General features: G+C 60.4%; 48 protein-coding genes, 2 tRNA genes and 1 pseudogene. 21 read left to right on the top strand and 30 right to left on the bottom strand.

Annotation, left to right across the window (positions count from 1 at the left end; translation table 11 throughout):
- Positions 1-32: 32 nt before the first annotated feature.
- Positions 33-662 (bottom strand): DNA-3-methyladenine glycosylase I, encoded by a 630-nt coding sequence (locus tag LH464_RS20535; RefSeq protein ID WP_226788276.1) that lies wholly within the window; start codon positions 660-662, stop codon positions 33-35.
- Positions 663-870: 208 nt separating this feature from the next.
- On the opposite strand from LH464_RS20535, the gene LH464_RS20530 reads away from it, so the two are divergent.
- The 3 genes from LH464_RS20530 to LH464_RS20520 all read left to right on the top strand — a co-directional run bounded on the left by LH464_RS20530 (position 871) and on the right by LH464_RS20520 (position 3,276).
- Positions 871-1,632, top strand: coding sequence for a L,D-transpeptidase (locus LH464_RS20530; RefSeq protein WP_226788275.1), 762 nt, complete (start codon positions 871-873; stop codon positions 1,630-1,632).
- Between the two features lie 128 nt (positions 1,633-1,760).
- Positions 1,761-2,438 (top strand): L,D-transpeptidase, encoded by a 678-nt coding sequence (locus tag LH464_RS20525; RefSeq protein ID WP_226788274.1) that lies wholly within the window; start codon positions 1,761-1,763, stop codon positions 2,436-2,438.
- Between the two features lie 169 nt (positions 2,439-2,607).
- Positions 2,608-3,276, top strand: coding sequence for an outer membrane protein (locus LH464_RS20520; RefSeq protein WP_226788273.1), 669 nt, complete (start codon positions 2,608-2,610; stop codon positions 3,274-3,276).
- A 47-nt stretch (positions 3,277-3,323) separates the two neighbouring features.
- Here the strand turns inward: LH464_RS20520 and glcF are convergent, their stop codons facing one another.
- Genes glcF through LH464_RS20505 form a run of 3 tightly spaced genes read right to left on the bottom strand, consistent with a single transcriptional unit; the run spans position 3,324 to position 7,263 of the window.
- Positions 3,324-4,622 carry a glycolate oxidase subunit GlcF gene (gene glcF, locus LH464_RS20515; protein ID WP_226788272.1) on the bottom strand — a complete coding sequence of 433 codons (1,299 nt, stop codon included), beginning with the start codon at positions 4,620-4,622 and terminating at the stop codon, positions 3,324-3,326.
- Positions 4,623-4,624: 2 nt separating this feature from the next.
- Entirely contained in the window at positions 4,625-5,827 is a 1,203-nt protein-coding gene (locus LH464_RS20510) for an FAD-binding protein (protein ID WP_226788271.1), read from the bottom strand.
- Entirely contained in the window at positions 5,824-7,263 is a 1,440-nt protein-coding gene (locus tag LH464_RS20505) for an FAD-linked oxidase C-terminal domain-containing protein (protein ID WP_226788270.1), read from the bottom strand. Before LH464_RS20505 ends, LH464_RS20510 begins: the two co-directional genes overlap by 4 nt.
- Before the next feature lie 323 nt (positions 7,264-7,586).
- On the opposite strand from LH464_RS20505, the gene LH464_RS20500 reads away from it, so the two are divergent.
- From LH464_RS20500 to LH464_RS20480, 5 genes are all read left to right on the top strand, one after another.
- Positions 7,587-8,048 (top strand): NUDIX hydrolase, encoded by a 462-nt coding sequence (locus LH464_RS20500; protein ID WP_226788279.1) that lies wholly within the window; start codon positions 7,587-7,589, stop codon positions 8,046-8,048.
- Positions 8,049-8,147: 99 nt separating this feature from the next.
- Positions 8,148-9,650: an inorganic phosphate transporter gene (locus tag LH464_RS20495; protein ID WP_226788269.1), complete on the top strand. Its 1,503-nt coding sequence runs from the start codon at positions 8,148-8,150 to the stop codon at positions 9,648-9,650.
- 10 nt (positions 9,651-9,660) lie between these two features.
- A complete protein-coding gene (locus tag LH464_RS20490) occupies positions 9,661-10,398 on the top strand; it encodes a 16S rRNA (uracil(1498)-N(3))-methyltransferase (RefSeq protein ID WP_226788268.1) in 738 nt (245 codons plus the stop codon).
- 111 nt (positions 10,399-10,509) lie between these two features.
- Entirely contained in the window at positions 10,510-11,883 is a 1,374-nt protein-coding gene (locus LH464_RS20485) for a glutamate--cysteine ligase (RefSeq protein ID WP_226788267.1), read from the top strand.
- Positions 11,884-11,954: 71 nt separating this feature from the next.
- The gene (locus tag LH464_RS20480; protein WP_226788266.1) at positions 11,955-12,815 is read left to right on the top strand and encodes a DUF937 domain-containing protein; all 861 of its coding nucleotides are present in this window, start codon (positions 11,955-11,957) and stop codon (positions 12,813-12,815) included.
- Between the two features lie 76 nt (positions 12,816-12,891).
- Here the strand turns inward: LH464_RS20480 and LH464_RS20475 are convergent, their stop codons facing one another.
- A complete protein-coding gene (locus tag LH464_RS20475) occupies positions 12,892-13,188 on the bottom strand; it encodes a hypothetical protein (protein WP_226788265.1) in 297 nt (98 codons plus the stop codon).
- Positions 13,189-13,384: 196 nt separating this feature from the next.
- On the opposite strand from LH464_RS20475, the gene LH464_RS20470 reads away from it, so the two are divergent.
- On the top strand, positions 13,385-14,335 hold the full coding sequence (locus LH464_RS20470; RefSeq protein ID WP_226788264.1) for a LysR substrate-binding domain-containing protein: 951 nt from the start codon (positions 13,385-13,387) through the stop codon (positions 14,333-14,335).
- A gap of 70 nt (positions 14,336-14,405) precedes the next feature.
- Here LH464_RS20470 and LH464_RS20465 read toward each other — a convergent pair whose 3' ends face one another.
- Complete coding sequence (locus LH464_RS20465; protein ID WP_226788263.1) at positions 14,406-15,902, bottom strand: catalase; 1,497 nt, start codon at positions 15,900-15,902, stop codon at positions 14,406-14,408.
- Between the two features lie 110 nt (positions 15,903-16,012).
- Here LH464_RS20465 and LH464_RS20460 point away from each other — a divergent pair, with 110 nt between their 5' ends.
- Positions 16,013-16,942, top strand: coding sequence for a hydrogen peroxide-inducible genes activator (locus tag LH464_RS20460; RefSeq protein WP_226788262.1), 930 nt, complete (start codon positions 16,013-16,015; stop codon positions 16,940-16,942).
- A gap of 15 nt (positions 16,943-16,957) precedes the next feature.
- Here LH464_RS20460 and LH464_RS20455 read toward each other — a convergent pair whose 3' ends face one another.
- The 4 genes from LH464_RS20455 to LH464_RS20440 all read right to left on the bottom strand — a co-directional run bounded on the left by LH464_RS20455 (position 16,958) and on the right by LH464_RS20440 (position 21,190).
- Complete coding sequence (locus tag LH464_RS20455) at positions 16,958-17,833, bottom strand: dienelactone hydrolase family protein (protein WP_226788278.1); 876 nt, start codon at positions 17,831-17,833, stop codon at positions 16,958-16,960.
- A gap of 143 nt (positions 17,834-17,976) precedes the next feature.
- Entirely contained in the window at positions 17,977-18,396 is a 420-nt protein-coding gene (locus LH464_RS20450) for an MAPEG family protein (RefSeq protein ID WP_226788261.1), read from the bottom strand.
- A gap of 134 nt (positions 18,397-18,530) precedes the next feature.
- Positions 18,531-20,024 (bottom strand): IMP dehydrogenase, encoded by a 1,494-nt coding sequence (gene guaB, locus LH464_RS20445; RefSeq protein ID WP_226788260.1) that lies wholly within the window; start codon positions 20,022-20,024, stop codon positions 18,531-18,533.
- A 176-nt stretch (positions 20,025-20,200) separates the two neighbouring features.
- A complete protein-coding gene (locus LH464_RS20440) occupies positions 20,201-21,190 on the bottom strand; it encodes an MBL fold metallo-hydrolase (RefSeq protein WP_226788259.1) in 990 nt (329 codons plus the stop codon).
- 187 nt (positions 21,191-21,377) lie between these two features.
- On the opposite strand from LH464_RS20440, the gene LH464_RS20435 reads away from it, so the two are divergent.
- Complete coding sequence (locus LH464_RS20435) at positions 21,378-22,778, top strand: MDR family MFS transporter (protein ID WP_226788258.1); 1,401 nt, start codon at positions 21,378-21,380, stop codon at positions 22,776-22,778.
- Between the two features lies 1 nt (position 22,779).
- Here the strand turns inward: LH464_RS20435 and LH464_RS20430 are convergent, their stop codons facing one another.
- Positions 22,780-23,505 (bottom strand): RlmE family RNA methyltransferase, encoded by a 726-nt coding sequence (locus tag LH464_RS20430; protein WP_226788257.1) that lies wholly within the window; start codon positions 23,503-23,505, stop codon positions 22,780-22,782.
- Positions 23,502-25,043, bottom strand: coding sequence for a Ppx/GppA phosphatase family protein (locus LH464_RS20425; protein ID WP_255648535.1), 1,542 nt, complete (start codon positions 25,041-25,043; stop codon positions 23,502-23,504). Before LH464_RS20425 ends, LH464_RS20430 begins: the two co-directional genes overlap by 4 nt.
- Before the next feature lie 236 nt (positions 25,044-25,279).
- On the opposite strand from LH464_RS20425, the gene LH464_RS20420 reads away from it, so the two are divergent.
- Both LH464_RS20420 and LH464_RS20415 read left to right on the top strand, forming a co-directional pair.
- A tRNA-Gln gene (locus LH464_RS20420) sits at positions 25,280-25,353 on the top strand.
- A gap of 591 nt (positions 25,354-25,944) precedes the next feature.
- Positions 25,945-27,072, top strand: a complete 1,128-nt coding sequence (locus LH464_RS20415; protein ID WP_226788255.1) for a glycosyltransferase — start codon at positions 25,945-25,947, stop codon at positions 27,070-27,072.
- Positions 27,073-27,171: 99 nt separating this feature from the next.
- Here LH464_RS20415 and LH464_RS20410 read toward each other — a convergent pair whose 3' ends face one another.
- The 8 genes from LH464_RS20410 to LH464_RS20375 form a co-directional block, all read right to left on the bottom strand.
- Positions 27,172-28,602, bottom strand: a complete 1,431-nt coding sequence (locus tag LH464_RS20410) for a mannose-1-phosphate guanylyltransferase/mannose-6-phosphate isomerase (protein ID WP_226788254.1) — start codon at positions 28,600-28,602, stop codon at positions 27,172-27,174.
- Between the two features lie 52 nt (positions 28,603-28,654).
- On the bottom strand, positions 28,655-30,655 hold the full coding sequence (locus LH464_RS20405) for a polysaccharide biosynthesis protein (RefSeq protein WP_226788253.1): 2,001 nt from the start codon (positions 30,653-30,655) through the stop codon (positions 28,655-28,657).
- A 93-nt stretch (positions 30,656-30,748) separates the two neighbouring features.
- The gene (locus LH464_RS20400; RefSeq protein ID WP_390625024.1) at positions 30,749-31,351 is read right to left on the bottom strand and encodes a sugar transferase; all 603 of its coding nucleotides are present in this window, start codon (positions 31,349-31,351) and stop codon (positions 30,749-30,751) included.
- A gap of 31 nt (positions 31,352-31,382) precedes the next feature.
- Positions 31,383-32,366 carry an NAD-dependent epimerase/dehydratase family protein gene (locus LH464_RS20395; protein ID WP_226788252.1) on the bottom strand — a complete coding sequence of 328 codons (984 nt, stop codon included), beginning with the start codon at positions 32,364-32,366 and terminating at the stop codon, positions 31,383-31,385.
- Between the two features lie 73 nt (positions 32,367-32,439).
- Entirely contained in the window at positions 32,440-33,756 is a 1,317-nt protein-coding gene (locus tag LH464_RS20390; protein ID WP_226788251.1) for an O-antigen ligase family protein, read from the bottom strand.
- A 1-nt stretch (position 33,757) separates the two neighbouring features.
- Positions 33,758-34,468 carry a glycosyltransferase family 25 protein gene (locus tag LH464_RS20385; protein WP_255648537.1) on the bottom strand — a complete coding sequence of 237 codons (711 nt, stop codon included), beginning with the start codon at positions 34,466-34,468 and terminating at the stop codon, positions 33,758-33,760.
- A gap of 297 nt (positions 34,469-34,765) precedes the next feature.
- A complete protein-coding gene (locus LH464_RS20380) occupies positions 34,766-35,374 on the bottom strand; it encodes a YrbL family protein (RefSeq protein ID WP_226788249.1) in 609 nt (202 codons plus the stop codon).
- Positions 35,375-35,594: 220 nt separating this feature from the next.
- Positions 35,595-36,131 (bottom strand): MarR family winged helix-turn-helix transcriptional regulator, encoded by a 537-nt coding sequence (locus tag LH464_RS20375; RefSeq protein WP_226788248.1) that lies wholly within the window; start codon positions 36,129-36,131, stop codon positions 35,595-35,597.
- An 88-nt stretch (positions 36,132-36,219) separates the two neighbouring features.
- Between LH464_RS20375 and LH464_RS20370 the strand changes: the two genes are divergently transcribed.
- The 3 genes from LH464_RS20370 to LH464_RS20360 are packed head-to-tail and all read left to right on the top strand — an operon-like array spanning position 36,220 to position 40,958.
- Positions 36,220-37,995: an N-acetylglutaminylglutamine amidotransferase gene (locus tag LH464_RS20370; RefSeq protein WP_226788247.1), complete on the top strand. Its 1,776-nt coding sequence runs from the start codon at positions 36,220-36,222 to the stop codon at positions 37,993-37,995.
- A gap of 3 nt (positions 37,996-37,998) precedes the next feature.
- Complete coding sequence (gene ngg / locus LH464_RS20365) at positions 37,999-39,807, top strand: N-acetylglutaminylglutamine synthetase (RefSeq protein WP_226788246.1); 1,809 nt, start codon at positions 37,999-38,001, stop codon at positions 39,805-39,807.
- Between the two features lie 8 nt (positions 39,808-39,815).
- Positions 39,816-40,958 (top strand): osmoprotectant NAGGN system M42 family peptidase, encoded by a 1,143-nt coding sequence (locus LH464_RS20360; protein WP_226788245.1) that lies wholly within the window; start codon positions 39,816-39,818, stop codon positions 40,956-40,958.
- Positions 40,959-40,973: 15 nt separating this feature from the next.
- Here the strand turns inward: LH464_RS20360 and LH464_RS20355 are convergent, their stop codons facing one another.
- Complete coding sequence (locus LH464_RS20355; RefSeq protein ID WP_226788244.1) at positions 40,974-42,389, bottom strand: phosphomannomutase; 1,416 nt, start codon at positions 42,387-42,389, stop codon at positions 40,974-40,976.
- Positions 42,390-42,567: 178 nt separating this feature from the next.
- Between LH464_RS20355 and LH464_RS20350 the strand changes: the two genes are divergently transcribed.
- The 3 genes from LH464_RS20350 to LH464_RS20340 all read left to right on the top strand — a co-directional run bounded on the left by LH464_RS20350 (position 42,568) and on the right by LH464_RS20340 (position 46,649).
- Positions 42,568-43,815 (top strand): NAD(P)/FAD-dependent oxidoreductase, encoded by a 1,248-nt coding sequence (locus LH464_RS20350; protein ID WP_226788243.1) that lies wholly within the window; start codon positions 42,568-42,570, stop codon positions 43,813-43,815.
- Positions 43,816-43,990: 175 nt separating this feature from the next.
- Positions 43,991-45,349: a glutamine synthetase family protein gene (locus LH464_RS20345; protein ID WP_226788242.1), complete on the top strand. Its 1,359-nt coding sequence runs from the start codon at positions 43,991-43,993 to the stop codon at positions 45,347-45,349.
- Between the two features lies 1 nt (position 45,350).
- A complete protein-coding gene (locus tag LH464_RS20340) occupies positions 45,351-46,649 on the top strand; it encodes an NAD(P)/FAD-dependent oxidoreductase (RefSeq protein ID WP_226788241.1) in 1,299 nt (432 codons plus the stop codon).
- Positions 46,650-46,668: 19 nt separating this feature from the next.
- Here LH464_RS20340 and LH464_RS20335 read toward each other — a convergent pair whose 3' ends face one another.
- From LH464_RS20335 to LH464_RS20315, 6 genes are all read right to left on the bottom strand, one after another.
- A complete protein-coding gene (locus LH464_RS20335; protein ID WP_226788240.1) occupies positions 46,669-47,292 on the bottom strand; it encodes a TetR/AcrR family transcriptional regulator in 624 nt (207 codons plus the stop codon).
- A gap of 202 nt (positions 47,293-47,494) precedes the next feature.
- Positions 47,495-48,025 carry a gluconokinase gene (locus tag LH464_RS20330; protein ID WP_226788239.1) on the bottom strand — a complete coding sequence of 177 codons (531 nt, stop codon included), beginning with the start codon at positions 48,023-48,025 and terminating at the stop codon, positions 47,495-47,497.
- A gap of 95 nt (positions 48,026-48,120) precedes the next feature.
- Positions 48,121-49,149 (bottom strand): AbrB family transcriptional regulator, encoded by a 1,029-nt coding sequence (locus LH464_RS20325; protein WP_226788238.1) that lies wholly within the window; start codon positions 49,147-49,149, stop codon positions 48,121-48,123.
- Between the two features lie 119 nt (positions 49,150-49,268).
- Complete coding sequence (gene rirA / locus LH464_RS20320; protein ID WP_226788237.1) at positions 49,269-49,748, bottom strand: iron-responsive transcriptional regulator RirA; 480 nt, start codon at positions 49,746-49,748, stop codon at positions 49,269-49,271.
- 211 nt (positions 49,749-49,959) lie between these two features.
- A complete protein-coding gene (locus LH464_RS24650; protein WP_255648533.1) occupies positions 49,960-50,094 on the bottom strand; it encodes a hypothetical protein in 135 nt (44 codons plus the stop codon).
- A 104-nt stretch (positions 50,095-50,198) separates the two neighbouring features.
- The gene (locus LH464_RS20315) at positions 50,199-51,695 is read right to left on the bottom strand and encodes a CoA-acylating methylmalonate-semialdehyde dehydrogenase (protein ID WP_226788236.1); all 1,497 of its coding nucleotides are present in this window, start codon (positions 51,693-51,695) and stop codon (positions 50,199-50,201) included.
- A 106-nt stretch (positions 51,696-51,801) separates the two neighbouring features.
- Between LH464_RS20315 and LH464_RS20310 the strand changes: the two genes are divergently transcribed.
- Entirely contained in the window at positions 51,802-52,683 is an 882-nt protein-coding gene (locus LH464_RS20310) for a LysR family transcriptional regulator (RefSeq protein WP_226788235.1), read from the top strand.
- Positions 52,684-52,758: 75 nt separating this feature from the next.
- Here the strand turns inward: LH464_RS20310 and LH464_RS20305 are convergent, their stop codons facing one another.
- From LH464_RS20305 to LH464_RS20295, 3 genes are all read right to left on the bottom strand, one after another.
- A complete protein-coding gene (locus LH464_RS20305) occupies positions 52,759-53,004 on the bottom strand; it encodes a helix-turn-helix domain-containing protein (protein ID WP_226788234.1) in 246 nt (81 codons plus the stop codon).
- Positions 53,005-53,272: 268 nt separating this feature from the next.
- Positions 53,273-53,349, bottom strand: a tRNA-His gene (locus LH464_RS20300).
- 126 nt (positions 53,350-53,475) lie between these two features.
- On the bottom strand, positions 53,476-53,922 hold the full coding sequence (locus LH464_RS20295) for a phasin family protein (protein ID WP_226788233.1): 447 nt from the start codon (positions 53,920-53,922) through the stop codon (positions 53,476-53,478).
- Between the two features lie 223 nt (positions 53,923-54,145).
- Here LH464_RS20295 and LH464_RS20290 point away from each other — a divergent pair.
- Positions 54,146-55,024: pseudogene (locus LH464_RS20290) on the top strand (PAS domain-containing sensor histidine kinase); the annotation flags it as partial.

Genomic DNA, 55,024 nt, shown 5'->3' with positions numbered 1-55,024 from the left:
CGTCGGCCAGCTGGCCGACGTGCTTGCCGATATCACGGGCGGCTGAACGACGCGCGCAGCCGATCGACTTCGGGCTGGCAAAAGCAGCCGGGCAGATGATCGTTGACCAGCCCCATGGCCTGCATGAAGGCGTAGACGGTGGTCGGCCCGACGAAGGTCCAGCCACGCTTTTTCAGGTCCTTCGACAGACGGATGGAGGTCGGCGTCGTCGGATTGGCGCGCAGCGTATCGAGATCCATCACGTCGGGCCGCTCCCCCGCTGGCGGTTCGAAGCGCCAGAAGAAGGTGCCAAGCGTTCCGAATTCGTCCCGCAGTTCGATGGCTCGCCGGGCATTGTTGATGGTCGAGACGATCTTGCCGCGGTGACGAATGATGCCGGCATCGGCAACAAGACGCTCTATGTCATCCTCGCCGAACTCCGCGACCTTGTGAAAATCGAAGCCGGCGAAGGCAGCGCGGAAATTCTCGCGCTTGCGCAGGATCGTCAGCCAGGACAGGCCGGACTGGAAGCCTTCGAGGCAGATCTTCTCGAACAGCCGGATGTCGTCGACGACCGGGCGCCCCCACTCCTCGTCGTGGTAGCGGCGGTAGTCTTCCAATCCGCCATGCCAAGAGCAGCGGCCCTTGCCGTCGTCACCGACGATGATCCCAGTCTTTTCCATTCCAGTCCGTCCGTTAACGCGGTGAACGACGCATTTAAGGTCGATCAACCATTTTCCCAAACCAGTGGGTAACCCTGCCTAAAGGTTTATAAGCAAAAGAAGATTTGAATCGCCACCCGTTTACCGTTCTGTCGTTCTCCATCGGCAGCGTGATCTGCAACGGAGCCAGACATACGCTCCTTCGGTCCATGTGTAGCGAGTAGACCCGATGATGAACAAGATGCTTGTGCTGGCCCTCGGCCTCATTCCGATGCTGGCAACGACCGCGACAGCCAACGACCGCTATCGTGAAAGGCCCCCGATCATCGTCAGCCCGGACCTGACGGCACCGTGGATCATGCAGCTTGGCGGCGCCGGCGTGCGCCCGACCGTCTACCCTGCCCGCCCGCAGAAACCCCGCGCCCAATACCACAAGCAAGCGCCCCACGAGGTGCAGCGTCGGCAGAAAAACGTTCGACGCGGCGAGGCCCAGCCGGTCGCCCTTCGACCGAACCGCGCGATCCGCAGCCAGATCGAGCCACAGTTCCTGCCGCAGATGGTTGCGTTCGACACAAAGCACGCGCCAGGCACAATCGTCATCGATACGAACAACCGCTTCCTCTATCTGGTCGAGGGCAATGGCGAGGCGCGACGCTATGGCGTCGGCGTTGGCAAGCCCGGCTTCGAATGGGCGGGCGCGCACAAGGTTACCCGCAAGGCGGAATGGCCGCGCTGGGTTCCGCCGAAGGAGATGATCGCCCGAGAAGCTGCCAAGGGGCATTACCTGCCGGCCAGCATGGACGGCGGACCGGAGAACCCGCTCGGCGCGCGCGCGCTCTATCTCGGTTCCACCCTTTACCGTATCCACGGCACCAACGCGCCCTGGACGATCGGCAGCGCCGTGTCCTCAGGATGCATCCGCATGCGCAATGAAGACGTCGTCGATCTCTACGAGCGGGCGAACGTCGGGACCAAAGTCATCGTCATGTGACCGGATAGCCACGATGTCGGACGGTTATGGTCGTCCGGAAGCCGATATTCGCCTTGACTGACCTTGCCGTGAGCGACCAACCGAGACATTTTGTCTCGCTTTTCGTGAAACGGCCAAAGGGGGGCTGGATGAAATCGGGTAAATTGTTGATCGCCATCATGGGTATGGCAATCGCGCTGACGGCGGGGCAAGCGACAGCGCAGTCGCGGCAACCGCAAACGACGGCAAGCGACGTGGCGCCATCGGTGCGCAACAAGCCCGTAGCTGAGAAGTTCAAGCGCCGCGTGGTGCGTTTCTCGACCACGGAGGCGCCCGGCACGGTCATTGTCGATACCAACAACAAGTTCCTCTACTACGTCGAGGGCAAGAACCGCGCGACCCGCTACGGGATCGGCGTCGGTCGCGAAGGGTTCGGTTGGTCGGGCGTGGTCAACGTCGGTCGCAAGGCCGAGTGGCCGACATGGACGCCGCCGGCGGAAATGCGCGCCCGCGAAGCGCGGCGCGGCATCACGCTTCCGGTCGTGCAGAAGGGCGGCCCGGACAATCCGCTCGGCGCCCGAGCCATGTATCTCTACAAGGGTGGCCGCGACACGATCTTCCGCATTCACGGAACCAACCAGCCCTGGTCAATCGGCCTCAACCTGTCCTCCGGCTGCATCCGCATGATGAACAAGGATGTGGAGCACCTCTACGAGCGTGCGTCGATCGGGACGAAGGTGGTCGTCATCGGGCCTGGCAACAAGCACGGCGATGTTGCCTTCAAGGACCGTGGCGTCGACATTTTCCGTACCATTTTCGGCGGCTGACGCATGTATCAGACTGGCGGTGGGTAATGCTCCCGCCAGTTAAGGATGTATTAACCATAACGGCCGTACCTTGTGGCTCGAGTGATGCAATAATGACACAGACGCCGGCCTAAACCATGGCTACATTGCCGCCACATTTCGAGCTCCTCTCTGATTCTCAGGCTGTCTCATGCGCACATTGACTTATCTTTTCGCAGCTCCCGCAGTTCTAGGGGCTTCGCTCATTTTCGCGGCCCCTTCCATGGCCGGCGAATGGGAGTTGTCCACTTACGGTGGCTACCAGAGCGCGCCGCACAGCGATGTCGAAGTGTCCGACGGAACCGACTTCAACGCCGGCTGGGAAGGCAAGTCCTTCGCCATGCCGCTCTATTGGGGTGTTCGCGGAACCTACTGGTTTGAAGGCGGTCAGCTCGAGAACCTCGGCATCTCGCTCGACTTCAGCCACGCCAAGGTCTACGCCGACGACGAGACCCTGACCAAGGCGGGCTGGGAACATTTCGAGATGACCGACGGCATCAACCTGCTGACGGTCAACGCGCTCTATCGCTTTCCGATCGAAAACAGCCGCTTCACGCCTTACGTCGGCGCCGGTGTCGGCATCAACGTGCCGCACATCGAGGTGACCCGGCCAAGCGGCACGACCTCCGAGTACCAGCTCGGTGGTGCAACCCTGCAGGCGCAGGCCGGCGTCAAGTTCGACATCACCGACCGCTGGGCAGCCTTCGTGGAATACAAGGGCAACTACTCGTTCGTCGACGTCGATATCGACAGCGGCGACTCTCTGAAGACCGAGATCTTCACCAATGCGGTGAATATCGGTGTCTCGTTCAAGTTCTGAGACGACAAGCATTTTGATGAAAAGCCGGCCTCAAGGGCCGGCTTTTTTTATGCCACGTTTTCGGGCTTCGGGCCGCCGTAGGCCCAATCCAGCAGCTCGACGGTGTGGACGATCGGGATAGACGTTCCGGTTCCGATCTGCGTCATGCAACCGATGTTTCCGGTGGCGATGACATCCGGGCGCGTCGCCTCGATGTTCTTCACCTTGCGGACCTTCAGCTGCGCCGAAATCTCCGGCTGCATGATGTTGTAGGTGCCTGCGGAACCGCAACAGAGGTGGCCCTCCGCCGGGTCACGGACCGCGAAGCCCGCATTCTTTAGCAGGGTTTTTGGCGCCATGGTGATCTTCTGGCCGTGCTGCATCGAACAGGCCGAGTGATAGGCCACGGTCAGGCCCTTAGCCTCTGCGGTCGGCAATTCCAGTGTAACGAGATACTCGGTGATATCCTTCGCCAGAGCGGAGACCCGCGCAGCCTTGTCCGCATAGGCCGGATCAAGCCGCAACATGTGGCCATAATCCTTGATCGTGGTTCCACAGCCGGAAGCGGTGATGATGATTGCATCGATACCGCCGTTCTCGATCTCGCGGGTCCAGACGTTTACATTGCGGCGGGCGAAATCGAGAGCCGGATCTTCCTTGCCCATGTGGTGGACAAGCGCTCCGCAGCAGCCCTCCCCTTCGGGAAGGACGACTTCCACGCCGAGGCGGGTCAGCAACCGGATGGCAGCCTCGTTGATGCCGGGATCGAGCACCGGCTGGGCGCAGCCGGAAAGAATGGCGACGCGGCCCCGACGCTTCGCCTCTGGCGGACGGGGGTGAACATGGTTGGGATCATACGCCTTGATCCTGCCTTTTGGCGCAAGATCGAGCATTGCCGCAACCGGCTTGAGCGCCGGAAATCCCTTCAGCAGAGGCGCGAATGGCCGGCCGACCTTCGCCAACAGCAAGGCGGCGCGAAATCGCTTCGGATAGGGGAGTATTGTCGCCAGCAACTGCCGGATAAGGCGATCCATCAGCGGGCGTTTGTAGGTCTTTTCGATGTGGACGCGGGCATGGTCCACGAGATGCATGTAATCCACGCCTGACGGACAGGTGGTCACGCAGGCAAGGCAGGACAGACAGCGGTCGATATGGGTTACCACCTCGGCATCCGCCGGGCGACCATTCTCCAGCATGTCCTTGATGAGATAGATGCGACCGCGCGGGCTGTCGAGCTCGTTGCCTAATGTCACATAGGTAGGACAGGTCGCGGTGCAGAAACCGCAATGGACGCAGCGGCGCAGGATCTTTTCAGATTCCGCCACATGCGGGTCAGCGAGCTGTTCTGCTGTGAAATTGGTCTGCAAGTCTATACTCCCGCCATTTTCCCGGGACTGAATATGCCAGCCGGATCGAGCTTCAGCTTGATCCGGGCTGAGAGGGCCGCGACGGCATCGCCCTGTGGCTCGAATGCCGGCGTCGCCAGCCTCAGCCTCTCGGGGGCACGGACCAGCGTTGCGTGCCCGCCGCCAAGACCGCGAACGTAGCGGCGCAGCAATTCCGCCTCAGGATCTGCCTCCATCTGCATCCAGACCAACCCGCCCTGCCAGTCGTAAAAGGCATCGATGCCGGCTTCCAGCCTGAGCGCCGCCACCAGCTGGTGGCCAGCGGACGGAGCGATCGAGACGCGCCAGAGCGGCTTTTTCGGCATCCCGGCATAAGGTGTAACGTCCCGGACTTCCTGCCACAGCCGCCTGCTGTCGTCAGGACCCAACCGCGAGACCGGTCCGAACCGCGACATTTCCGACGTCAGCTTTTCGGAGCGCACGGCGACCGAGGCTTTCAACCCTTCGAGGCGTAGCACGGTCGCCTCACCCTCCGGCAGTTGCCCGCCCAGGAAACGGCTGCGAACGGTCTGCGGCAGATGAGCTGCTCCGGACACCTCGACAGACAGCGCCATCGAAACCGCCATTGCCCTTGCTGCCGCCGCATCGTCCAGATTGGAGATGACGATGGTCTCCGCCGTCTCGGGTACCGGCAGGACGCGAAACGTCACTTCCGTCAGAAAGCCCAGTGTGCCGTGCGAGCCGGCCAGCAGCTTGACGAGGTCCAGACCGGTGACGTTCTTCATCACGCGCCCGCCGGCACGAATGATTTCGCCGCGGCCGTTGACGAAACGGATCCCGAGCAGGCTGTCGCGGGCGGCGCCGGCAACGAAACGCCGGGGGCCGGATGCATTGGCGGCGAAGACACCACCGATGGTCGGTTCACCCGTCGTACCCATGATGCCACGGTGGTCCATCGGCTCGAATGCCATCATCTGGCGGTTGGCGGCAAGTGCAGCCTCTACTTCCGTGACCGGCGTGCCGGTCTTGACCGTCATCACCATTTCGGCCGGATCGTAGTCGACAATGCCGGACAGCCCACGAGAACTCAGGACGTCCTCGAACGCAACGGCGTTGCCAAATCCGCTGCGGGTATCGCCGCCGCAGACAGCCAAAGTCGTGCCTTGCGCCGCAGCATTGCGGATCACGTAGGCCGCATCCGTTTCTGTATTGGGGATCAATGTCATGCTGCCGGGCGCCCCTCGATCGGGAAGACCTTCGACGGATTGAGTAGCCAGTCCGCATCGAACGCCGCACGCACGGCCATCTGCTGGTTCAGGTCGGTATCCGAATACTGGTGCCGCATCAGATCGCGCTTCTCGATGCCCACGCCATGTTCCCCGGTCAGGCAGCCGCCAACATCGACACAGAGCTTCAGGATCTCGTTGCCCGCTTCCTCGGCGCGCGCGGCGTCCTCCGGATCATTGGCATTGAACAGGATCAACGGATGCATGTTGCCGTCGCCGGCATGGAAAACATTGGCGACCCGAAGCCCGAACCGCTCAACGATCTCGGACGTCTTCTCCAGCACGTAGGAGAGCTTGCCGAGCGGCACGGTGCCATCCATGCAGATGTAGTCGGCGATCCGGCCCGTGGCACCGAAGGCCGATTTCCGGCCCTTCCAGATAAGGGCTGCTTCCGTTGCGCTCTGGCTTTCGCGCACTGTCTTCACGTCGTGGCGGTTGGCAATTTCGACGATGCTTTTCAGCATCGCGTCCATTTCCGCTTCCGAGCCTTCAACCTCGATGATCAGCAGCGCGCCGACATCCAGCGGATAGCCCGCATGCGCGAAGGCCTCGCAGATCTCGATTGCCGGCTTGTCCATGAATTCTATCGCGACGGGAATGATGCCGGAGCCGATAACGTCGGCCACGCAGGCACCCGCCTGTTCGGAGGTGTCAAAGCCGAAGAGCACCGGGCGCGCGCCTTCCGGCTTGGCGATCAGGCGCACGGTCGCTTCCGTCACGATGCCGAGCTGGCCTTCCGAGCCGCAAACGAGGCCGAGCAGGTCGTATCCTGCCGCGTCCAGGTGCTTGCCGCCGAGGTCGATGACCGTGCCGTCCACCAGCACCATCTTCACGCCGAGAAGGTTGTTGGTCGTCACGCCGTACTTCAGGCAGTGCGCGCCGCCGGAATTCATCCCGATATTGCCGCCGATGGTGCAGGCAAGCTGCGAGCTGGGATCGGGCGCGTAAAAGAAGCCCTCAGGGCTGACCGCATCCGAAATGCTAAGGTTTGTGACGCCCGCCTGCACCGTCGCCGTGCGGTTGGCAGGGTCCACATCGAGGATGCGCGACATTTTCGAAAGCCCGAGGACAACCGCATCCTCCTGGGGAATTGCTCCCCCGGAGAGCGATGTGCCCGCGCCACGCGGGACCACCGGAACACCGTAGCGATGACAGTACTTCATCACGGCCGCCACCTGCTCCGTCGTCTTCGGCAGCGCCACGGCCAGCGGCAGTCGGCGGTAGGCGACAAAGGCATCGGTCTCGAACGGCACCAGTTCGCGCGGCTCATGCACGAGACACTCCGGCGGCAGCAAATCCGCCAGATCCTCGATGATTGCGCGACGCCGTGACATCACATTTTTACGCGGTTCCAGAAACTTTATCGCTTCGGACACGGTTACGCCTCCCGGACCTTGCGCCATCGCTGGCTCACTGAATTTCGTCTACCGCGCTTAGCATGGTCGCAAGCCTGAGACCATGCGCTTGGTTTCGCGCCCACTGAAATGAAAAAGGGCCTCAACCGCATCTTTTCGGTGACTTAAGCGGCGAGCTCCCTGCAAACGCGCGATAAGCATATTATATTTGAAGGACCAAATAATTCGAATCGCTTTTTATGCTTCCGGATGGCGCGATCACCGCATGGCCACCTGAAGCGCCCGAAAGAAAGGACGTCCCCAGATTGAGCCTTCTCGCACGCCTTATGACAGAAATCGGCCTGATGATGAGGCGCCCGCCGAAGCAACAGTACGCCGCTATCTGTTATCGCGTGAAGAAGAAGGGCGTCTACGAGGTCCTGTTGCTGACAAGCCGCGATACGGGCAGATGGGTCATACCCAAAGGTTGGCCCATGGCGGGCAAGAAAGCGCACGCCGTTGCAGAACGGGAAGCCTATGAGGAAGCGGGCGTGAAGGGGAAGGCCGAGAAGGACCTTTTCGGCTTCTACCACTATCGCAAGACCCTTTCGAACGGCTTCAAGATTCCGGTGCAGGTGCAGGTCCATCTGCTCGAGGTTCAGGAGATGTTGAAGGACTTTCCTGAAAAGGGCAGCCGCCGGCTGGAATGGGTTTCGCCAGCGGAAGCTGCCGAACGGGTGAACGAGCCGGAATTGAAGGCCCTGTTCCACCGGGTAGCCGAGCTGATGCAGGTGCCGGCATCAGCGCAAACCAAGGCAATCGGCTGACGTACAGCCCGAATGGTTGTTTTCAGTCGCCATTAAGATTACTGCAATGAAACGAACCACCGACCAGACGAATGGTCGCCGCCTCCCAGGAAATCAAAGATGGGGACACGCAGGTCGCGGCTCACCAAGCCGACGCTCGACAAAGATCTCGAGAAGTTCTCTTCTGTAGAGGAAGCCGCGCGTCAGATGTCGCGGCGGCTCGCGGCGCCAGGAACAGGCCTGCTGTTCCTGATCGTCGTAGCGCTCTTCGCCAGCGCCTATGCGAGCGGACAACCCGGCTCGCTGGTGGTGATCGGCGCTGCTGCGCTGGCAGCCTACATGGCCATGAACATCGGCGCCAACGACGTCACCAACAACATCGGTGCGGCGGTCGGCGCACGCGCCATGACGATGGGCTTCGGCCTGGCGCTGGCGGCCGTTTTCGAGGTTGCCGGTGCGGTCATCGCCGGACGGGGCGTTGCCGACACCATTGCCAACGACATCATGCACAGCAGTGCCATCGGGGATCCTTCGACGCTCATTTGGGCGATGATGGCCGCCCTGCTTTCGGCCGCGGTCCTGATCAATGTCGCCACCTGGCTCGGCGCACCAATCTCGACGACGCATTCCATCGTCGGTGGCGTCATGGGTGCGAGCATTGCCGCTGCAGGGCTCGACGCCGTCAACTGGGCTACGATCGGCAGTATCACCGCCAGCTGGGTCATGTCGCCGCTGCTCGGGGCTCTGATCGCGGCGGGTTTCCTTTATCTCCTGAAGGAACTGATCATCTATCGCGAAAACAAGATCGAGGCCGCCCGACGATGGGTACCGGTCCTGATCGGAATTATGGCCGGCACTTTCACCTCCTATCTTGCCCTCATCGGCCTTGGGCTTCTGGTCGAGGTTTCCGTGCCAACCGCCACCGGGCTCGGCCTCGTCTGCGGCGTTGTTGCGTGGAGAGCGCTCATTCCGGTGATCCGGCGGCAGGCCGAGGGACTGGAAAACCGTAACCAGTCGCTGCGCAAGCTGTTCCGCATCCCCCTGGTCTTTGCTGCCGCACTTCTTTCCTTCGCGCATGGCGCCAACGACGTATCCAATGCCATCGGCCCGCTCGCGGCAATTGTCTCCACGGTCCAGTCGCAAGCCAGCGGCAATGTCGAGATCCCATTCTGGGAACTTGTGATCGGGGGCTTAGGCATCTCGCTCGGCCTGCTTCTCTTCGGACCCAGGCTCGTGAAGCTGGTCGGTGCCGAGATCACCAGGCTCAACCCGATGCGTGCCTATTGCGTGTCGCTATCGACGGCGCTCACGGTCATCGTCGCGTCGTGGGTCGGCATGCCGGTATCCTCGACGCACATCGCCGTCGGTGCGGTCTTCGGCGTCGGCTTCTTCCGGGAATGGTACACGCGCAACTCCCGCCGGCGGCTGGAATACATTCGCGCTCAATCCGCGAAGTTCGACATCGATGAACCTGCCGAACGCAACGACAACGAGCTGAACCGACGCCGTCTCGTGCGCAGATCGCACTTCATGAGCATCATCGCCGCCTGGATGATAACGCTTCCCGTCGCGGCGACGCTCGCCGCCATCTTCGCGACCATCCTGTTCGCCATTTTCCGGTAAGGATCTCACAATGCGTGCCAATTTCCGGATGCAGCGCCTTTTCCTCGACGCACCTCTTGCCCACGAGGCGGTGGTGGAAGCCACGCCCGAGCAGTTCAACTATCTCGTCAACGTGCTGCGCCTGGCGGAAAATGCGGAGGTCCTGGTCTTCAACGGACGGGATGGCGAGTGGAAGGCGCGGCTGACCTTTGCCAGCAAGAAGCGGCTTCAGCTGGCCTTGGTGGAACAGACGCGATCACAGCCGGAGGCGCCGGATCTCCACTATCTCTTCGCCCCGCTCAAGATCGGGCGCCTGGACTACATCGTGCAGAAGGCCGTCGAAATGGGGGCAGGTGTCCTGCAGCCGGTCATGACCCAGCACGTCCAGGGCAAGATTACCAATATCGACCGCCTGCAGGCGAACGCCATCGAAGCCGCCGAGCAATGCGGCATCCTTTCGATCCCGCAGGTAGCGACACCGAGAAAGCTCAAGGATCTTTTGGAATCCTGGCCGCGCGAGCGACGCATCATCTTCTGCGACGAGGGCGACGAGAACAAGAACCCCTTGCCGATCCTGTCCCGCATCACCGAGAGACAGTTTGCCCTGCTTATCGGTCCGGAGGGTGGATTTTCGGAGGAGGAGCGAAACCTGTTGCGCAGCCGCGACTTTGTGACGCCGATTCCGCTCGGCCCCCGCATCCTCAGAGCGGATACGGCTGCCGTTGCAGCCCTTGCGGTGATACAGGCAAGCATCGGCGACTGGCGCTGACGAGGTCTTGATTTTCTGAAAGCATCTTGAAAGAAATTCACTTGCACCGCACATCATTCCGGTTCAAGCAGCCGGACGCGACAGTTCTGTCCGTCCTACAAGGTAGTTTTCATGGCACGTGACACCACCGACCAGACACCGCTGACTTCGGTGTCCGAGCTTTCAGACTACCTTGCAAGCGGTGCACGTCCGAAAGAGCAATTCCGCCTCGGAACAGAGCACGAAAAGTTTGCCTTCTTCCGCGCCGATCATAGCCCGGTGCCCTACTTTGGCGACGCCAGCATCTCCGCTCTGCTGAAGGGCATGGAGGCCAAGCTTGGCTGGGAACCCATCCTGGACCGCGAGCATATCATCGGGCTGGCCGAACCCACGGGCATGGGCGCCATCTCGATCGAGCCCGGCGGCCAGTTCGAGCTCTCGGGAGCACCTCTCGAAACCATCCACGAGACTTGCCGTGAATCGAACCGGCATCTCGAGGTCCTGCGCGAGGTTGCCGAGCCGATGGGCATCCGCTTCCTCGGCATCGGCGGCAGCCCGAAGTGGAGCCTTGCCGAAACACCCCGCATGCCGAAGTCTCGCTACGAGATCATGACGCGATACATGCCGAAGGTCGGCGCGCATGGCCTCGACATGATGTACCGCACCTGCACGATCCAGGTGAACCTCGATTTCTCCTCGGAAACCGACATGGCCCGCAAGATGCGGCTTTCGATGAAGCTGCAGCCCGTGGCGACCGCATTGTTCGCCTCGTCGCCGTTTACAGAAGGCCGGCCTAACGGACTGCTGTCCTGGCGCGGCGATATCTGGCGCGATACGGACAACCAGCGCTCGGGCCTGCTTCCCTTCGTATTCCGCCAGGATTTCGGCTTCCATGACTATGTCGAATGGGCGCTCGACGTGCCCATGTACTTCGTCGTGCGTGACGGCAAGTATCACGACTGCACCCACGTCACCTTCCGCCAGTTCATGAACGGCGCTCTCAAGGGCGAGATCGCGGACTGGGAACCCACGATGGGCGACTGGACAAACCATCTCTCGACGCTGTTCCCCGACGTCCGGTTGAAGCGCTTCCTGGAGATGCGCGGCGCCGATGGCGGCCCATGGCGGCGCATCTGCGCCCTGCCCGCCTTCTGGGTCGGGCTGCTCTATGACGAGGGAGCGCTTGCCGCAGCGGAAGAATTGACGGCGCAGTGGTCCTACGACGACGTGCTTGGACTGAGGAACGCCGTTCCCGCAGCCGGGCTGAAGACCGAGATCGCCGGCCGGCCGCTGCTTGACGTGACCCGGGATATCCTGGCGATCTCCTCTGCCGGCCTCAAGGCGCGTAACCGCCTGAACGAAGAAGGCCAGGACGAGACAGTCTTTCTAGCCTCGCTCGAAGAAATCATCGCCAAGAAGGCGACGCTCGCGGAAGATCTGCTGATGCTCTACAACGGGCGCTGGAACCAGTCGGTCGAGCCCGCTTTCGACGAGTACCAGTACTAGGACCGAAATACCGGTTTCCGTCGCTAACTTTCCGGATATATTGGCTTATAGCCAACCGGAAAGGATGTGCCATGCTGCCGTTGTTCGACATGATGCTGAAGGCACAGAACGGTGCGGCCATGGATGCCATGGCCAAGCAGTTCAACCTTGCCCAGGAGCAGGCGGCGCAGGCCATGGCGGCACTGATGCCCGCCTTTTCATCCGGGCTCAAGCGCAGCACCACCAACCCATACGACTTCACCGCGCTGATGAACACGATGATGTCCGGCACCTATGCGAAGTATTTTGAGGATCTCGGCCGGGCCTTCACACCGCAAGGAATGGCGGACGGAAACGCGGTGCTCGAGAAGCTGTTCGGTTCGAAGGAGGTTTCCCGTGCCATCGCCGCGCAGGCGGAGCAGCTCACCGGCGTCGGGCAGGACGTTCTCAAGAAGATGATGCCGGTCATGGCCGACACCCTGATGGGCGGCCTGTTCAAGCAGGCGACGGGCCAGATCCAGCCGGACAGCGACTTCTTCGCATCCACACCGATGGGCCAGATGGCGAAGCAATGGCTGGACGGTCTCGGACTGCAGCCGAAGGCATCCACCGCCAGGACACCGGACCCGTTCGACAATCCCTTCATGCAGAGCCTTCGCAGCCTGTGGGGCCTCGACAAATCAGCTGCGCAGCCATCCGCCAAAGCGGAGGTGGACGACAATCCGTTCGCCGCCGCCGCCCGAAACATGATGGGCGCATTCGGGCAGTTGCCCACAGGCAAGACCGCAGAAACGGCTACGGCCAAACCCTATATGGACGCCTTCAGCAACATGTTCGACAGCGGCCTCGAGGTCCAGAAGACCTACCAGAAGAACATGGAGGCCATCTTCGACAGCTATCTTGGAAACCGTTCGTCAGGGAGCCCGGCGCCGGAAACGTCCAAGGACAAATAAAAAAGCCCGGCCGGGAAACCCGGGCCGGGCAAAGAGCAGGGTTATTGGCTATCACCCTGCGGGGAAAAATGATCGATCAGACTTGCCGGAGACGCTCGAAGCGGGTCTTCGCCCGAAGCCGGGCAGTCTCGGACAGAAGCGCCGCCGGGTCGTCAAATACGCCTGAACCATAAGTGGCCTTAAGGACATCATCCCGGGTCAGGCCGATGTCGTCCAGTTGGCGGTCATCGAGTTCGTGCAGCCGACCGGCAGCCCATCGGTTACGCAGGACACGCCAGAAAGACTTCGTAAAATACGCAATCACCGTGAGAGGGCCGCGAACCGTAGCCGGTGCTCGAGCGAGATCGAGTTCAACAGTCTGGATCGTGCGCATGGTCCTGTTCCTTTCCGTTGGCACGAGCGCGACCGCCCCCTCCGCAGAGGTCCGGCGGAGGAGTGGTCAGCGTCAGCGGGCGCAGGGAATGATCGCCCGTGTGAGTGATTTACCGTGACGTTATGTAACAGGCCTATTGATCAGTCCAACGAATGTTTCTAATGGTTGGCATCAGCCAATCTGATGGATCATCGCCATGGCCGCTCCTCTCGATATCGACCAGCTTCATACTTTTCTCGCCATTATAGATACCGGCAGCTTCACCAAGGCCGCCGATCGGGTGTTCAAGACCCAGTCCGCCGTATCCATGCAGATGCGCAGACTGGAAGAACGCATCGGCAAGCAGCTCTTTGCCAAGGACGGTCGCGGAAACCGGCTGACGACCGAGGGCGAGAAGCTTCTCAATTATGCCCGCCGGATCATCCGGCTGAACAACGAGGCAATCGCAGCCTTCGACGACAATCGTCTTGAGGGAACGCTCAGGATCGGCACGCCGGACGATTATGCGGATCGGTATATGCCGGAAATCATCGGACGGTTCGCCAAGACCCACCCGAACGTGGAACTCTACATCGTCTGCGAGAACTCATCGAGCCTTGCCGAGCGGATGGCCAAGGGAGAGCTGGACATTGCGCTGGTGACCCACAACCCGCGGGCGCGCATGTCCGACGTGGTGCGGACGGAGCCTCTTTGCTGGGTGACATCGGCCAATCATCCCTTGCGGGAGAATGCGCCTGTGCCGCTCGCAGTCGGGCGCCGCGACTGCCTCTGGCGCCAGCTGGCCTGTTCGGCGCTCGATGCCGACGGACGGGAATACCAGATCCTCTTTACTAGCTGGTCGTCGACAGTCGTCGCCGCGGCGGTCCTGGCCGGCATGGCGGTTTCCGTCTTGCCGGAATCGACCTTGCGGCCGGGCATGAAGGTCCTGACTGCGGCAGATGGCTTCCCGCCCCTGCCACCGGTACAGATAGGCCTGATGAAGCGTCCCGGCCTTTCGCCGTCGCTTCTCAACGCCATCACCGATCACATCACCGCTTGCCTGGATAACATCTCGCCGGCAGTCGTCCCGGACGATCTCGACGGGGAACCCAAGGGCATGGGCCGGACGCTCAAGCTGCGCGGCGCACAAATGGCCACCAGCTGGTAGACAATAAAAAACCGGGGCCGAGGCCCCGGTTTTCGTTTCGTGACACGTTCCGATGTTACTCGGCCCGATGTTACTCGGCAGCGGTCGGCTGTGCCGAAATGGTATCGGCCTTGTAGCCGTGCAGGCTCGCGAGAGCTGCGCGTACGCCGCCTTCGTAATCCGCGTGGATCAGCTTGAAGTGCGCGAGCTGACGCTCGATGATCTGCCCCGGGACACCACCCATGGCGGCGGCGAGGTTGGAGAACAGGCGTGCCTTCTGTCCCGCATCGAATAGGTTGAAGAGCGCACGCGGCTGCGAGTAATCGTCATTGCCGATGCGGTGGCTGAAGCGGTCGGCATCACCCGTAAGACGCAGCGGCGGCTCGGAGACTGCAGGCACTTCGACCGGAGAACCAGCAACCGAGTTGGGCTCATAGTAGGCGTCCGGGTTGCCCGACGTGATGCCGCCGAAGAAGTTCATCGCGCCATCCTTGACGTAGTTATGAACCGGGCACTTCGGAGCGTTGACCGGCAGCGCTTCGTAGTGGGTGCCGATCCGGTGGCGGTGTGCATCAGCATAGGCGAAGAGGCGGCCCTGCAGAACACGGTCCGGCGAATAACCAATGCCGGGAACCTTGTTTGACGGCGAGAAGGCTGCCTGCTCGATTTCGGCAAAATAGTTCTCGGCGTTGCGGTTGAGCTCGAAATAGCCAACGTCGATGCAGGGATAATCCGCATGCGGCCAGACCTTGGTAAGGTCGAAGGGATCGTATGGCGTCTTGTCCGCATCCATTTCCGGCATGATCTGGAGCTGTACGGTCCAGCGCGGGAACTCGCCCTTGTCGATGCCGCCGAACAAGGCTTCCTGGTAGCCCTCGCGGGTCTTGCCGATGACGGATTCGCCTTCTTCGTTGGTGAAGTGCTTGTGGCCCTGCTGCGTCTTGAAGTGGAACTTGACCCAGAAGCGCTCGCCCTTGCCGTTCCAGAGCGAGTAGGTGTGCGAACCGTAGCCGTTCATGTTCATCGGGGTCTGCGGCAGGCCGCGATCCGACATCAGGATGGTGATCTGGTGCAGGGCTTCCGGCGAAAGCGACCAGTAGTCCCACATGGCGGTTGCCGAGCGCAGGTTGGTCTTCGGGTGGCGCTTCTGCGTGTGGATAAAGTCGGCGAACTTCATCGGGTCGCGGATAAAGAAGACCGGCGTATTGTTGCCGACGAGATCCCAGTTGCCTTCTTCGGTGTAGAACTTCAGGGCAAAGCCGCGGACATCGCGCTCGTGGTCGGCAGCACCCTGCTCACCGGCAACCGTCGAGAAACGTGCCAGCATGGGCGTTACCTTGCCCTGCTGAAGACAGCTGGCAATCGTGTACTTGGACAGGTCGGCCGTGATGTGCAGGTCGCCGTATGCGCCCCAGCCCTTGGCATGCACGATCCGCTCCGGAATACGCTCGCGGTTGTGGTGCGCCATCTTCTCGATGAGCTGGTAGTCTTCCAGCAGGATCGGGCCGCGCGAGCCCGCAGTCAGCGAATACTGGTTTGAAGGGACTGGTGCCCCTCCGGTCGTCGTCAACTTCGGACGATCGGTCATAGCTATCTCCTGCTTGAATTCTGGAACCATTCTAGGTCACCGATTGACCTTGGCATTCAAGTTCCATAGTTTCCAATATTATTTCCTTCAAACAACGATAGGAAAATATTATGGCGCTGACACTGCGGCAAATGCGCTATTTCGAGGCTCTCGCAAAAGAAAAGCATTTCGGCCGGGCAGCTGAATCGGTATACGTGAGCCAGCCTGCACTGTCCGCCCAGATCATGGAGATGGAACATAACCTCGGCGTCAAGCTCGTCGAGCGAAGCCGCGCCGGCATCCTGCTGACCCGCAAGGGCGAAGAGGTTCTGGAGCGTGTGCGCAACATCCTGGAACAGGTGGAGCAGCTCGAACATTGCTCCCGCACCGGGGGCAGCATGCTGGATGGCCTTGTTCGGATAGGCATCATTCCCACGGTTGCGCCCTATCTGGTACCGACGCTTGTTCCCGTTTTGCGGGCTCGGTACCCGTCTATCGAACTCGAGCTGAAGGAAGCCGTCACCGACCGACTGGTCGTTGATCTGCTGGATGGAAAGCTGGACACCGTGGTTGCAGCACTTCCCATCGAAGCGGAGGGCATCGAGACCCTGCCACTCTTCTCCGACCGGTTCTTCATGGCGATGGCGAACAATAACGAGGCCATCCTGATGTCTCCGCTCATCGAGACGCAGGTGGACGCGGAACGCCTGCTGCTTCTGGAGGAAGGGCACTGCCTGCGGGAACAGGCCCTCTCCGTCTGCGGCACGGCCGGCAAGCGCAGCCTCGTCAATTTCGGCGCGACATCAATGACGACCTTGCTGCAGATGGTCTCCCACGACATGGGAATGACGCTCATTCCCGAGATGGCAATTCCGACCGAGACGACACGCAACGACATTCGGATCGTGCCCTTCGCCGAACCGGCGCCTTCTCGGCAGATCGGCCTGGTCTGGCGGAAATCCAGCGGGCGGAAAGACGAGATGAACGCGCTGGCCGAAGTGGTCGCCAGTTGCGCCCCTGCCAAGAGGCAGCCCGTGCCGGCCGCCGCCGGCGGTTTCTGAACCCTGCACGCCCCGTCAGGACAGGTTTTTCTTGAAGAACTCTACCGTGCGGCCCCAGGCAAGGTCTGCCGCCGCCTTGTCATAGCGTGCCGCCGATGTGTCGTTGTTGAAGGCATGGTTGACGCCTTCGTAGACGTGGATTTCGTAGGTCTTGCCGTTTTGGTCGAGGGCGGCCTTGTAGGCATCAATACCTGCATTGATGCGCTCGTCCAGTCCGCCATAATGCAACATCAGCGGAGCCTTGATGGCGGGGACATCCTCTGCGGGCGGCTGCGAACCGTAGTATGCGACACCGGCATTCAGTTCCGGAGATTTGGTCGCCATGCGATTGACGAGGCCACCGCCCCAGCAAAAGCCGACGGCACCGACCTTGCCGTTCGTTCCGTCGAGGCCCGCAAGGTAGACACGCGCCGCCTCGGCATTGGCGGCGGTCGCATTGGCGTCAAGCGAACTAAACATCTGCCGCGCCTGGTCCTCGTCGGCAGGGGTACCACCTACCGGCGACAGAAAATCAGGCGCCAGGGTCACAAACCCTTCCAATGCCATGCGCCGTGCAACGTCGCGGGTGTGGGGATTGAGGCCGCGGTTTTCATGAATGACGATAACTGCCGGCAAATCTGCGGCAGCGTCCTTCGGACGAACGAGATAGCCCTTCATCTCGCCCTCGGCACCGGGATAGGTGACGTCCTCGGCGGTGAGGCGTTCGTCACCCTCCGCGACGATTTGCGCCATCGCGCCGTTTGCGGCGAGAAGTGGAGCGATGACCGCGGCCGCCGCTCCCGACCCCGCCAGCGCCGTCAGTTTTTCCATGAAGCCGCGGCGGTCGAGCGAGAGATGCGTGTACTCGTCGTAGGCGTTTATCATCGCCTGCGTGATCGTCGGCTTGTCCATGACATGATCCTCCCAATCGGATGTGACGGCACGTCCATGCTCGACGGCAAGCGGCCGGACGAACGAACGGACGACCAAAACTAGATCATCCGGCCGCTGTTCGGGGCACACATCTGCGTGATGTTTTTCGGTCGACGCCACCCTCAGTTCAAGGCGAGCCAGACAGCCAGCCAGACCCACAGGGCCACCAGAATGAAGTATCCGAAGATCCAGATGGGCCGGCGGTGACGAAGGCGGTTGCTGGTGAGGTGAACGTAGGAGTGCAGATAGCGCGACAGCACGAACACCCACGCCAGAGCGACCGTCACCACGTTGTCGGCCGTCGTCATGTAAAGCACGATACAGACCACATGAAACAGGACAGGCAGTTCGAACTGGTTCTTGAGATTGTTGTGGACCAGCAGGCTCTCGAGCGGCTCCTCGCGGTTTTCCTTGAACTGCTCCGCCTTCACCCGGCCTTCCCGGACGGCGCCGACCCGCTTGCTGGACAGAAGAAAGTAGAGCCCAAAGACCAGGGCCGCATGGGCGACCATCGGCCAGAGCATTGCTTCGCTAAACGTCATTTCCTCTCCCCAAACAGATACATCAACTGGCAATCGATGTGCCACGAGACCGGCAGAAACAACAAGGCCATGGCGAAACAATCGCCATGGCCTTGTTCAAGCGTCAAAACGCGAAAGCGTGCAGGGATGCCAGCTTAGCCGCCCGAACCCGGATAATTCGGGCTTTCGCGGGTAATCGTGACGCCGTGCGGATGGCTCTCCCGCAGGCCGGCGCCGGAAATGCGCACGAAAGTGGCCTTCTCCTGGAAATCCTTGATGTCCTTGCCGCCGACATAGCCCATGGCAGCCTTCAAGCCGCCGGCCAGCTGGTGCAGCACGGCCGAGACCGGACCCTTGTATGGGACCTGGCCTTCGATGCCTTCCGGAACGAGTTTCAGCGTATCGCGCACTTCCGCCTGGAAGTAGCGGTCAGCCGAGCCGCGGGCCATGGCGCCGACGGAACCCATGCCGCGGTAAGCCTTGAAGGAACGACCCTGGTAGAGATAGACCTCGCCCGGGCTTTCGTCCGTGCCGGCCAGCAGCGAGCCGACCATAACGGCCGATGCGCCGGCGGCAATCGCCTTGGCGACGTCGCCGGAGAATTTCAGACCACCGTCGGCGATAACCGGGATGTCGTGCTTGTTGCCTTCCTCGACGGCGGCCATGACGGCGGCCAGTTGCGGAACACCGACGCCGGCGACAATGCGCGTGGTGCAGATCGAGCCCGGACCAATACCGACCTTGATGCAGTCGGCGCCGGCATCGATCAGCGCCTTTGTGCCTTCCGAGGTGGCGACGTTGCCGGCGATGATGCGAATGGCGTTCGACATCTTCTTGACTTCGGCAACGGCGTCGAGAACCTTCTGGCTATGACCGTGGGCCGTATCGACGACGATAACGTCGACACCGGCCTCGATCAGGCGCTCAGCGCGTTCACGACCGTCGTCACCTGTGGAGATGGCGGCGGCGACGCGCAGGCGGCCTTGAGCATCCTTGGCGGCATTCGGGTTGAGCTGCGACTTCTCGATGTCCTTGACGGTGATGAGACCGATGCAGCGGCCTTCGTTATCGACCACCAGCAGCTTTTCGATGCGGTGCGAGTGCAGGAGGCGCTTGGCTTCGCTCTGGTCGACGCCGTCCCTGACCGTGATCAGGTTCTCGCGGGTCATCAGCTCGTAGATCTTCTGCGACGGATCGGACGCGAAGCGCACGTCGCGGTTGGTCACGATGCCGACCAGGCGGCCCGGGCGGCCACCGTTCTCGACGACAGGAATGCCGGAAATGCCGTGCGCCTTCATCAGCGACAGGGCTTCGGCCAGCGTCGAATCCGGTCCGATGGTGACCGGGTTGACGACCATGCCGCTTTCGAATTTCTTGACCTGGCGGACTTCTTCGGCCTGCTCGATCGGCGTCAGGTTGCGGTGGATGACACCCATGCCGCCGGACTGCGCCATGGCGATGGCAAGGCGGCTTTCAGTGACGGTATCCATGGCCGAGGACAGGATCGGAAGGGAAAGATCGATGTCTCTTGCTATGCGGGTGGCGATGTTGGTCTGCCCCGGCATGATCTCCGAGTGCCCCGGCTGAAGAAGGACATCGTCAAAGGTTAGCGCTTCCGCGCCGGTTGCCGAGATTACGATGCGTGCCATGGCCAATTTCCTTCGGTCAGAAAATGAGAATCACGCTCCGGAACGACTCATCGTCCGCCCGGGCGCTCTCAGGAGTATTACTCGGAAGTTGGCGAGGGCTGGTAACACGTTCATGACAGGAAGGGAATAGTAAAAACCCGAAGGCGAGCCTTCGGGTTTTTGGAGTGCAAACGTCGTCAGATATCGAACTGATAGCTCTTCGGGACAAACCTGAAGCCGGCTTCCTGTTTCTCGACATAGCCGACAGCCGGGAAAGGCATGTGGTAGCCCAGGAAGGCGACCTTGTCGGTGGCAATCATGTCGAACACTCGTTTGCGGGTCTCCGCTGCGGCAGCCTTGTCCATGTCGAAGCGCACTTCCCAGTCCGGTCGTTGCAGGGACAGCACGAAATGATTGGCGGTATCCGCCGTCAGGACCAGCCTGCGACCACCGGACTCCACGTTGAAGATCAGATGTCCAGGCGAGTGGCCGAAGGCTGCGATACTCGTGATGCCGGACACCACCTCTGCACCGTCGCCGATGAACGTCGTCTTTTCCGCCAGCGGCTTCACGTTGGCGAGGACGCCCTTCTGGCCGTTTTCGGCAGGCGTTCCCGCGCGTGCGGCATCCGTCCAGAAATCGTATTCCACCTGGCCGGCTATGTAGCGTGCATTCGGAAATGCGGGCTTTCCACCCTCCATCAAGCCGCTGATATGATCCCCGTGCATATGGGTCAGAACAACAACCGTCACGTCCTCTGGTGCATAGCCACCCGCAGCAAGACCTTCGAGCAACCGCCCGCCGCCCTGAGCCCGGCCGCTCTCGCCGAGGCCCGTATCGAACAGCACGACATCGCTTCCCGTGTTGATCAGCGTCGGCGAAAAGCTGTTGGCGAACTGGTCGGGCGGCAGGAAGTTCGCTTCCAAGAGCGCTCCCACGTCTTCTGCCGACTGGTTCGTGCCGAATGTCTCATTGGGCGCTCCGGAAGGACGTGCACCGTCCTTGACCACGAACACCTCGAATTCGCCCAGCTTGAAGCGATGCGTTTCCGGCGGCATGGCGCGATCTATTTCCAACTGCTTGGTTTCCTGCGCAAAGGCTTCGCCCTTCAATATCGCAGGCGCTGCGATAACACCCAGACCTGCCGAGCCGAGAAGTGCGCGGCGTCCCAACAATGGCATGCTCATCGTGATCTCCCTCGAACGTGAAAGCCGGCTTGAACCTGCCGGTGCCGCACAAGATAACAGGCGATCTCGCAAGGGAAAGCGGTGTCACGCAGACGTGATGCGATGCCAGACCTAACCCCGTGAGGTGATTGGCAAATCCGACCTTAGGGGCTAAAGACGGTTCGTCCAGCCTGCCGATAGGCCACCGATGAACCGCATAGTTCCCCTGATCCTCGCCGTCGCCCTGTTCATGGAGCAGATGGATTCGACCGTCATTGCCACCGCGCTGCCGGCAATTGCCGCCGATCTGGATGTCGGACCCATCACGCTGAAGCTGGCACTGACCTCGTACATGGTGGCGCTGGCCATCTTCGTTCCGATCAGCGGCTGGATGGCCGATCGATTCGGCGCAAAGAAGATCTTTCGCCTCGCCTTGTTCGTTTTCATCATCGGGTCGATCTGCTGCGCAGCCTCCAGTTCACTCCTGGAGTTCGTGCTTTCGCGCTTCCTGCAGGGCATGGGCGGCGCGATGATGACGCCGGTCGGAAGGCTTGTGCTGCTCCGGACCACGGATCGCAAAGATCTCGTCTCCGCAATGGCGCTGCTGACCATTCCTGCCCTGATCGGCCCGCTGACCGGACCACCGATCGGCGGGTTCATCACCACGTACTTCACCTGGCACTGGATCTTCATCATCAACGTGCCGATAGGCCTTCTCGGCATCTGGCTCGCCAGCATCTATCTGCCCGATATCGAAGCCATACGCCCGCCGCCGATCGACTGGCTGGGCTATTTCCTCGCCTCCATGGCAGCTGCCGGCACCGTATTCGGCCTGTCCGTGGTCAGCCTTCCGGCCCTTCCCCCGGCCTTCGGCGCCGCGGTGACCATGACCGGCATCCTGTGCGGCATACTCTATGTCCGGCATGCACGACGTCATCGCTCGCCTATTCTCAGCCTCGCTATATTCAAGAACGATGCCTTTCGTGCGGCCACGACGAGCGGCACGATCTTCCGCATCTCGACGGGCGCCATTCCCTTCCTGATGCCGCTGATGCTGCAGATCGGCTTCGGGCTGAACCCTTTCCAATCCGGCATGATCACCTTTTCCAGCGCCATCGGTGCGCTGACGGTAAAGTTCATTGCCCGCCGTGTGTTTGCGGCAACCGGCTTCAAGGTGACGCTGATCGCGGCCGGGCTCCTCAGCGCTGTGACAACCGCTGCCAACGGCTTCTTCACGCCGGAGACGTCACACGCGCTGATCATCGCGTTCCTTGTGATGTCCGGGCTCTGCCGGTCGTTTTTCTTCACCGGCGGCAATGCCTTGAGCTACTCGGAAATCGACAACGCGCAGGCCAGCCAGGCAACATCGATCTCCTCGGTGCTGCAGCAGGTAAGCCTCGCACTTGGCGTGGCGTTTGCAGCCTTCATTCTGGAGGCCTCGTCGGTCCTGTCCGGTTCACACCTGCAGCTCGCCGATTTCCACCTGGCGTTCTTCGTCGTCAGCGGGATATCGCTCTTCGCCGTCGTGCCGCTGTTCAGGCTCGACCGGCATGCGGGATCGGCGGCGTCCGGTCACCGCATCGCGCGCGAGCCCGACGCTGCAGAATAAATCAGTCCTCTGCGGTCTCCGCGGCAGGCTCCACTTTCCGACCTTTGAAATGCTTGGCAAGCAGGAACATCTCGACCGATTCGGCGCGTGATGAACCCGGCTTCACATGGATGACCTGCCGGAAGTTCTGCTTCAGCATGTTCAACAGGTCACGCTCCGTGCCGCCCTGGAAGGTCTTGGCGAGGAAGTGACCGCCTTCCTGCAGCACCTCGACGGCGAAATGTGCCGCGACTTCGCAAAGGTGCATGGTGCGCAGGTGGTCGGTCTTCTGGTGCCCGGTGGTCGGTGCGGCCATGTCGGACATCACCAGATCGGGCTTCCCGCCAACCGCATCGACCAGCAGCTGCGGAGCGGATGGATCCAGAAAGTCCAGTTGCAGGATCTTCACGCCGGGCAGCGGCGCCATTTCGAGGAAGTCGATGGCGGCCACACGGATGTCCTCATCCGTCGAATCGGTCACCTTGGCAGCGATCTGCGACCAGCTTCCCGGTGCCGCACCCAGATCGATAATGCGATGGGCACCCTTCAGAATCTGATGCTTCTCGTCGATCTCGAGCAGCTTGAAGGCAGCCCGCGCCCGATATCCCTCAAGCTTTGCCCGCTGGACGTAGGGGTCGTTGATATGGCGTTCGATCCAGCGCCGCGAGGACGCCTTCAGCTTGCCCTTCTTGACCTTCTGGCCGAGTTTCCGGCCTGTGCGATTTCCCGCGATGGGGGGTTTCGTCATCTGCGCGCTCCCTGTTCATCGCGTTCCATGGCGGACCGGCGGTGGCGCAGGCGCCGCCAGGCGCCATCGTCTGCCATCATGTCGGTGAGTATTCCTTCCCGAAGGCCTCGGTCGGCGACGCGCATGCGCGGGCTCGGCCAGCGTCTGCGGATGGCCTCGAGAATGGCGCATCCGGCCAGCACGAGATCGGCTCGGTCCGGGCCGATGCAGGGATTTGCGGCACGACCCGCAAAGTCCCAGGACAGGAGTTTCGCCTGCATGGCCGAGACTTCCGCATCGGAAAGCCACAAGCCGTCGACCTTCCTGCGGTCGTAGCGCGGCAGATCCAGGTGCACCCCGGCAAGCGTGGTGACGGTGCCCGACGTGCCGATGAGATGGAAGCCTTCCGAGCCGCTGCGATAGTGCTCGCCGAGCTCCGGGGACTCGAACTTGAGCAGCATCTCCTCCACCTCCGCGACCATGGCCGCAAACACGTCCGGCGTCACATCACGTCCGCCGTGGCGTTCAGACAGCGTCACGACCCCGACGGGCAGTGACGTCCAATGGGTGATGTGGTTTGCAAGGCGGTTGGAGCGGTTGTCGTCGATGCGGATGACCGCGATTTCCGACGAGCCACCGCCGATATCGAAGAGCACGATGGAGCGGGCTTCGCGCCCGACAAGCGAGGAACATCCGGAGACCGCCAGCCGGGCCTCCGTCTCCCGATCGATGATCTCAAGGTTGAGGCTCGTTTCCCGAACGACGCGATCGAGGAATTCCTCGCCATTATCGGCCGAACGGCAGGCTTCCGTCGCGATCAGGCGCATCTTGCGGATGGGCCGGTTCGACAGCTTGATGGCGCAAACCTTGAGGGCATCGATAGCCCGGTCCATGGCCTCCGTAGACAACCGGCGGTTTGCCGCGAGCCCCTCGCCAAGCCGAACGATCCGGGAGAAGGCATCAACCACGCGGAATTGCCCCGGCCGCGTCGGCTGTGCAACGAGGAGCCGGCAATTGTTGGTACCAAGGTCGAGCGCCGCATAAAGGTCTTCGCGGTATGGCTGACGCGGCGCTTCCGCTTGCGGTCTGGGCGCTGCCACGCCAGTCGACCTTGCCGTGCTCGGCGCAGCCATTGCGGATGCGCGCGGGCTGAATGCCGGCTCGGTCCGCGGCTGAGCAAGCGGACGACCTTGCGGGCCGCGCCCGCCGCGATTCTTCTTCCGGCGCTTGCGCGCCTTGCCGCCATCGGTCGCCCCGACGCCATCGCCGGCGCCGGCATCTGGAACCGCCGTGCTTTTTGGGGTCTCGATCGACGGGCTAGCCACCACGGCGGACCGGGCACGCCGGCGCTTGCGCTTTCGCGTGGGGTTGCCAACGTCGCCTGCACCGGGTCGCGCGGTCGGGCCAGTGCTCTCCACTGGTCCACCATGCAAGGAAGGCGCCGCGTTACGGTGCTTGCCGTTCCGCTTCGCCTTGCGGCGACGGGAGGATTTCCCCTCGCCGCGCCCTGCAACCGACGCCCCGCCTTCTGGCGGCTTTCCGCCGCTATCGGGGTCCATCACTCTATGTCCATCTCGCCGCGCAAGGCCTCGAGGGCATGCAGCTGACGTTTATTGTTTCGTTGGGCGGAAGATAACAGCGGCAGCCGGTTTCGCCAACGGCTTTTTAGCCATTGCCGATCTCCCCGGCCCGACTGCAATGCGGGCTGCAATTTTTTTCACAAAAGGTATTTGCATCCGGCGGCGCTTTGGTTATAAGCCGCGACACCGAGCGACGCTGCGGCGCCGCAATTCCTTGGGGAATAGTTCAACGGTAGAACGACGGACTCTGACTCCGTTAATCTTGGTTCGAATCCAGGTTCCCCAGCCAACCTTCAGTAGCCCAATAAATAAAACACTTGTAGCCAGATCAACTTACTGGTGCCGCTATTCTAGGTGACCTTCATAGGTGTGGATTTGCCCGCCATCGCGGCAGGGTGCCTAAGCAAAACCTAATTGCTTCCTTATCGCCACACTGCCACCTGAGCTTGTGGCGAAGGTTCAAGAGGTATTGGTCCTCACATCGGCGTCCCCTGTGGCGGACAGGCCCGCTTGCTGACGCAAGCATCTTATTTTACTTAATCACTCACCTTACCCATTACTTCTGCCGTTACCGCATGCCCGGTGCCCGTCTTCATGAGCGTATTACTATCGTCAGCATCGGTGCATGTCGCACCGTCCATCTCCCCAGAGGCCATGATCTTGCTGGTCGCGCTCCCGGCTTTGAAGACATCGTCTTTGTAGCAATAGGCTTCAACAGCCGCTTGGCACGCCCCTCAGAGGCGCATCGGCACGGCTGCCACTTGTGCTAAACAGGAGCGGGACGCACTCGCGGCCATAGGAGTAATGCTGGCTACCATGATGCTCGTCCCTATGGGCACAAACAATTGCGCCGCCTCTCTTTCTGGCTTAGGCGAGAAGCATGAAAGTCCTTCACTTCTTCAAAACATATTGGCCCGATACGTTCGGCGGAATCGAGCGCACGATTCACGCGATATCCAAAGGGGTGCAAAAGCACGGAATCCAATCGGAGGTCCTGACTCTCAGCAGGACACCCGAAGCAAATTCAATCGCCTTCGAGGACCATTTTGCTCACAAGGCCAAGCTCGACTTTGAATTTGCGTCGACCGGGTTTTCTCGTGCCGTCTTCAGCCGCTTCAAGCAACTGAGCCGTGAAGCCGACATTGTTCACTTCCATTTTCCGTGGCCAATGATGGACGTTGTCCACTTCGTGACAAGCAATCGGAAGCCCGCAATCGTCACGTACCATTCCGATATTGTGAAACAGAAGGCGCTCCTGCGCCTCTATGAACCCCTGATGTTCCGCTTTCTCGGCGACATGGACAGTATCGTCGCAACCTCACCAAACTACCTGCAATCAAGCCCCGTGCTTCAGAAGTTTCGATCAAAGGTCGAGGTTATCCCGCTTGGACTTGACGAGGCAAGTTATGCGCCTGTCGAGCACAGCATGCGCGAAAAATGGAGAGCAAAGCTTCCTCCACGTTTCTTTCTGTTCGTCGGCGTTCTCCGTTACTACAAAGGCATCCACATCTTAATGGACGCTGCGGAGAAGAACGGCATCGAAATCGTGATGATAGGAGATGGCGACGCAGGGAACTTCCAACAGGAGGCGCAAAGTCGCGGCATCAACAACATGCATTTCCTGGGGAGCCTCCCCGATGAGGACAAGATGGCGATCCTTGACCTCAGCATTGGTCTCGTTTTTCCATCCCACCTTCGCTCGGAGGCATTCGGACTGTCGCTGGTGGAGGCTGCCATGCGCGGCAAGCCGATGATTTCCTGCGAGATCGGAACAGGGACCAGCTACGTCAATCTCCACGGCTCCACGGGCTTGGTGATCCCGCCAAACGACAAGGACGCACTTGCCGCAGCGATGCTGCGTTTAATGGATGACGATGCCCTCGCACAGGAATTCGGGCGCAATGCCCGCCAGCGCTACGTCGAGAACTTTACCGCGCAACGAATGGCAGATTCCTACGCCAGCCTGTATCGGCGCATTCTTCAGGAGAAGGAAGGCGCCGGCAGATGAGCCTTGCCGCTCCCGAGTAACGCCTCATGTGTGAATAGATTGCCTGCGCAAGAAAATTGCAGGCAATCCTTTCCGCGGGCACCCTGAAAAGATACGGCTCTAGCTTCTGCCGAACTCGTCACTAATGCGGATGATATCATCCTCGCCAAGATAGGAGCCGGTTTGAACCTCAATGAGCTCCAGCAGAATTTTCCCTGGGTTTGCGAGACGATGAACCTCGCCGAGCGGAATGTAGACCGACTCGTTTTCCCGCAGCATCTGAACATTCTCGCCCACGGTCACCTCGGCGGTGCCCTTCACCACGATCCAGTGCTCGGACCGGTGATGATGTTTCTGTAGCGACAGCTTCTTTCCCGGAGTCACGAAGATCCGCTTCACCTGGAAACGTTCACCGTTGAGAATGGAGGTGTAGCCACCCCAAGGACGGTAGCAAGTCGGGTGGTTTTCGGTCAGCCCGGAGGTCATCGGCGCCGAGGACAGGATCTTGACGAGCTTTCCTACATCCTGACTGTTGCCAAGGTGGCCGACATAGACGGCGTCCTCGCTTGCCACAACTGCGACGTTCTCCAGCCCGTGAACGGCAACGTGGGCGCCACGGCTGACCACCAGCGAGTTCCTGGTTTCCAGAACGGTGGTATTTTCGCTCAGTACGTTACCGTCTGCATCGATGTTGCCGTTCTTCCAGACCGAATCCCAACTGCCGAGGTCGGACCAGACAAAGGACGATGGCACCACCGCCGCATTTTCTGTCTTTTCCATCACCGCATAGTCGATGGAAATATCCGGCGACTTTGCAAATGCCTCGGGATCAAGGCGGATGAAATCCAGGTCGCGGACTGCCCGTGCCACTGCTTCGTTCGCCGCTTCGAGGACTGCCGGGTTGAACCGCTCAAGTTCGGCCCGCAATCCGGCCAGCGGGAACATGAATATCCCTGAGTTCCAATAGAACCCGCCAGCACCGATCATTTCGAGAGCGGCATCGTGGTTTGGCTTCTCTACGAAGCGGCGCACGCGGCTGACGTTGTCGTTCAGTGCTTCCCCGGCTTCGATATAGCCAAACCCCGTGGCAGGTTCGGTAGGCTTGATGCCGAACGTTACAAGCATTCCTGAAGTTGCGGCCTCGCTGGCCGCCCGGATTGCGTCGAAGTAAACGCTGTCAGCTTCGATTTTGTGATCGGAGGCGAGTACCTGCAGGACTGCGTCATCCCCAAACATGGGCTGGGCAACTGCGGCAGCCGCCGCGATGGCCGCAGCGGTATTTTTGGCGAAAGGTTCCAGCACGACAGCGGCGAGATCGATACCCAGCGAACGGGCCTGCTCCGATACCAGAAAGCGGAACTCCTCATTGGTCACCACGATCGGGGCTTCAAACAGTGTCTTGTCTGAGACCCTTTCAAGGGTGGTTTGGAAAAGCGACTTGTCTCCTACCAATTCAATGAACTGCTTGGGTGCCGCGGCACGTGACAGTGGCCAAAGCCGCGTGCCCTTTCCCCCAGCCATAATTACAGGAACTATTTTCTTTTCGACCATGGTTCTTCTCACTGATGTCAATGCGTTCAAAACTGACCGGCTTCTACCGCAGTTACTCTTCAGACAGAATTTTAGCGTCCGGAGCCATGCCTTCGAGTAAGGTGCCTACCGCACTCGAAGCACCTGCCGCCACAAAAGCCTCCTGCCCCGATGAGATCAGGTTGAACAGAATGCACTTTGCAGCTTGCTCGTCTTCCCTTGAGACAGCGCCTTCCAGCTCCTCCAGAGCAGTTGCAACCTGATAGTTGGCGACTGCGGAGGAATCGGCTCTCAGGATTTTTGCGTGACGGGTTTGCAGGGCGTTATCGCGATCGTAGAACAACTCCTCGAACAGCTTCTCCCCCGGCCGCTTTCCGACGACCTCCACGGGGATGCCCTCGTCAGGACTGTCCACGCCGCGAACCTTGAACCCGGCCAGGCGGATCATGTTCTCAGCGAGATCCCCGATGCGAACGGGCTCTCCCATGTCGAGGAGAAAAATATCGCCTCCCACCGACAATGCACTGGCTTGCACGATCAGCTCTGCCGCCTCGGGAATAGACATGAAATACCGCGTCATGTCCGGATCGGTGACGGTAACAGGCCCGCCCGCTGCAATCTGTCCTTTGAAGAGAGGCACGACAGATCCGTTCGAGCCGATAACATTGCCGAAGCGGACGGCGCAGAATGTCTGCCGTGAACCAAATTCCTGAGCTTTGAGGGCCTTGTGCCGGACGATCAGCTCAGCCCAGCGCTTTGTCGCACCCATGACGTTGGTGGGACGCACGGCCTTGTCCGAGGAAATCAGAACGAATTTCTCGATGCCTTCCTCGAAGGCCACATTGGCAACCGACAAGGTGCCAAAGACGTTGTTGCGGATGCCTTCAAGCACATTCGCTTCGACCAGAGGCACATGCTTATGCGCCGCCGCATGGTAGACGACCTTGACATCATACTGCCTGATGGCGCGACGAACACACTGAGCGTCGAGGACGGATCCGAGAACCGGGATGATCTCGCAGGCATGGGCCGAAAGCTCCTGCTCGATCTTGTAGAGAGCATATTCATTGGCCTCGAACAGAACCAGCCGCTTCGGTTTCCACCGGACAACCAGCCGACACAGCTCAGACCCGATCGATCCGCCCGCCCCAGTGACCATGATCGAGCGGTCTTCCAGAACCTCGCGCAGCAACTCGGCGTCAGGCGGAACAAAGGAACGGCCAAGAAGCTCGTCGATATCGATTTCTCTGATCTGATTGACGATGTACTTCCCGTCAACGAGGTCGGAAATGTCGGGGAGGCTGCAGATCCGGACACCGAGACCGGTCACTTTGGCTATGACCGCCTGCCGGGACTGCGCCGGAATTGAAGACATGGAGAGAATGATTTCCCGGATTCCATATCGTTCCGTCAATGTCGGGAGCATTTCCGGAGAAAACACCCGATAGCCCGCGATATCCCGGCCATGATGGACAGGATCATCGTCGATGAAGCCCATTACGTAGCGATTGCTGTTCCCCTGAAGCGCTCCGGCCAGTTGGACGGCGGATGCGCCGGCACCGTAGATGAAGATTGGCTCCTCATCTCGGCGCAAGCCTGTACCGCTGCTCAAAATCCATTTGGCGATGAACCGGCTGCCTCCGACGACGGCTGTGCCTATCGCCAGATAGAAGAAGGGAACGGAACGCGGCACGATCCCCTGACCCGCCATCTCCATCACGAAAATCAGCAGCACCCAGATCATCGTCGCAATGACCATGGCCTTGATGATCGTCCAGATTGCTGCTTCCGGCAGGTAGCGGATTACGGCCCGATAAAGCCCCATGCGGATGAAAACGGGGATGGCGACAGCCGGAGCGAGAATTGCGAGAACGGCGCGATCGGGGGTAATGCGCGGAACCCAGACGGCAAAGCGCAACGCGTAGCTTGCCCAAAGCGCCAACGCGAGCGCAACCACATCAAATGCGATCAGCAAGACGCGTTTCCAAACCCGCGGTGTACGCACGGTGAGATCGCGAAGGGATTCAGCTAGTCGGTCGACGACATCTCTCCATCGTGCAGAAGCCTTGCCCATTCGTCGGCCTTCTATCCTATACTCTGGTCCAGGTGACCGCGCCTCGTCCTTGGATAATCCATCATCGCTCGCCACGGTATCGGAGGGTTGTTCCTAGTGAATGACGCCGCGCCTGCCAATGACTTTTAGAGCCGTCAGCACCAATATACGGCAATCGAAGAGAAAACTCTGTCTCCGGAGATATTCTTCGTCGAGGCGTACTTTTGCGGGAATCGCGAGTTCATCTCGTCCGTTCACCTGTGCCCACCCGGTGAGCCCAGGCAGAAGTGCACTGACCCCGCACTCCGTCCGCAAGGCTATCAGATCGTCCTGGTTATAGAGCGCCGGTCGTGGGCCTACGAAACTCATATGTCCGACGAGGATGCAATAAAGCTGCGGCAGTTCGTCAAGGCTCGTCTTGCGCAGGAACGAGCCGATCGGAGTAAGATAGCTGTCGGGATCCTGGAGCAAATGGGTGGCAACAGCAGGCGCGCTCGTCCGCATGCTTCGAAACTTCGGCATCCAAAACAATTGATTGTTGCGACCGACGCGCTCCGACCAGTATATCGCCGGTCCCGGCGACGTAACCCTGACCGCAATCGCGGTAATCAGCATAGGGATGGCGAAGAAGACGATGCTCGCGAGAGCCAAAGCAACATCGAAGGCACGTTTCCACATGGGGTACAGGCTCTGAGATTCCGCAAGGTGGTTGCCCATGGGTCGCGTCCACGATGCATGGCGCGACTTTCTAGCCCACGGCCGACCTGCGTGCAACCGACGACGGCAGCGCAGGGTTCATCATCATGGAAAGTTCCTTCGCGGTGTCATCGTTGGGCTGCCAACCCGTTGCCTCAAGCGCGGCTGTGCTGACCCTGAGATCACCGGCCAGCGTCTCCCACTGGCCGCTGCTGAGGATGAGACCGGTCGCGTGCTTCAACAGTGCTGCCGGGAACGGAAATACCAGCGGCCGGCTGTTGAGCCCCCTCCGCAGAGCCGCCACTATTTCTCCCACCGTCAACGATTGCCTGTCCGCCACAATGTAAGTGTTGCCGTCCGTTTTGGGCTCGATGAGACAATGGGAAATGGCCTGGCACAGTGATTGCCGACTAAGCAAAGATCGTCGTCCGGGCAAGCTGCCGAGTGGCAGCGGAACCTTCATTCGCGCAAGGTTTTGAAGTGTGGCCATGTTGCCCTTCACCCCACGGCCGTAGACGAGAACCGGACGAAGTATCGTGAACTGCTCGGGGCCAAGTATCCGCGCTATTGCTTGTTCTGCGGCCAGCTTGGTCCGCCCGTATTCATCGGTTGGCTGCGCGACGTCCGTTTCCGATACAATGCCGCTCCTCGCATTGCCGCATTGAGCACGAACAGACGAAACGAAGAGGAATTTTCCTGGCAGTCTCTTGCGAGCCGCAGCGTTCGCCAGACGCTCGGTCAGCACCAAATTGGCATATCGGTAGATGTCTGCCGCATCGCCGCCCTTCACACGGGTATGTGCCAGACCGGCAAGATGCACGACATGGTGGGCTCGAGACAAAAGGTTATCGAACTCGTCATCGGAGGCATCTGTTGGGGATGGCAGGAGGACATCGTCCACTCCTTGGCCCGTTGCCCTGTGAGACCTCGATGCGGCGATAACTCTGTAGCCCAAGAGTGTAAGGTGCTCGACGAGTGCAGCACCCACGAAACCCGCTGCGCCTGTGACGAGCACTACTTGATCGGTCTTCTTCAAAATGACACAGGCCCTCCGGTTATTCTTGGCGTGCATCAAGCCACATCAGCCAGGCTTTGGGTGCGGGCGAACCCTAGCGATGCGCTAGGCGCGGCTCCGATAGCGCCTTCCTCGTTGCAAGCGACACCGCAAAGACCGCGGCGGCGGTTACCAGAAAATAGCTCTCTCCAATCGCAAGCCGGTTGTTGGAATTGGACGCGATCGTCACGAAGAAAAAGAAGCTCAGGCTATAGAGGTACAGCAAGACACCAGACGGGATGACACCCTCCGACCAGGCGCGGTGCAACCTTCGCGCCGACACTGTGACGAAGATCCCGAGCATCAGGGCTCCGAGCACACCATGTCGAACCAGAAGCTCCAGGTAACCGTTATGAAGCAATTGATGCTTCGTGTTAGAATACGTTCCCTGACGCCACTCCCGCTGCCAGAGGTTTCCCCATCCCACCCACGGCGACGATTGCACGGTATCCAGCGCATTCGTCCACAGCTTGAGCCGTTCACGCATCGAATGAGGGGTCCCGGGATCTTCAATGGTCAACCGCGCGGCATCTAACGGATCGGTGTGATCGATCGCCCGTTCGGACAGCTCGGCGGTTGACTCGATCGTTGGAGCCGCCACGCGCAAGACGCTGTCGCCGGCGGCCATAGCCACCACGCCCGCAACCAGAAGGCTGGCTGCAATGATCGCCCACCGCCATCGTCCTGCATAGAATAGTATAACCAGGCCGATCGTGAACGCTGACGTCAGCGACAGTGCCAACCACGCGCCTTTCGATTGCGACCCCAACAAGCCGGCGATGCTCAGCAGGACGGTTGCCGTTCCCACAAACGGGATCGCACCGGCCTGCCAGCCCACCAGCCGGTTGCTTTCTTTTGCATAGAGCACCCAGAAGACGCTCGAAATCAGTAGCATGCCGCAGCCTACGCCTGCATGGATCGGGTTATTGTGGAACAGTGGGAATACCCGCTCGCCAGCACTGAGCGCACCCCAGTCAAGCGTTATCAAAAGGCCAAGCAAGCCCAGACAGATCAGGGTGGTGGCCACCGGGAAGAGACGATCCCGGGCGCAATATAACGCCACGCCAAGGCCCGGGAAGAAAAGCGGGAATGCGTAGAGCCACTCCGACGTGCCTTTTTCATCGTAGACAACGACACCGACGACAAAGCGTAGGATTACGTATCCAGCCCATACCCAACACAGGATGGCCAGCCAATCACGCGCAACAAGCCTGAGATCCTCCCTGAACCAAATGAGGGTCGAAGAGGCCAGCAGGATGGCGGCATAACGGTAGGCATCGCTTTCCACCAGCATGGCCGATGCCATGATCACCCAGAGACAAGGGGTCAGCAGGGGTTTCAGCCTGGCGGTCGGGAAGGCCATGAACTGCATCTCAAGAACTCTGAAGGGTGTACTTTAACCGACTGATGTAATCCCGAGTCCGTATCCAATGGGTAGGAAAACGTCGCCACCACGCGAATTTCTTGGTTCGGTAAACGGCCCGGGTCGCGATTGTGCTCGGAGGCCGTTTCGACACTACAATGTCCCGATGAACGGTAAACACTTCGGTGCCGGTTGCCCAACCCCGTTCCAGAGCGATATCCAGCGGATATTCCATGATCCTCAAACGGTCGAGGAGCTTGATCGCGCCCACACGCGTGACGACGTAGCACGCTGCCGATCCTGTCGGCCCATGGAAGGCCCGCCCGATCCGGTCTCCGTGAGAGGTCGTGGCATAGTGACGGAAGCCGACCATGCGGTGGTTGAAGAGCTTTATCAGATCAGCGTGCGGCAAAGCCTCAAGCGCTGCCGCTGCGCGATCCGGCAGATCGGCGATCAAGGCGATATCGTCTTCAATGATCACGCCTGCAGCAAGACCGCTGTCCACAAAGGCGGACAGCGCCTTGAGATGACTGTGATAGCAGCCGTATTCGCCGGGCAGCATGTCACGGCCGGTGTTAAACTTGAACGCTGGCTCATCCCAATCCACGCGCTCGTCCTCGGCAACTTTGGCACCATCAATTGCCTCTATCCGCTGCAACTCGAGACCCAACTGCGCAGCCTGCTCGCAAAGCTCTTCCCACCGATCAATGGAGCGATCCATGTTGATCGCATATATCCTGACTTCCAACGAATACTCCGGCCATTTTCCCCTTATGAGGGCGTCACTATCCCAGGCATCATGAACAAACAACGCTCGCAAACATCATTGCAGCTACTGTGAGCAGAAACCAAAACTCGAACGAACAGATTTAGACCCACCACCACGCAATCTGGCCAAAATGGCGGCAAAGGGCGACTTATCCGCTACTTCTCGAACCAGATGGATTGCACGTACCGTGCAGAGTGTCGAGATGCCGCTTCAGCTTTTACAAGATGTCCTGTCGCGCCAGCCGCTGATCTAGAGAAGGTTCAGACGCCGTCTTAGCGAATCGCACTTTCTGCGTTTGTCGTGGCGGTTCAACCACCGCGACCAGCTCTTGAGAGGAATTGCTGCCGTTTCCCCATAACCGTCGATCATGACTACTCGGAGTTCTCCATCTCTCCTGTCGGACAACACCATATTCCCCACACCCGTATCGTTTGCCACGATGGGGCTTGCCTCCAGCCATGCGAGAAACGCCTCCAAAGGCTGACGCATGTGATCCTTCAGACCCCCGTCGGTCATGATCTTATGGAGCGTCGGTGCGATTTCGCCCTGGTAGGTTTCGCATCGCACCATAAGACCGGGCCCGAGATCCGTTTCAACAAGACCGATGACCTCTTCCAGATGGGGTGATGCTCTCCCTTCCGCGGCAAGGACCGCAATCTGCTCCTCGAGGACGCGCATGAAATTCTTCAGATGGAAGTAGCGACGCCGCCGGCCGCGAAAGAAATCCCATCTTGCGTTTGCACGTGCTATCGCCTCTGGCTTGACCACCTTTACGAGCGTGGTCTCATCCTCAGGATGGCGATAGACCTCCGAGTTGTTCCCCGCCGCGACAGGGGCGCGGTCCTTCAGGTAAATCATGCACTGCTCCGCAAAAGACGCGTTGTGACATTTCTGGCCAAACACGGCCAAGGATCCGAGAACGACGTGTTCGCTTTGACCTGATCAAAATCACAAACTCGCCTTCTCAACGGAATGACGAAGAATATCAAGCCCGCGCCGGACCAACCTCCATTCATCCTCCGGAATTGCGATGAGGATGGGGCTGCAGGATGGAGCTTCCGCGATCTGTCGAGAAACGTCAGTACTCCTTGTTGCCGGTGACACTGGCCTGAGCGATGCTTTCGGGCGGCATCGCGAGCAGCGGCGCCGCAGCTCTCGATATCAATTCCGCCAGCCGTCCGGCCGCCTCGGCCACTGCCATCTGCTCGACAGGCGGCAATTGCGAAAAGCGCTCGATGAACGCATCGCCCATCGGCTCCGGTGCCTGCGCCAGCAAAACGCTTCCCGCCTCTGTCAGCCTGGTGTGAACGATCCGCCGATCATTGCCTGACCGATAGCGCTGGATCAGTCCGCGCTCTTCGAGATTGTCGAGAATGGTCACCACCGTGGCGGGGCTGATATCCGCATAGACGGAGAGAGCGGCGGAGGTCACCTCACCCAGTTCCGAAATGCCTTTCATGATGACGAACTGCGCTGCTGTCAGGCCACATCGCTTGGCGAGCGCCCGCGACTGCAGGTCATGGGCCCGCACGATGCGCCTCAACGCCTTCTCGATCAGGCGAATTTCTGGAGCCTGCAACCTTTGTCCCTCAGTACCGTTTTCGCTGGCACTCATTTCTTGACCTAACTCATTCGAACTCTAACTATTAGATCTATAATCAATTCGACAACTGTCAAGAACGTTGAAAGGACCAAGCAAAACCGTGTGTGGAATTTGTGGTGAAGTACGTTTCGATGGGGCGCAGCCCTCGCATCTGGCACAAGCCAGGATGATGGACGCGATCGCGCCGAGAGGGCCGGATGGCTCCGGGCTGGTGATCCACGGCAATGCGGCGCTCGGACATCGCCGGCTGTCGATCATCGACTTGTCGGAAAAAGCCCGCCAGCCCATGGTGGATGCGGAGCTTGGCCTGACCATCGCATTCAACGGCTGCATCTACAATTACCCGGAACTGCGCAAGGAGCTCGAGGCGAAGGGATACCGCTTCTTCTCGCACGGCGATACCGAGGTCATCCTCAAGGCCTGGCATGCCTGGGGCACTGAATGCGTCAAGCGCTTCCACGGGATGTTTGCCTTCGTCATCCACGAGCGCGACAGCGGCCGGGTGGTGATGGCGCGCGATCGGTTCGGCGTCAAACCGCTCTATTTCGCACGGATCGGCAACGGGATCCGGTTTGCCTCCTTCCTGCCGGCACTTCTGAAGGCGGGCGACGTCGATACGTCGATCAACAAGACGGCGCTCCACCACTACATGACATTTCATGCCGTCGTGCCGCCGCCGCACACGATGGTGAACGGGGTCAAGAAACTGCCGCCAGCGACGATCCGTGTCATAGAACGCGATGGGCGTGAGAAGGACACGGTCTACTGGAACCCTCCCCACCAGCGCGACGCGTCCATGGCGAACCTGTCGTCCAACGACTGGCGTGACATGGTTCTCGACGCGCTGAAGACAGCGGTCCGCCGTCGAATGGTGGCGGACGTTCCGGTCGGCGTGCTGCTTTCCGGCGGCGTCGATTCCAGTCTCATCGTCGGCCTGCTCGCGGAGATGGGGCAGAAGGACCTGATGACGTTTTCCGTAGGCTTCGAAGAGGCCAACGGTGAAAAGGGCGACGAATTTTTCTATTCCGATCTCATCGCAAAGCGGTTCGAGACGGATCACCACCAGATCTTCGTGCCGTCCGAGCGGCTCATGGAAGCCCTTCCCGGCGTCTTCGCGGCGATGTCGGAGCCGATGGTCTCCTATGATAATGCCGGCTTCTACCTTCTCGCGCAGGAAGTCTCGAAGCACATTCGGGTCGTGCAGTCCGGTCAGGGCGCGGACGAAATATTTGGCGGCTATCACTGGTATCCGCCGCTCGCCAGTTCCAATGACGTAGCAACCGACTATGCCAAGGTCTTCTTCGACCGGTCGCATGAGAAGCTCGCACGCCACCTCAATCCCGAATGGCTGACCGATCGCGATGTCAGCTTCGAGTATGTCAGCAACCACCTGAACGCGCCGGGCGCCGATACCCCGGTCGATGCGGCGCTTCGTCTCGACAGTCAGGTCATGCTCGTCGATGATCCGGTCAAGCGGGTCGACAACATGACGATGGCCTGGGGCCTTGAAGCGCGGGTGCCGTTCCTCGATCACGAACTGGTGGAGCTGGCGGCCAAGATCCCACCGGAGGAGAAGCTGCGCGAAGGCGGTAAGGGCGTGCTGAAGGATGCCGCTCGACTTGTCGTGCCCTCCGAGGTGATCGACCGCAAGAAGGGTTACTTTCCGGTGCCGCAGCTGAAGTACGTCGATGGACCCTATCTCGACATGGTGCGGGACGCACTGACCTCCCAATCAGCCAAGGAGCGCGGCCTCTTCCGCGGCGACTATCTGGAGCAATTGTTCCAGAACCCTACCGACCACATTACCCCCTTGAGGGGATCGGAACTTTGGCAGGTCGGCCTTCTCGAAATGTGGCTGCAGACGCATGGGGTGTAACGGATGACGAAGACCACGACTGACGAAAAAGCCGGCCGTCTCCGTTCGGCCAAGGCTGTGGCCCATCGCCTGAAGCGGCGACATGCCGATTATTCCAGCCACGCTCATCACGCTCGGGCGCCGGACGCAGCGACCGGGGAAGAGGAAGCCCAGGTCGACTGCGGCTGGGGGCGCCTGCTTTTTGCCCAGACGTTCAAGGAGCCGGCGCGATTGATTGCAGCGTTGCGCGAGGAAGCGCCCGAACACAGGGATATCGCCATCTATGTCGGCGATCCGCACGTGGTGCTCGCGACAGCACCCCAGGAGCTGTTTCTGGACCCCTCTCATACATTTCGGCTTGAGCTTCCCACCTATCGTGGCAGCCGGAAGCAACCGCGCGGCTTCTTCGTCCGTCGCCTGTCCTCGGAGGTTGATGCCCGCGCCGTGAACCGCATCTACGCATCGCGCGGAATGGTGCCGGTCCGGCCCGACTTCTTCTGGTCCAACCGCGATAACCGCTCGATCACCTACCTGGTGGCAGAGGACGAAAACACCGGCGAGGTGATCGGCACCGTGACCGGCATAGACCATCGCCGTGCGTTCGACGACCCGGAACAGGGATCCTCGTTATGGTGCCTTGCCGTGGATCCGCAGGCACGTCACGCGGGCATTGGAGAAGCGCTGGTGCGCCGGCTTGCAGAACACTTCAAGGCGCGGGGCGCTTCGTTCATGGACCTCTCCGTCCTGCATGACAACGAGCAGGCCATCGGGCTCTATGAGAAGCTGCATTTCCGGCGAATCCCGGCCTTCACCGTCAAACGCAAGAACTCCATCAACGAACGCCTCTATGCCGCGCCGCTGGAAGAGTACGACGTGCTCAATCCCTATGCCCGGCTGATCGTGGACGAGGCGCGGCGACGCGGCGTGAATGTCGAGATCACTGACGCGGAAGGTGGGTTTTTCCGTCTGTCACAGGGCGGACGCTCCGTCCACTGCCGCGAAAGCCTTTCGGAGCTGACCTCGGGTGTTGCCATGTCCATCTGTGACGACAAGGCAGTCACCCGTCGGGTGGTCGAACGAGCCGGTCTCCTCGTCCCCGCGCAGATGACGGCAGCCGACGACGATGCAGCACTTTCCGCGTTTCTCGAAGAGCATGGGCGTGTCGTGGTGAAGCCTGCCCGCGGAGAACAGGGGCGTGCCGTCGCCGTCGGACTGGACGGTCTCGATGCCGTCAAGCAGGCGATCAGCGATGCTCGAGACGTCTGCGACCGCGTGCTGATCGAAGCCTGCTTCGAGGGCGAGGACCTGCGCCTCGTGGTCATAGACTTCAGGCTGGTGGCCGCCGCCGTTCGACGTCCTCCGCACGTCATGGGCGACGGGCGCAAGACGATCCGCAGCCTGATCGAGGCGCAATCGCGCCGGAGGTCCGCCGCGACTGGAGGAGAGAGCACGATCCCGATAGACGGCGAGACCGAGCGCTGCCTGAAGCTCAGCGATCTGGCACTCGACGACGTGCTTGAAAAGGGACGGGATGTCGTCGTCCGCAAGGCTGCCAACCTCCATACCGGCGGCTCGATCCACGACGTCACCGAGATCGTGCACCCGCGTCTGGTGGAAGCAGCGATCACTGCTGCCCGTGCCATCAACATCCCGGTCGTCGGCATCGACTTCATGGTTCGCAGCCCAACGGAACCGGATTACGTCTTCATCGAGGCCAACGAGCGCCCGGGTCTTGCCAATCACGAGCCGCAGCCGACAGCGGAGAAATTCCTGGATCTGCTGTTTCCGCTCTCAGGGCACCGGGCAGCAAGCCTTGCGCTCGGAAAGCTGTAGGCCGTGCCATGAGTATCAAGATCGATGAAGCCTATCTTATCGGCCAGTTAAAGGCACTTCTCTCCATCGACAGCCCCACCGGCTATACGGACGAGATCGTGCATTACTGCTCGCGGGAACTGGAGCGGCTTGGCCTCAAGCCGGAACTGACGCGGCGCGGTGCAATTCGTGCCGTTCGCCAGGGAAGCCGCCGTCAGGGTGCGCGCGCCATGGTGGCTCATCTGGATACGCTCGGAGCGCAGGTGAAGTTCGTCAAGGACAACGGACGGCTCGAGCTTGTACCCATCGGCAACTGGTCGGCTCGCTTCGCCGAGGGTGCCCGTGTCGTGATCTTCAGCAACGCCGGAAGTTTCCGGGGCACGATCCTGCCGCTCAAGGCATCGGGCCACACGTTCAACGAGGAAGTCGATACGCTTCCCGTCGGCTGGCGGTACGTGGAGTTGCGGATCGATGCCGTAACGCGCTCTCAGGAAGAAACGCTCGCGCTTGGCATCGACGTCGGCGACATCGTCGCAGTCGATCCCATGCCGGAGTTTTTGGACAATGGCTTCATCAACTCCCGCCATCTGGACGACAAGGCCGGCGTCGCCATCGCACTCGCTGCCATCGAGGCTCTGGAACGCTCACAAGCCACGACACCGGTCGATACCCACTGGCTGTTTACAATCGCCGAGGAAGTCGGCGTCGGCGCGTCCTCCATCCTGACGGGAGAGGTCGCATCCATGCTGACCATCGACAACGGCACCAGCGCGCCGGGCCAGAATTCCTCCGAGTTCGGGGCAACGATCGCGATGGCGGACCAGTCAGGGCCCTTCGACTACCATCTTACAAAAAAGCTTGTCGAACTGTGCGGGGCGGAAACGATCCCTTACCAGAAGGACGTGTTCCGCTACTACCGGTCGGACTCCGCCTCGGCCATCGAGGCCGGCCATGACGTGCGCACGGCGCTGGTGACCTTCGGTGTCGATGCCTCGCATGGCTACGAGCGTATTCACACCGACGCGCTCGTCTCCGTGGCGCGGCTCGTAGCTGCGTTTGCGGTCAGCCGGGTTGATATCAAGCGTGACGCCAAGGAGATCTCCGGTGTCGAGGGTTTCACCCATCAACCGACCGAAGAGGCGGACAATCCCAAACCGGATCCATCCAGCTGAGATGCAGAGGCAAGCTTAGGCTGCCCACTGCCTGATGCGTTCGAGCCCGGCATGCAGAAGCGCTTCTGCCGCCTCATCCGTTTCTGCCTCGACATAGCACCGCATTTCCGGTGCATTGCCAGATGGGCGGAAATGGATGGTACGTCCGCCGACGAGAGCCACTCTCAGTCCGTCGATGTCGGTCTTGCCCGCAACCTCGCCGATCGGCGCCAGAAACACCGCCAGGTTCTGATCGTCCTCTCGCAGATGGGCCATCAGGCGAGCGCTGGTTTCCGTCGGAAAGTTCTCCAGGCGGTCGGCCGCGGCGACCGGAAGACGGAAGGCGGCGGCGAGGTGCGACAAGGGCTGCTTTTTCTCGGCGGCGAGCGACAGGACCGCCAGCATGGGCAGGAAGCAGTCCCGGGTCGGAAGGGCACGAACAGTTGCGCCGTTAATCGAAAAGTCGGTGGCTGTCAGCAATCCGCCATTGGCCTCGAAGCCCATGACCAGATCGTTGCCGTTGGCAACGGCTTCCTCCATGGCGGCAATAACGAAGGGAGAGCCGACACGGGTTCTGACGACGTCAAACGATCCCGCGCCTTCTATGCCGGAATTGGACGTGACCGGCGTGACGACCACCTTGGCGCCAAGAAAGCCGGCGGTGATCAACCCCAGCAGATCGCCGCGAAGGGGATTGCCCGTCTCGTCGGCCAACAGGGGACGATCACCGTCACCATCGGCAGAAACGATCGCATCCAGCCGGTGTTCGTGAGCCCACTGTTTCAGCAGGGCAACCGCCTCGGCGGAGACCGCCTCGGTATCCACCGGAATGAAGGTTTCGGAACGTCCCAGCGGCACGACATCCGCACCATAGTGGCCGAGGACCTCGACCAGCAGGTCGCGTGCAACGGTACTGTGCTGGTAGACGCCTATCCTCAGGCCCGCCAAGGCACCTTTGGGCAGGAGCGAGCAGTTGCGTTTCAGGAAAAGCGCGCGGCACTCCTCAGAACGATCCACGGTGTCGGGATTTTCCGAAGGAGCTTCAGGCGCGGCGGAGGGGGCTACCGCAAACGCGCTGATGCCGTTCTCGTCCTGCTTGTCGATCTCGCCGTCCGGCCGGTAGAACTTGATCCCGTTGCGGTCAGCCGGAATATGGGAGCCGGTCACCATCAGCGATGCCGAATTTGTTTCCAGGCCGAAGAGCGCCAAGGCCGGCGTCGGTACGGTTGCGCAGTCGACGACCTTGAACCCGAGAGCGGAGAGCGCCACGGCGCAATTTCGGGCGATCTGCGGGCTCGAATCCCGAAAATCCCTCCCGAGCAGGATGCTGTCACCCACCCGTGCCTTGCCGCCTTCCAGCAGGTAACGTCCGAACGCGGCGGCATATGTTCCGGACGCAGGCCCCTCAAGGTCCACCGACAAGCCGCGAAGGCCACTCGTTCCAAATTTCATGCCCGTCTCCTGCCAGCGCGTCAGCGTTTTCGCATCGTGATGTAGTCACCTTGTCAGGAGCAGGCAAGCGGATCGCCGAATGCTCCAATAATCCACAGGCCGCGGCAATTTTTCATTTGCGCCGCAGCTATGTCCTCGGCATGTTCGCTCGAACGAAATATGGAATGAAAGTGCAGACATGACAGCGGATGCGATCGTACTCGGTGCGGGCATTATTGGCGTTTCTACGGCGCTGCAACTGGCCCGCCGCGGCAAGTCGGTTGTACTCGTTGACCGCCGCGGCCCGGGCGAGGAGACCTCCTTCGGCAATGCGGGGCTGATCCAGCGGGAGGGTGTCGTTCCCTATGGCTTCCCGCAGCAGTTCGGGTTGATCATGCGCTACGCACTCAACAACCGTATCGATGCCCACTTTCACTGGCGCGCCATTCCATCGGTCAGCTCCTTCCTGGCAAAATACTGGTGGCACTCCAATCTCAGCCGTCACCAGCTGATCGCCAGAGCCTATGCGCCGCTGATCGAGCATTCGATCTCCACGCATAACGAACTCATCGAGGAGGCCGGTGCTGAGGATCTCATCGCGAAGGACGGCTGGACGGAAGTATTCCGCACATCGGCCAAGCGCGATGGGGAATTGAAGGAGGCTGCTCGTCTCCACAAGGAGTATGGCGTCGTCTTCAAGGAACTGACACCGGCCGAACTGTCAAAAGAGGAGCCGAGCCTCAGCAATGACTTCGTCGGCGCCTTGAAGTGGGAAGACCCCTGGTCGGTTCGGGACCCGTATGCGTTGACGATGGCCTATGTCCGCCTCTTTGAAAAACTCGGTGGTCGCGTCCTGAAGGGCGATGCCAAGAGCCTTTCGCAGACTTCCACGGGTTGGCGGGTCGTCGCGGGCGAAGGCACCGTCGAAGCCAAGGACGTCGTCGTGGCGCTCGGCCCATGGTCGGACACGGTAACGAAGCCGCTTGGCTACCGCTTCCTGGTCGGCGTCAAGCGCGGCTACCACATGCATTACGGTACGCAAGGCAATGCCAAGCTCAACGGCTGGACCATGGATGCGGAGCGGGGATATTTCCTGGCGCCCATGAACCAGGGCATTCGTCTCACCACCGGCGCGGAATTCGCGCTGCGTGACGCCCAGAAGACACCGGTGCAGCTGGACCGTGCCGAGACCGTGGCCCGTTCGATCTTCCCTCTCGCGGAGCGGCTGGATCCGGAACCGTGGATGGGCGCCCGCCCCTGCACGCCCGACATGATGCCGGTGATCGGCGAAGCGCCGCGTCACAAGGGACTGTGGTTTGCCTTCGGCCATGCCCATCACGGCCTGACCCTCGGACCGATCACGGGACAGGTCATCGCCGAGGCTATCGCGGGGGAAAAGACGCGCATCGACATTTCCGCCTACCGGCCGGATCGTTTCGCGGCCTAGCTGGTGTTCCGCCAATGACGGCGCTACACTTCGAGAAAAGGAAGACGCGGCCTGAGCGGGCCGCGACAGCAAGATGATCCGATATCTGATCTACAACGCCTGAACCGATCACCGTTAGCGGGCTTGCGGCCCGGAGCGCGGCAATGCCGCCGGTGAAAAGGTTATTTGGTGTTTCATGGATGATATAAGCTACGCGCAGATCTTCTTCGAAAACAATCCGGACATCGAGGTCCTCGAGGCATTCGTCATCGACGTGAACGGCGTGCCGCGGGGCAAGTGGATCCCGCGGGAAAGGGCCCTCGACGTTCTGTCCAATGGCATGGCAATGCCCCGCTCCGTCTATGCCCTCGACGTCTGGGGCCGCGACGTCACCGCGGCCGGACTTGCCGAGGGTACAGGCGATCCCGACGGGCTCTGCTTTCCCATTCCCGGCACCCTGTCGCGTGTCGCCTGGCTCAACCGTCCAACCGCCCAGGTGCTTCTGGGAATGCGCAATCCGGATGGTAGCGGTTTCTACGGCGATCCCCGCCAGGTGCTGGCCAACGTCCTCAAAGGTTTCGCCAAGCTTGGCCTGACGCCGGTCGTCGCCACGGAGCTGGAATTCTATCTCATCGATCTGGTCCGTTCGGCACTCGACCCGGTTCGTCCGCCGAACTCCCGCGATGGACGCTGGCATACCGGCCAGACACAGGTGCTGTCGATTTCGGAGCTGCAGGATTTCGAAAGCGTCTTCCACGGCATCTCGTCGGCCGCGCGCGCCCAAGGCATTCCGGCAGATACGACGTTGCGGGAAAACGGCCCGGGCCAGTACGAAATCAACCTGAACCATGTGCCCGATGCCCTGAAGGCCGCCGATTATGCTGTGCTACTCAAGCGTATCGTAAAGGGCGTCGCGAGGGCGACCGGCTTTGACGCGACCTTCATGGCCAAACCGTACGGCATGCAGGCAGGCAGCGGCATGCATGTGCACTTTTCGCTGGTCGATGAGAACGGCGTGAATGTCTATGTGGACGAGAAAGGCCCCTCCGAGATGCTCTTCCATTCCGTCGGCGGGCTGCTTGAGAACATGAACGAGAGCATGGCCATCTTTGCCCCACATGCGAACTCCTATCGACGCCTGAGGCCCAGCGAGCATGCCCCAACCTTCGCGTCCTGGGGCTTCGACAACCGCTCCGCGGCTGTGCGGGTGATCACGGCCAGCAAGCCGGCGACCCGCATCGAACACCGTGTTGCCGGCGCAGACACCAATCCGTACCTCGTCCTGGCCATGATCCTCAGCGCGGCTCTCACCGGCATGCGGGAGAAGCGTAATCCCGGCGGCGCCATCACAGGCGACGAGCACGCGGTGAGCCATGAACCGCTACCGACGAACTGGGACCACGCGCTGCAGCAGTTTGCCCGGTCCACTTTCGCCTACGCCACACTGGGACCGAAATACCGAGGGCTTTACACGGCCTGCAAGCAGCAGGAACTCTCGGAGTTTTCCCTGCGCGTTACCGATGTCGAGTATGACGCCTACATCCGGACGGTGTGACATGACCTACAAGACCAGTGGCAACCCGAGGCATGCAAATTCCTGGTACGCAGCATCCGCCAACGACAAGCGGGTGCGGCCGGTCCTCCAGGGTGACATGCGGGCTGACGTCTGCATTATCGGCGCAGGCTTCACCGGCGTTTCCGCCGCGCTGGAGCTTTGCGAGCGTGGCTATTCAGTGGTCGTTCTGGAGGCAGAGCGGATCGGCTTCGGCGCCTCCGGCCGCAATGGCGGACAAATCGTCAACGGCTACAGTCGCGACCTCCAGACGATCGCCGGACGATACGGTCACGACAGGGCCGTCAAACTGGGTGCCATGTCGCTTGAAGGCGGCGACATTATCCGCGACCGCATTGCCAGGTACAATATCGACTGCGCCCACGTGCCGGGCGGCTTCTTCGCAGCGTTCACCGACAAGCAGATAAGCGAGATGGAGTCCCACAGGACACATTGGGAGAAGCACGGACACACCGGCCTGGAAATGGTCTCGCGGCAGGACGTCGGGCACTACGTAAAAACCGACCGCTATGCCGGCGGCATGATCGACCGGCTCGGCGGCCACATCCACCCTCTCAATCTGGTGCTTGGCGAGGCGGCGGCGGCGGAAACGCTCGGAGCACGGATATTCGAAGGCGCTCGGGTTATCGGCATCGACGACGGCGAAACGCCGACGGTGCGAACCGCCGAGGGCTCGGTGACAGCGGATTACGTTCTCGTTTGCGGCAATGCCTATCTCTCGCCTCTCCTGCCGGAGATCCACGGCCGGATGATGCCGGTCTCGAGCCAGGTGATGGCGACGGAGCCGCTGGACGCCGGCCTGATCGAGTCCCTGCTGCCGGCCAACTATTGCGTCGAGGATGCCAACTACATCCTCGACTACTACCGGCGCACTGCCGACAACCGGCTGCTTTATGGTGGCGGTATCGGTTACGGCGGACAAGACCCGAAAGACCTGACGAGCGTGATCCGCCCGAACATGCTGAAGACATTCCCGCAGTTGAAGGATATCCGGATAGACTATGCGTGGAGCGGAAATTTCGCCCTGACGCTCACCCGCATACCGCACATGGGACGACTGTCGGACAAGGTCTACTTCTCACATGGCGACAGTGGTCACGGAGTGACGACCACGCACCTGCTCGGCAAGATTCTGGGCGAAGCCGTCGCTGGACATGCGGAACGGTTCGATGTCTGGGCATCGCTTCCCAACCTGCCCTTCCCCGGCGGAAGGACGTTCCGGGTACCCCTGACCATGCTGGGAGCATGGTGGTACGGACTGCGCGACCGTCTGGGACTGTAAGCCCCGACCACCTTTCGTTTCAGGCGTTCACATTCTCTGAAGAATCGATGAAGTACCGCATCTGGGTCATGGAAGCGGAGGTGAAATCCGCCATGATATCCTCCGCCTCATCGTCGTCGACGAGAAGCGACAGGCGAACCGCTGCCGCGGCGAGATGGAACATCAGGAAGACCTTGCGCCTGAAAGCCTCCGCCTGGTCGCTCGCGACGAAACGGATTGTCGCGTCGGCAAAGATCTTGCTGTGGACACGTGACGCGCCGAGATCGAGAAGGGCCAGAGACTTATCCGCCAGTGTCGCATTCAAGAGGTCCAGTATCGCAGGCCTCTCCTTGACATTCTGATAGTAGATGCCGATCAGCCGGTTGACTGCGGCGAAGGCATCGTCCGCTGTTTCTATCCCGGAGGAGCACATCTCCACAAATACCTTCACCTCCTCCGAGTAGCGCTCGTATAGCGTCGCAACGATCGCCGACTTGTTGGGGAAATACTGATAGACCGAGGCAATGGGGCCGCCAGAAAGTGCCGCGATCTCCTTCATCGTTACTGCGTCGATGCCCTTGCTGCCGATCAGCTCCATGGAGACCTTCAGGATCTCGTCTATCCGCTCGCGGCTACGCTCTTGCTTCGGTATGCGCCTAAGCAAACCTGGACTCACACCCCGACTGGTATTCGGCATTCGCAGTATTTGCTCCGTCATATGTACGTCGATGCGCCGTCGCATCATCGTCAACCGATTTGAACATGGCCACAGGTAAGGGCACGTCCAAATCACATGATCTACATCATGTGCGGAACAGTTGTATCATCACATTCGTATGTACTAAGTTATTTTTACGGCCTTATGCTCAAAGTTGGCCGTCCAACTTCTGCAAACCGGAATAAGCTGCGTCAACGATCTCTTCCAGGGTTGCATCGATGTTCACTGTCACGACCCCATGCTCGCCCTCCGGTGTCTCCAGGGTGGCGAGCTGACTGTGCAAAAGAGACAGCGGCATAAAGTGTCCGGTTCGCTCGCCCATGCGGACCTCCAGCAATTCGGGACTGCCTTTCAGGAATACGAACCGCAGATTGCCGCCCGCAGCCTCTCTCAGCCGCTCGCGATAGATCTGCTTCAGCGCCGAGCAGGAGAGTACGAGGCTTTTTCCGTTCGCTACAGAATTGGCCAACTCCTGTCCAACGAGATCCAGCCAGGGCCAGCGATCCTCGTCGGTCAACGGCGTGCCCTTGGCCATCTTCTCCACGTTGGCTGCAGGATGCAGCCGATCACCCTCTGCGAAGCCGCAACCCAATCTTTCCGCCAGCCGCTCACTGACCGAGGACTTTCCCGCGCCGCTGACACCCATGACGATGATGGCCGAAGGAGCTTGTGAGGTCATAGCTGAGACTTTCGTGTACCGGTGACAATATGGCTGCAGCTAGCGACGTCCGGCACGGATAACAAGTGACGAGGCCTGCTTTTCACAGATGAAAGCTACTTTGCGCCGAGATCCTTGCGCAAGGCGAAGGGCATCAGGCCCGACAGGATCAAGAGGCGCAAAACATGATGTGCGCCCACATAGGTTGGCTGGGCATTCAGCATCACCGCCATGGCTGCCATGGTCTCCAATCCACCCGGCGCAAACGCGATCAGCGCCGCATCGACCGGCACCGCGGTCAACCGGGAGACAATGGCCGCGATCACTGCCGCCAGCGCTACCACGACCACCGTCACCACGGCACCTGCGAAAAACGCCGTCCGCATGGCGCGCAACGAGGCTCCGGAGAACCGAGAGCCGATCATTCCACCCAGCAGGACGTAAGTCGGCGTCATGATCCAGGCGGGAATACTACCCTCGACAAGACCTGTAAGATGGGTGCTGCCGGCCGCGATCATGCCGCCGATCAGCAGGGCGGCCGGGACGCGCCAGCGCAACAGGAAATAACCGATAAGCAGAGCGGCGGCGAATGAGGCTACCAGAGGAAGGGTCTTCATCGTCGTTACCGCCGGCAGCGAAACAGGCACCAGCCCCATCCCGTCCACGATCAGCGGAACCGTCAGCGTCAGGGCAAGTACTCTGACGCTTTGTATGACACCGATTGCCATCAGGTCGCTCTTGGTATCGGCAGCCAGGCTGAGGACGAAGCTTAGATGTCCGGGCGACGCGGCCAGCAATGCCGTCGTGCGATCGTAGCCGAAGAAACGCTGGAGAACCCAGGTGGCTGAATACAGCAGGATGAGAACCGCCGCCGGAACCATCAGGAAGCTCAATGGCCATGTGCGCGCTGCCACGAACACCTCCGGCGTCAATCCCGTTCCCATCGAAAGTCCAACGACGACGAAGCAGGCATTGCGCACCAGACGCGGCACGTCGAGCGACAGGCCAGCCAAGCCTCCAATTGTGACGGCGAGAGCCGGACCAACCAGAAAAGGTGCCGGGAACGAAAGGAGGTATGCCGCAATGGCGCCAGCTGACGCGACCAGCGCGGTGAATGCAAATATTCGGATTTCCGGGAAGGACATGCAGCGGCCTTTGACGGCTTGAAAGGAGCTTCTCCCTAGGAAGAAGATGTCCTTCTATTGCATGTCAGGTGGAGGTCAACCTCGGTGCCGTCCGATCGGGCGGCACCGAAAAAGGTCGATCAGGCCGCAGGCGCGGTCACGGCAGCAACTTTCGGAAGACCTATGCGGTCGATTCCAAGCAGGAAATTGATCTGCGGACGTGCCTTCACGAGGTCATCAATGGTGTAGTCGGCCAGGACGTCAAAAAACGCGTTGAGAGCCTTGCGCAAGGCCGAGTTCAGGCCACAGCTGTCGACGAGTGGGCACTCGGCAACGCCGTCCTCGAAACATTCCGCCATTGCGAAACTGTCTTCCGTGACCCTGACGACGTCAAAGAGCGTGATCCGGTCGGCTGCGCGTCCAAGACGAACACCGCCGTTGCGACCACGCACGGTCTCGACCAAGCCCGCCTTGTTAAGGGGCTGAAGGATTTTGAACAGGAAGAGTTCCGACACGCCGTATGCCCTGGCAATCTCCGGAATCCGGCTGAGACGCCCTTCATTCGCAGCGCAGTACATCAACATCCGTACCGCATAGTTCGTCTGTTTTGTGAGCCGCATACTTAACTCCCCGAGTCTTCTAAGCGCCACATATAGTGGCTCCGCTAGTTTTGAACAATTCAAAAATACGAAAATCGCGATCAAGTTATGGGGGCCACAGACTTGCGGGTTTCGACCCACCACCAATGGTGAGCTTTCTGGTCGAGAAATCAAGCAAATAGAGGAGATCCACAAACTCCAGCTCACTCAATTCCAGCTTGGCCGACCAGGCTTAAAAACCACCAAGGTCCAGCGCGGCTGCCAGAAATGCCGATGCTCCCAGTGCTGCCGAGGCAGCCAACCCAATGACACCGACCCTGATCCAGTAAGCGCGCCGGGCGCGCTTTTCGTCCCACTCGTAGAACATGATGCCCACTCCTACAGTGACCGTAAATTAGAGTAGGAGCAAATAAGGTCAACGAAATTCTAATATGCAAGAAGGCCGCCCTTAGGCGGCCTTCGATAACCGGGCTACTTCATTGTCGGTATGGAGAACTCCGCACCGTCCTTGATGCCGGAAGGCCAGCGGCTCGTGACCGTCTTGACACGGGTCCAGAACCGGATCGAGTCCGTGCCGTGCTGATTGAGGTCGCCGAAGGACGATGCTTTCCAGCCGCCGAACGAATGATAGGCAAGCGGAACGGGAATAGGCACGTTGATGCCTACCATGCCGATATTGATGCGGCTCGTGAAGTCACGGGCGGCATCGCCGTCGCGGGTATAGATCGAAACGCCGTTGCCGTATTCGTGCTTCATCGGAAGCGACAGGGCTTCCTCATAGTTCTTGGCACGAACAACGGAGAGAACCGGCCCGAAAATCTCGGTCTTATAGATATCCATGTCAGGCGTGACGTGGTCAAACAGGCAACCACCGACAAAGTAACCGTTCTCGTATCCCTGCAGCTTGAAATCCCGGCCATCGACGACGAGCTTGGCGCCCTCCTCGATCCCGCGATTGATCAGTCCCGTCACCCGAGCCTGCGCTTCCTTGGTCACCACAGGACCGAGATCTGCTTTTTCGTCCGTGTATGGGCCGATCCGAAGGCTCTCGACCATCGGCACCAGCTTGTCGATCAGGCGGTTCGCAGTGTCCTCACCTACCGGAACAGCAACCGAAATCGCCATGCAGCGCTCACCGGCAGAACCATAGCCCGCGCCGATCAGCGCGTTCGCAGCCTGATCAAGGTCGGCATCCGGCATGATGATCATGTGGTTCTTGGCGCCGCCGAAGCACTGCGCGCGTTTGCCGTTTGCCGTCGCGGTGGCGTAGACATAACGGGCAATCGGCGTCGATCCGACGAAAGAGACAGCGCCGATATCCTCATGGTTCAGGATCGCATCGACGGCACCCTTGTCGCCGTTGACGACATTGAGGATGCCGGCCGGCAAGCCTGCTTCCATCATCAGTTCCGCAAGGCGCATCGGCACCGAAGGATCACGCTCGGACGGCTTCAGGATGAACGCATTGCCGCAAGCGATGGCAGGCGCAAACATCCACATCGGAATCATGCCTGGAAAGTTGAACGGCGTGATGCCCGCGCCGATGCCGACAGGCTGGCGGATCGAGTACATGTCGATACCGGGGCCGGCGCCTTCGGTAAACTCGCTCTTGGAGAGGTGCGGGATGCCGATGACGAACTCGCAGACTTCGAGACCGCGCACGATATCGCCCTTCGAGTCTTCAACCGTTTTCCCGTGTTCGCGGGAGAGCAACTCGGCGAGTTCATTCATGTTGTCGTTCAGGAGCTGTACGAACTTCATGAAAACCCGGGCACGGCGCTGCGGGTTCGTCGCCGCCCAGGCCGGCTGAGCAGCCTTGGCCGCCTCGACCGCAGCGTTCAGATCCGCATCGCCGGCAAGCGCTACGGTTGCTTGAACCTCGCCTGTCGCAGGATTGAAGATATTCGACGTGCAGCCACTCGTGCCGGCAACGCGCTTTCCACCAATGAAATGGCCGATTTCATACATGCTTGTTCCTCCGGGATTCCGTATGACCCAACACTGACATTCAAATTTGCACAGAGCAACGCCGTAGTTTACGCATCCGTTGTGCAATTATCGACATAGGTGCCAAGTGGATTGGGATGATGTTCGCATGTTTCTGGCTGTCGCGCGAAGCGGGCAGCTGCTTGCTGCCTCAAGGCGCCTTGGGATAAACCACGCCACGCTGGGCCGAAGGATGACGGCCCTGGAGGACACGCTGCGAACGCGCTTGCTCGTCAGACGAACAAACGGCTGCGAGCTTACCACCGAAGGAGAGATCTACTTTCGGGCTGCCGAGCGCATGGAAGCCGAAATGTTGAGCGCTCAGGCTGCGACCGGCCACATCGGCACAACCATTGCCGGGACTGTCAGGCTTGGCGCTCCAGACGGTTTCGGGGTGTCGTTTCTTGCGTCTCGCCTGGGCAAGCTCATGCAGCAGCATCCGCAGTTGAAGGTGCAACTGGTGCCGGTCCCTCGGTCCTTTTCGCTTTCGCAGCGCGAGGCGGATGTCGCGATCACGATCGAGCGTCCCGAGCAGGGTCGCCTCATCTCGTCCAAGCTGACGGACTACACACTCGGCCTCTACGCCTCGCGTGGTCACATAGAAACCCATGGAATGCCAAAGTCGGTGGACGACCTGAAGCGCCACCCGCGCATCGGTTACGTGGAAGACCTGATCTTCTCGCCGTCCCTCAACTTTACCGGGGAAATCATGCGCGACTGGGATCCGGGATTTGAGATATCCAGCGCCACCGGGCAGACGGAAGCCGTTCGCTCAGGCGCTGGTATCGGCATCCTGCACGATTACATTGCCCGCCAGTATCTTGAACTTGTGCGAATTCTACCCGAAGTCGCCATTCGACGCTCCTACTGGACTACCTATCACGAGAGCAGTCGCGATCTGATACGGATCAGAACCCTCGTCGATTTCCTGAATGCGATCGTGCACCAGGAGCGGCATATCTTCGTATGACGCCGCGGTCGTCGTCCGGTTACTCGAGAAGGAAAAGGCGGCGGACAAAGCCGCCACCACTATCAAAGACTGGGATCAGGCGACCAGGAATGCGGTCGCGGGTAGGCCAAATGCAGCAGCGATGCGTTGCAGTTGAGCGGGATCACCATCATCGCCGCTCTCGATCGCCACCAGTTCATCGACGGTGAGCCCGGTGGTTACGGCGACCTGCTCCAGCGTATAGCCGATAGCCTGACGGGCCTCGATAACTGCGCTTGCAACGTGCCCCGCAGAAACCTCGTTCTTTGCAGTCGGCTCGAAATTGCTCATGGAAATAGACATAGGAAAAGCTCCTTCTACGAGTGTTTGCCGCAGCAGAATGTAACGAAATACAACAGGGCGACATGCGCCGTTACTCTGGCGCAACGTAGGCTCTTAGGCTTCATTAGGCAAGACTGATACGAAGCGAGCTCGGTTCAGACATTGCCGGCGACGGCTCTCAAGGCCGTGGATCGCGGGTCGCAGATGCAAACCCGAGGATGGTTCACGCTGTTTCTGGCCAGAAGGACCTTCGGAACAGCGAGCTGTTTGTACTATGACAAAGAAGAAATGGTACGGTTGGGGGGAATTGAACCTCCGACCTCAGGTGCCACAAACCTGCGCTCTAACCAACTGAGCTACAACCGCACAAACAAGCCGCGACAGGCGCCGCTTTCGGCTCAAATACGAGCATCGAATTCTTTTTGCAAGCCCTTAAGCGCAAATGAGGGCCAGTGTTTTTATCACCGGCCCTATCGGGATGCCATAACGGCTTTAAGCGGCCTTGAAGGTGGCCATCACCTTTTCCGCAGCTTCCTTGCCCGGCTGGCCGACAGTCTCGGCAAGCTTGCGGGACGCATCCTGGATGCCCTTCGCCTGTTCGACGCTCAGCTCGGCCTGTTTGCGGATGAAGCTGGTCTGCAGCTCCACGAATTCCGCGACGGACTTGACGCCGAGAAGCGATTCCATGTGCGAAAGGGACAGGTCGGCATTGTTGCGAAGCGCGTCGATCGCCTTCAAGCCGATCTCGACCGAGCCAGCCTGGGCGGACTGCATCGTAGTCTCGACCGTCTTGGTCGCTTCTTCGGTCGCAGCCTTTACCTTCGCGTATGCCTCACGCGACTGGGCAGCTCCCTTTTCGGCGAAATCCCGGAAGCTCTCGGTGAACTTGGCCGGATCGAATGCGCTGAAGGAAAAGATATCATCGGGACGGTATGCCATGCTCATATTCCTTTTTGAGGAGTGCCCCGGCAGGTGGCCGAAGTTTCATGAGCAGAATATAATCCATTCCATTGTGCGTTGCAACATTATTGTGCAGCGCACAATGTGGCACGTTAACCTTTTCAGCGGTTAAAGTGCGGGCTTGGTGGACCAAAAACCGCCCTGAGGTTATTAACGCTGTGTTAAGAACTACCGTCGCGCCAAGCCAGTTTCGGGTTTCGTCATGCCAGTCATCCACTACCCGTTTATCGACATAGCCGTGCACGAACATGTGCGCGACCGGTTTGCGGCGGGCGAAGCCGTCGTCATCTTCTCGCCCGATGTCAAAACGGTGCTCTGGTCGAATGGCCGCGGTGCGCGCCTCTTCGGTCATGACTCCGTTTATGACTTTCTGGATCAGGGACCGCGACCACAGGATCTCGTTTTCCGCCAGATAGAGACCGCCGGCCGCCGGCTGGCGACAATCGGCGACGCTTCGACCCTGACCATTCGGGTATCGGCCGGTTTCCAGTCCATTCCGGTCAGCGCCCGTTGCGAACTCGCGGAAATCGCCGGAGACACCGTCGTCCTCTTTACAGCTCCCATCGAGCGTGCCGCCGTTTCCCAGCGCCGGTCTGCGGCCGGGATGCTGGAGGGCCTGAACGACCCCGATACCCATATCGCGGTTCTCGATTCCGATGGCGGCGTGATCGCTGCCTCGCAGGATTTTGACAGTCTGGGGCTGACCCTACAGACAGCTCGCATGCTGGTGACACTGGCCGGGAACGACCCTACACGCCTCGTGAAGCGTCCGGTCTCAACCGCCAAGGGCTATCTTCCGACGGCTCTCGGCAAGCTGTCCGATGCCCCGGCCCTGCATCTTCTCCTCATCGTGGAGGCAAGTCCCGCCATGGTGGATCCGGCACCGGAGCCCGACCATTCGGCACCATCGCCGCCGGAAATCCTCCACGCGGCGACAGCTGCCGAAGGCAGCTTCGCGGACGTCATCGACGCGGTCGCGAGCATCGAGGAAACGGGCGAACCTCAGGAGGCCATTGTCCTCGATCTCGATATTCCCGACCGGGAGCCGACACCGGTCCCAGCACCGGCACCGGCACCGGCA

Origin of the sequence: Pseudorhizobium xiangyangii, assembly GCF_020531965.1 — a bacterium.
Classification (GTDB): domain Bacteria; phylum Pseudomonadota; class Alphaproteobacteria; order Rhizobiales; family Rhizobiaceae; genus Neorhizobium; species Neorhizobium xiangyangii.
The sequence above is the reverse complement of the archived record's forward strand: the minus strand, read 5'-3'. Positions and strand labels throughout refer to the sequence as shown.

What these genes read in the sequence shown, in the direction of transcription:
- LH464_RS20535 (WP_226788276.1), bottom strand. Translation starts at nt 662, where the DNA reads ATGGAAAAGACTGGGATCATCGTCGGTGACGACGGCAAGGGCCGCTGC.
- LH464_RS20530 (WP_226788275.1), top strand. Translation starts at nt 871, where the DNA reads ATGATGAACAAGATGCTTGTGCTGGCCCTCGGCCTCATTCCGATGCTG.
- LH464_RS20525 (WP_226788274.1), top strand. Translation starts at nt 1,761, where the DNA reads ATGAAATCGGGTAAATTGTTGATCGCCATCATGGGTATGGCAATCGCG.
- LH464_RS20520 (WP_226788273.1), top strand. Translation starts at nt 2,608, where the DNA reads ATGCGCACATTGACTTATCTTTTCGCAGCTCCCGCAGTTCTAGGGGCT.
- LH464_RS20510 (WP_226788271.1), bottom strand. Translation starts at nt 5,827, where the DNA reads ATGACATTGATCCCCAATACAGAAACGGATGCGGCCTACGTGATCCGC.
- LH464_RS20500 (WP_226788279.1), top strand. Translation starts at nt 7,587, where the DNA reads ATGATGAGGCGCCCGCCGAAGCAACAGTACGCCGCTATCTGTTATCGC.
- LH464_RS20495 (WP_226788269.1), top strand. Translation starts at nt 8,148, where the DNA reads ATGGGGACACGCAGGTCGCGGCTCACCAAGCCGACGCTCGACAAAGAT.
- LH464_RS20490 (WP_226788268.1), top strand. Translation starts at nt 9,661, where the DNA reads ATGCGTGCCAATTTCCGGATGCAGCGCCTTTTCCTCGACGCACCTCTT.
- LH464_RS20485 (WP_226788267.1), top strand. Translation starts at nt 10,510, where the DNA reads ATGGCACGTGACACCACCGACCAGACACCGCTGACTTCGGTGTCCGAG.
- LH464_RS20480 (WP_226788266.1), top strand. Translation starts at nt 11,955, where the DNA reads ATGCTGCCGTTGTTCGACATGATGCTGAAGGCACAGAACGGTGCGGCC.
- LH464_RS20475 (WP_226788265.1), bottom strand. Translation starts at nt 13,188, where the DNA reads ATGCGCACGATCCAGACTGTTGAACTCGATCTCGCTCGAGCACCGGCT.
- LH464_RS20470 (WP_226788264.1), top strand. Translation starts at nt 13,385, where the DNA reads ATGGCCGCTCCTCTCGATATCGACCAGCTTCATACTTTTCTCGCCATT.
- LH464_RS20465 (WP_226788263.1), bottom strand. Translation starts at nt 15,902, where the DNA reads ATGACCGATCGTCCGAAGTTGACGACGACCGGAGGGGCACCAGTCCCT.
- LH464_RS20460 (WP_226788262.1), top strand. Translation starts at nt 16,013, where the DNA reads ATGGCGCTGACACTGCGGCAAATGCGCTATTTCGAGGCTCTCGCAAAA.
- LH464_RS20455 (WP_226788278.1), bottom strand. Translation starts at nt 17,833, where the DNA reads ATGGACAAGCCGACGATCACGCAGGCGATGATAAACGCCTACGACGAG.
- LH464_RS20450 (WP_226788261.1), bottom strand. Translation starts at nt 18,396, where the DNA reads ATGACGTTTAGCGAAGCAATGCTCTGGCCGATGGTCGCCCATGCGGCC.
- guaB (WP_226788260.1), bottom strand. Translation starts at nt 20,024, where the DNA reads ATGGCACGCATCGTAATCTCGGCAACCGGCGCGGAAGCGCTAACCTTT.
- LH464_RS20440 (WP_226788259.1), bottom strand. Translation starts at nt 21,190, where the DNA reads ATGAGCATGCCATTGTTGGGACGCCGCGCACTTCTCGGCTCGGCAGGT.
- LH464_RS20435 (WP_226788258.1), top strand. Translation starts at nt 21,378, where the DNA reads ATGAACCGCATAGTTCCCCTGATCCTCGCCGTCGCCCTGTTCATGGAG.
- LH464_RS20430 (WP_226788257.1), bottom strand. Translation starts at nt 23,505, where the DNA reads ATGACGAAACCCCCCATCGCGGGAAATCGCACAGGCCGGAAACTCGGC.
- LH464_RS20425 (WP_255648535.1), bottom strand. Translation starts at nt 25,043, where the DNA reads ATGGACCCCGATAGCGGCGGAAAGCCGCCAGAAGGCGGGGCGTCGGTT.
- LH464_RS20415 (WP_226788255.1), top strand. Translation starts at nt 25,945, where the DNA reads ATGAAAGTCCTTCACTTCTTCAAAACATATTGGCCCGATACGTTCGGC.
- LH464_RS20410 (WP_226788254.1), bottom strand. Translation starts at nt 28,602, where the DNA reads ATGGTCGAAAAGAAAATAGTTCCTGTAATTATGGCTGGGGGAAAGGGC.
- LH464_RS20405 (WP_226788253.1), bottom strand. Translation starts at nt 30,655, where the DNA reads ATGGGCAAGGCTTCTGCACGATGGAGAGATGTCGTCGACCGACTAGCT.
- LH464_RS20400 (WP_390625024.1), bottom strand. Translation starts at nt 31,351, where the DNA reads ATGGGCAACCACCTTGCGGAATCTCAGAGCCTGTACCCCATGTGGAAA.
- LH464_RS20390 (WP_226788251.1), bottom strand. Translation starts at nt 33,756, where the DNA reads ATGCAGTTCATGGCCTTCCCGACCGCCAGGCTGAAACCCCTGCTGACC.
- LH464_RS20385 (WP_255648537.1), bottom strand. Translation starts at nt 34,468, where the DNA reads ATGGATCGCTCCATTGATCGGTGGGAAGAGCTTTGCGAGCAGGCTGCG.
- LH464_RS20380 (WP_226788249.1), bottom strand. Translation starts at nt 35,374, where the DNA reads ATGATTTACCTGAAGGACCGCGCCCCTGTCGCGGCGGGGAACAACTCG.
- LH464_RS20375 (WP_226788248.1), bottom strand. Translation starts at nt 36,131, where the DNA reads ATGAGTGCCAGCGAAAACGGTACTGAGGGACAAAGGTTGCAGGCTCCA.
- ngg (WP_226788246.1), top strand. Translation starts at nt 37,999, where the DNA reads ATGACGAAGACCACGACTGACGAAAAAGCCGGCCGTCTCCGTTCGGCC.
- LH464_RS20360 (WP_226788245.1), top strand. Translation starts at nt 39,816, where the DNA reads ATGAGTATCAAGATCGATGAAGCCTATCTTATCGGCCAGTTAAAGGCA.
- LH464_RS20355 (WP_226788244.1), bottom strand. Translation starts at nt 42,389, where the DNA reads ATGAAATTTGGAACGAGTGGCCTTCGCGGCTTGTCGGTGGACCTTGAG.
- LH464_RS20350 (WP_226788243.1), top strand. Translation starts at nt 42,568, where the DNA reads ATGACAGCGGATGCGATCGTACTCGGTGCGGGCATTATTGGCGTTTCT.
- LH464_RS20345 (WP_226788242.1), top strand. Translation starts at nt 43,991, where the DNA reads ATGGATGATATAAGCTACGCGCAGATCTTCTTCGAAAACAATCCGGAC.
- LH464_RS20340 (WP_226788241.1), top strand. Translation starts at nt 45,351, where the DNA reads ATGACCTACAAGACCAGTGGCAACCCGAGGCATGCAAATTCCTGGTAC.
- LH464_RS20330 (WP_226788239.1), bottom strand. Translation starts at nt 48,025, where the DNA reads ATGACCTCACAAGCTCCTTCGGCCATCATCGTCATGGGTGTCAGCGGC.
- LH464_RS20325 (WP_226788238.1), bottom strand. Translation starts at nt 49,149, where the DNA reads ATGTCCTTCCCGGAAATCCGAATATTTGCATTCACCGCGCTGGTCGCG.
- rirA (WP_226788237.1), bottom strand. Translation starts at nt 49,748, where the DNA reads ATGCGGCTCACAAAACAGACGAACTATGCGGTACGGATGTTGATGTAC.
- LH464_RS24650 (WP_255648533.1), bottom strand. Translation starts at nt 50,094, where the DNA reads ATGTTCTACGAGTGGGACGAAAAGCGCGCCCGGCGCGCTTACTGGATC.
- LH464_RS20315 (WP_226788236.1), bottom strand. Translation starts at nt 51,695, where the DNA reads ATGTATGAAATCGGCCATTTCATTGGTGGAAAGCGCGTTGCCGGCACG.
- LH464_RS20305 (WP_226788234.1), bottom strand. Translation starts at nt 53,004, where the DNA reads ATGTCTATTTCCATGAGCAATTTCGAGCCGACTGCAAAGAACGAGGTT.
- LH464_RS20295 (WP_226788233.1), bottom strand. Translation starts at nt 53,922, where the DNA reads ATGGCATACCGTCCCGATGATATCTTTTCCTTCAGCGCATTCGATCCG.